Raw genomic sequence first — 57,671 nt, 5'->3', positions numbered from 1 at the left:
GTGGTAATTTCTCCGGAACACCCGATGGCTGAAAAACTTGCAACTGCACCACAGCTTGTGGAAGTGAAACAATACATCGAGCAAGCGAAACTGAAAACAGAGCTCGAGAGAACCGGACTGCAGAAAGAAAAAACAGGGGTTTTTACCGGTTCATATGCTGTCAATCCTGCAAACGGGCAGGCCTTGCCTATCTGGATATCGGACTTCGTCCTCACCAGCTACGGTACGGGAGCAATCATGTCGGTGCCGGCTCATGACGGACGTGACTGGGAGTTTGCCAATAAATTCGGTCTTCCGATCGTCGAGGTCATCAAAAGCCCTCATGACGTTCAGGAAGCCGTTTTCGAAGAAAAAGGCAGTGTCTGTGTCAACTCTTCGAACGATGAAATCAGTCTCGACGGCCTGACGTTCGAAAACGCTTTCGGCGTCATGGCCGATTGGCTCGAAAAAAAGGCAAAGGGGAAAAGAACGGTCAATTACAAACTCCGCGACTGGATCTTCAGCCGGCAACGGTATTGGGGTGAACCGATACCTGTCAAACATTATGAAGATGGTGTACTGCGTCCTGAAACCGATCTTCCGCTCACCTTGCCCGACGTACAAGCCTATCAGCCGACAACCACCGGAGAATCTCCTCTCGCCAATATTTCCGAATGGCTCTACGGAACCGACGAAAACGGTACATTCAGACGTGAAACCAACACCATGCCGCAATGGGCAGGCAGTTGCTGGTACTATCTGCGTTTTATCGATCCGGTAAACACCGAAACCCTGGTCGACAGGGAAAAAGAGCGGTACTGGATGAACGTGGACCTTTATGTAGGCGGTGCGGAGCATGCGGTATTACACCTCCTCTATGCCCGATTCTGGCACAAGGTGCTCTATGACCTCGGAGTGGTCTCTACCAGAGAGCCGTTCCAAAAGCTGTTCAATCAGGGCATGATTCTCGGCGAAGACAATGAAAAGATGTCCAAATCTCGAGGCAACGTCATTCCGGCCGACCATGTCCTGAATGCATACGGTGCAGACGCGACACGCCTTTATGAAATGTTTCTCGGACCGCTTGAACAGGTTAAACCCTGGAACACCAATGGTATCGAAGGTGTAAGCCGCTTTCTCGCGAGAGTTTGGCGTCTGGTCTATCCAGAGCCGGAGAGCCTTGTCAGCATAACTGACACTCCCCTTTCACAAAATCTTGTGAGAACTATGCACAAGACGATAAAAAAGGTAACCGGAGATACCGGACAACTGAAATTCAATACGGCAATTGCCGAGATGATGGTCTTTGTCAATGAGCTTCACAAAGCGGAATGCAGAAGCAGAGAGGCTGTTGAAACACTTCTTTTGTTACTTTCACCCTATGCGCCCCACATTAGCGAAGAACTCTGGGAAGCGATCGGTCATACCTCCTCGATAACCAACGCCTCGTGGCCGGCTTACGATTCAGCTCTCGCTGCAGACGACGAAGTCACCATTGCCGTCCAGGTTAACGGGAAACTAAGGGGAACGGTAACCGCACCGGTAAAAACTTCGAAAGAAGTGTTACTTGAAAAAGCCCGAAACGACGAAACAGTTCAGAAATTCCTCAAGGAAACGACTGTAGTCAAGGAAATTGTCGTTCCCGACAGGCTGATCAATTTCGTCGTCAGACCGAAATAAAGAAAAAAGAGCAACTGTCGATAACGACAGTCACTGTTCAATAATCGCGAGCAGCCGGACCAGCTCCCGCAGTAAATCGCTGAGATTTCTTCCATACTCGTCGGACTGCTTCAGTTTTTGATGCAGGAGCTGTATCTGCTTGTTTTTTTCTTTCAGCATATCCTTCAATACGTCCACTTCCGCGAACCTTTTCCTGCCGATATTATCGGCACCTCTTGTATTACCGGGAGACATGGGAGTACGTTTTCGTTTGTTACCCAAAGCATGGATCCTCAGGTATCCCTCTCATTACCATGCAGATAAGCCCTGCGTTTCTGTATTTCCTGATGATACAACCGAAGGTAGTACTCGCTCTTCCCCTGAACCCCCATCCGCACCGCTTCTGGAGAAACCTTTTTCCCCCTGCGGGCTGATTCTTTTTCGGCAATAGCTTTCCATATCCCTTTCCAAGGAAGTTTTCGATGATCGATCCTTACCTCTTGTCCTTCCATATTTTTCGGTTTATTTTCCTTTATTTCTGTTTTCTGCTATAAACCTATTTCCGCTACAGCGGAAATATACAAAAAAAATTCATCATGGCGGATAAAAGCACCCATTTCGGGAAATGCTTGAAACACATCCGTAAGTCAGAACAGCTTACTCTTCAAAGCCTTGCAGATAAGCTTGGCATATCGAAAAGCTTTATCAGCGAAGTTGAACGGGGAGAAAAGGAACCCGGCTATAAACTCATAAAATCGCTAAAGCGGACATACCCCGAATTGAACCTCAATTATCTGATAGGAGAAGAGGATGAATCACATGGGGCAGAGAGGCTCGATCTTCTGGAACAACGTGTAAACCATCTATTGGACATCGTTCAGGAATACCCGGCAAAATATGGATTCCGGGACACCGTGCGGATACCTCTCGGCGGTAAAGAAAAAACAGAATACATAACCCTGCCGTCGATGCTTGCCAAGTACAACAGCTCTCTGGCGTTCTACTCGGCAAAGGCCTTTCCCCCAAAGATCGCCAAAGGCGATATCGTGATAGCTGCACCTGAAATCGAGCTGAACGATCAGGAACTTGTTCTGCTGTCGAGCGATAACCGCCAATTCCTCGCTCGAACACACCGTAAGGAAAACAATTTACTGCTGACCGACGATGCTGGTCAGGAAATCACAGTGAGAACCGCACGCAATGAGAAGAAAATCCTCGGTATCGTGTACATGATCATCAAATCGCTTCATTGAACCCCTCTCATCTCCATCATCGAAGAAACGATCAAATGAATAGAACAATCGACTTGCCTGCAGACCGCTTTTTTTCGTATAATGTTTTTTTTGGTTTTCTGCACGAATATATTCCTGTAAATACATCTCGGGAAAAACCGTTTTGAAGCAAACACTATCTCGCTTTTTTACCAGCCGGAGCTCCATGCCCTTTCCCAAATAACCAATTTGCGCTTTTCATACACGTGAGGGGGATAATCCCTATTTGTCAACTTAAAATCTGGTATAATGGCTAAGGAACGAAAACAATCAAGTCAAACAACAGCCGATCAAGAGTCAATCAGTTCAGTTTTGTCGGAAAAAAGAAAATTTCCTCCTCCTCCCGATTTTTCAGAAAAAGCCCACATCTCCTCGATGGAGGAATATGAAAAGCTCTACAACGAAGCCGCTGATGATCCAGAAAAATATTGGGAAGGGATAGCCGATAGTTTTTACTGGGACAAAAAATGGGACAGCGTCCTTGAATGGAAATCACCTTACGCAAAATGGTTCAATGGCGGCACGACGAACGTCTGCTATAACGCCGTAGACCGGCATGTAAACAGCTGGCGGAAAAACAAGGCCGCGATTATCTGGGAGGGGGAAGAAGGCGAACAGCGCGTCCTCACCTACGGGGAGCTGCACCGTCAGGTCAGCAAGTTTGCCAATGTCCTGAAAATAGCCGGCATCAAACCCGGTGACAGGGTTGCCATTTATATGGGCATGGTTCCTGAACTGGCCATCGCAGTTCTCGCCTGTGCCAGAGTTGGCGCGGTTCATAACGTTATTTTCGCCGGTTTTTCCGCTCACGCCATTACCGAAAGAGTAAACGATTCCAGAGCGAAACTCATTATTTGCGCAGACGGAACAAAAAGGCGGGGCAAAACCATCAACCTCAAGGGAATCGTCGACGAAGCCATAGTCGATACACCCTCGGTCCGCAGTGTCATCGTCCTGAAAGTCACCAATGAAGATGTGCACATGCATGATGGTATGGACCACTGGTGGCATGATCTCATGGGACTGGCTCTCGACCATAACGACCCCGATTTTGTGGACGCCGAGCACCCTCTTTTCATTCTCTATACAAGCGGATCGACAGGCAAACCGAAAGGAATCCTCCATACCACAGGCGGCTACATGGTCCATGCCGCAAATTCCTTCAAGTATGTTTTCGACATCAAGGACGACGACATCTACTGGTGCACCGCCGATGTCGGCTGGATCACAGGGCATAGCTACCTGGTGTACGGTCCTTTGCTGAACGGGGCCACCATCATGATGTACGAAGGTGCTCCGAACTATCCGCAGTGGGATCGTTTTTGGGATATCGTCAATCGCCACAAAATCACGATACTCTATACCGCACCAACCGCAATCCGCGCATTTATCCGGGCAGGAGACGAGTGGGTCACCAAACATGATCTGAGCTCCCTGCGGCTACTCGGGACGGTAGGCGAACCGATCAACCCGAAAGCCTGGATGTGGTACCACACGGTAATAGGCAAAGAGAAATGCCCGATTGTAGACACATGGTGGCAAACCGAAACCGGCGGAATTCTTGTTTCGCCTCTTCCGGGCGCCACTCCGACCAAACCGGGTACGGCGACAAGACCGCTTCCGGGAATCATGGTCGATGTCGTCCGCAAAGACGGCACCTCCTGCGAACCCAACGAAGGTGGTTACCTGGTCATCAAAAAACCCTGGCCGTCGATGCTTCGCACCATATACGGTGACAACAAGCGTTATGAAGACACCTATTGGTCCGAGTTCAAGGACATGTACTTTACCGGTGACGGCGCCCGTAAAGACGAAGACGGTTACATCTGGATCATGGGACGAGTCGATGACGTCGTCAACGTTTCAGGACACCGCCTCGGAACCAGTGAGGTAGAAAGCGCTCTCGTCGCTCATGAAGCTGTTGCCGAAGCGGCAGTCGTAAGCCGCCCGGATGAAATCAAGGGTAACGCACTCATCGCATTTGTCACACTCAAGGATGAATACGAAGGGGATATGAAACTCCGCGAAGACCTCCGGAACCATGTTTCCAGAGAAATCGGCCCTATCGCCAAACCCGATGAAATTCGGTGGGCAAAAGGATTGCCTAAAACAAGAAGCGGCAAGATCATGCGGCGTTTGCTCCGCGAGCTTGCTTCGACAAAAGAAATCAAGGGTGATGTCACAACGCTCGAAGATTTCGGAGTACTCGAACAACTCCGGGAACAGGAGGAAGAAGACTAATAAGCTCATTTGTCTTCAGTTCGACACTACGAGGCTGCCTCAAAAGGGCAGCCTCTCTTATTTTGAGCAGGCATTCGCTTTTAAAACCACTGCTTCATGCAGCACCCTCCACCTCCTCTTTCCCTGTCATCTTCGGGTTTGACCCATGCAACCCAAAACATCTATTTCACGCACGGTGCGGCGTGATTTCCCTCTCCCGGTCATCCCCGGACAAGCGAAGCGCGGACCCGGGGATCCATGAGCGTCCCCGCTCTTCAACTATGGACACCGCATCGAGTGCGGCATGACTTCTCTTTTCCAGTCATCCTCGGGCTTGACCCGGGGATCCATCTTCTTCTGAAAATCTTCATGGATACCACTTCACGTCCTGCTTGACGCCTTTCGCCCAGCCATTCTCCAGCATGGCCCTCCTCTCCCGGTCATCCCCGGGCAAGCGAAGCGCGGACCCGGGGATCCATGAGCGTCCCCGCTCTTCACTATGGACACCGCATCGAGTGCGGCATGACTTTGAGGAGGATTGGATGCCGCTTCACTCCGTGTAATAAAAAAATAGCATTATACAAGGCGGGCATGACTTCAGAAAGTTTGATGCTGCATCCCGGTGAAACTCGGTCTTCTCTTTCACTGTTCGTGGTATGTTATGCCGAACCATAATCGCGAGGCTCTCGCGGTTATGTTTCTGAGACCGCCTCTTTTTTTATATTTTCTTTACAACACCTGAAAACAAAAAACCCCCTGTCATGAAACACCCTCTCTGCATCATTGTGCTTATCGTTGGTTTCAGCCTGGCATTCTTCGGGTGTACGGCTGACAAAGGAACAGAACAGGAACAAACGCTCTCAAAGGAGCAGCGGCAGGCACGTATCGACCCCTGTGAGCTCATTACGCAATCCGACGCCGAATCATTACTCGGAGAACCTGTCAAAGCAGCGGAAAAGAGCGAACAACAGGTTGTCGGCATGAAACTCTGTATGTACAACCCCGCCGACGAAACATCCGAGTCATTTCTCCAGGTAATGCTTACCCAGCAAGCCTTCATGAAACCCGATGGCGTTCCTCCTTCCGATATCTTCCACTCCATCAAAGAAGCACAGAGCGAAGGAAGAACCGACCTTGAAGGTTTTGGAGGTGAAGCATTCATCGCAACCGGAGGAATCTATATCCTTATTGACGAATATTACATTTCCATCGGAGCAGGAAACACCGACCGACCACAAATACGCGAGCGCTTGAAAGCAGCTGGAAAAACTGCGGTCGATAATCTCGCAACCTTGCGATAAACGAAAACACGGAACCAGCACCCATGTTCAGTGGAAAATACATACGGCTGCGTCGGCTGGCGGAAAATGATGTTGACATCATTTTTTCACATTGGAACAATTACGAGCTCCGTCAATACCTTCCCTCACCCCTGCCATCTTCTCGAGAGGACCTGACAGAACTCGTTCTGGAAAAAGACAAGTGCTTCAGGGAACGGAACGAATTTTTCTTCGGTATAGAGGAATGTTGTACGAACAAGGAACTTATCGGTGTCGTAAACATTGAATCGATAAGCTGGATAAGCCGACATGCGTTTATCGGGTCATTCTGTATTTTCAAACCCTCAATGAGAGGAAAAGGATATGGCAAAGATGCCATGCTGACTCTTCTTGACTTTGCGTTCAACGTTATCGACCTCCATGTCATCGCGCTCATGGTTGAGTCATACAATAAGCAAGCGATAGGTCTTTTCGAAGATTGTTGCTTCACAAACCGTGGCACGATGCGCGAACGTGCATACCGGAACGGTAAACGTTGTGATGTAACGATGATGGATGTGCTGAAAAATGATTTCATCGACCGTTACGGAATTCTGCCAAAAGGAGAGAATGTTTTTTAATCCCGATGGAATTGTTGAGTTGCTGAGCTGTTACAACGTATAGGTACCTATAAGTCCCATAGCATCTATAACACAGAATGAAGAAAAAGATCCTTTAAAAAAGGCTCTTCTATTCATTATCGCGAGCGTCATCATTACTGCGTTGGGCACTGCTCAAAACGGGTATTTTGTTCAAGATCAAGGCGTGTTCACAAGCCGAAGCGGAGCGTATGTTTAATACGTGAGCATCGGAAGTGTGAACAGAACGCAGAGGTTGGGCAATAGATCCGTTTTGAGCGGCGCCCTAAGGTTTACAGATCTTACATGGCCTGTATCCGGCTTCAAGAGCGCTCTGCCTTGTATGGAATAACGCAGTGCATTTCGAGCAGTTGTAGTGGCGGCAGCCGACCCGGTGAAAAACTTTGCTTGTTGTATTACCATGAAAAACAGATGCACCGCTTTCAGCGGCAATGGACGTCGGCATGGCCAGTATCAATAGTACCAGCCATGCTGCAACAACATCAGCTTTCAGTGTTTTTTCCATCTAACAGCCTTTTTTTACCATCCGGAACAGTGGAGCCTTACGGGTTCAATTTCCAGATCGTGAACGTAAGGTACGATGCAAAACTCACCCATAGCAAGTAGGGAATCAGAAGATAGGCTGCTGTTGTGGAAACAGCGCTGAAAAGTATGATCGTCAGCACTATCGACAACCAGAGTGCGACAATTTCCAAAAATCCACCAAGAGGTGACTGCAATCCGAAAAACATCGCTGACCACCCGAAATTCAGGTAGAGTTGAACGAAGAAAACAATCAATGCAGCAGCCACACCCGGTTTGTCGAGACCATCCTTGATAACCAGTGAAAGGGATACTCCCATAAGAATGAACAGTACCGTCCATACAGGAGCAAAAAGCCAGTCAGGAGGGTTCCACGATGGCTTCTTCAACACAGAATAGTACCACTCCGACCCCTGTTGCGGGGTAAACGCGCTGCCTGCAAAAGCGATGAGCATACAAAGACCGATACAGGCAATGAGCTCGACTGGATTGACATTCATAAGAGTATTTGTTTGGTTCTTTCGAAATGTTGCCGATCAATGTATTTCACTATGTAAGCATAAAATAGCGCAATAAGTTTCAACTACAGAAAAGAGAATCCCTCCGACAACACCCTGGTATAGGTATTCGACAATAGTCCTGACATAATGTATATTGTCACGCGCTCGAGAAGGAATCCAGCCTGTTCCTGAAAAACAACAGGCCAATAAACCCGTAATGACAGTATCATGAACAGAGAGCTTGAAACAGCCATAAACGCAGCAAAGGAAGCCGGCAACATCGCCATTCAAACGTTTGGTGAACTCGACCTGGCAAAGATACACCCCAAGGATTACAAGGATTTCGTCACCGAAGTCGATAGCGCCTGCGAACAACGGATTGTTTCAGCTATTACTTCAGCGTTTCCCGATGACAGCATGTTGTGTGAAGAAGGGAGTACTGCAAACGGAACTTCCGGCAGAAAATGGATCGTCGACCCTCTCGACGGAACCTTGAATTTCATACACTCCTTTCCCGTTTTCTCAATCAGCATCGCTCTTTGCGACAGCAAGAACGATCTTGTGACCGGTGTTGTTTATCAACCTGTCCTCGATGAGCTCTTCACTGCAGAAAAGGGAAAAGGGGCCAGTCTCAACGGAAACCCCATTCATGTATCTTCGCGCAACGACCCAGAGCACTTTCTCATAGCGACCGGTATCCCCTTCAAGGAATACCATTATCTCGAATCATATGTCTCGATGCTTAAAGATGTCATTCATGATTCAGCCGGTATCCGAAGGGCGGGATCTGCGGCGATAGACCTTGCCTACACTGCCTGCGGCCGGTTCGACGCATTCTGGGAGTACAAACTCTTTCCCTGGGACTATTCCGCCGGAGTACTTCTTGTAAGAGAAGCCGGTGGAATTGTCACCAGCTTCAGCGGTAACGGCGATGTCAGTGCACACCACAGCATCGTTGCAGGCAATCCCGTCACTCATCCGCTCATTCTTGAAAAAGCGAAGAAACATTTTCATGAACACCTGTGAAGTGCTGAGTGCTGAGTGACGAGTGACGAGTGACGAGTGACGAGTGACGAGTGACGAGTGACGAGTGACGAGTGACGAGTGACGAGTGACGAGTGCTACGGTGAAGATAGAAAATGTCATCCTCGGGCAAGCGGAGCGCGACCCGGGGATCCACCTTTCCATGAACGCCACCACGCATGCCGCATCGAGTGCGGCATGACTTCCCTCCATTACCGATTACCCATTACCTACGACCCATTATCCATTGCCTACGGACCCATCCCCCTTCCGCCCCCTGCCTTGTAACCCGATTATTTGAATGGTTGTACAGCTTTGTTATCTTAGGGGTCGTGCTCAGACATCCTAAGCGAGAAACTCGTCAGGATGTCTGTTTTTTGGCATTGTATTTCGTTCACACATTTCCGGTTAACACTTTCGGCCGGATCAACAGTCAGGAAATGCTCATTCATCAAAGAACACTCGGGAAAGAAATATCCCTTCAAGGTACCGGCTTGCATACCGGCCAGGATTGCATGATAACCTTCAAGCCTGCACCTGTAGATTACGGTTACCGGTTTGTAAGAACCGATATTGAAAACTGCCCTGAAATACCGGCGGTAATCGACAATGTCGTCGATGTCTGCAGAGGCACGACCATTGAATTCGAAGGCAACAAGATATATACAACCGAACATGTGCTGGCTGCTCTTTACGGGCTGCAGATAGATAACTGCCGGATAGAAATCGACGGTCCCGAGCCCCCTGTCATGGACGGCAGCTCGATACACTTTGCCGAAGCTCTTTTTTCAGCGGGCCTTGTCGAACAGGAAGAACCGAAAAACTATCTGGTGATAGACGAAACGATAGAGTATCATGATTCCGAAAAAAACGTCGACATCGTAGCTCTGCCGCTTGACAACTTCAGAGCCACCGTGATGGTTGACTATAAAAACCCGGCTCTTGGGTCCCAGCATTCAGGACTTTTCGATCTCGAAACCGAGTTCCTGAAGGATTTCGCACCCTGCCGCACCTTCTGTTTTCTCAGTGAGGTCGAAGCTCTCGCAAATATTGGAATCATCAAGGGCGGTGATCTCGATAACGCAATCGTCATCGTGGATAAAAAATTATCCGAAGACGAATTGAAAACGTTAGCCGACAAAATCGGTGTAGACAGCTCACAACTTGCCCTTGGAAAAAACGGCATTCTCAACAACCGCGAACTGCGCTTTAAAAACGAGCCGGCCCGTCATAAACTGCTTGATCTTATCGGCGATATAGCACTGCTCGGCATGCCTATAAAAGCGCAAGTGCTCGCAGCAAGGCCCGGCCACGCATCAAATGTCGAATTTGTCAAACAGTTGAAAAAATATGCCGACCGAAACAAACTTGCCCGCAAGTTTCAGCATGAAAAGAAGTCCGGAGTCATCTTCGATATCAATGCCATTCAGAAAATTCTGCCCCATCGATACCCGTTTCTCCTGATCGACAAAATTGTTGAATTCAAACTCGACGAAAAAATAGTATCGATCAAGAACGTCACAGCGAATGAACAATTTTTCCAGGGACATTTCCCCGGCAATCCCATCATGCCCGGAGTGTTGATTGTCGAAGCTATGGCTCAGACCGGTGGCATCATGATGCTAAATGGTAACGACAACATCAACGACATGCAGGTTTATTTCATGGGAATCGACAAAGCACGGTTCAGGAAACCCGTCATTCCAGGTGATACCCTGGTTATCGAAGCGGTCATGAAAAGCCGGCGCCGCAGTGTCTGCCAGTTCGATGCAAAAGCCTACGTTCGCGGTGATCTTGTTTGCGAAGCCTCACTCATGGCTACCGTCGTTGAACAAAAATAACTGAAGCAATCCGAAGTGAACCGACAGCAGGGGATCAGGAGACAAGGCCTGAATCTCTCCCCTGCTGAATACGGTAGAACCGCAGGCAGTACTGTATAAAAGACATAAACAGCATCACAACCGATAGGTACATAAAAACCTCCTGCACAGGATAACGGTCAAAAAACGGATGTGGCCAGACCATGGTGAAAAACATCATGGAAACAAAACCAACAGCCCATTTGCCGGGCCATAGTGACGTTGTAATGACTTTGTGATGATGCTTTACATATGCTGCTCCGAGAAAAATCAGCAAATCCCTGATAACGACAAAAACAACGAACCATACAGGCAGTTCACCGATTGCCATGAAATAAATCGCCACTGCTGCGAGACAAAGCTTGTCGGCAAGAGGATCGAGAATTTTACCCATATCGGACACCTCGTTCGTCCAGCGAGCGGTCTGACCGTCGAACCAGTCACTCAACACCGCGATAACGAGTATTGTGTTCGCGATCCAGATATCCCCTTTATCGAAGTAATAGATAAAAAAAGGAATAAGAAGGATCCTGAGAAAACTCAAAGAATTCGGCAGATTGATGATGTGGCCTTTCACAGCTTTTTTTCAAAAATTGCTAGTAACATCTCATAACACCATATCGGGATTTGCTTTCACAAACTCGGACCAGCTGCTTTTACGCAAGGAGGCACCTGTATTGCCGTTCCGGCCAGACACCGGCCCCCTCTCACACAACAGGTCACAGAGAGCGATCCCCAATGCGTCGGAAATATCATGAGGTTTTATCGGGTCAGAGATTTTGAGAAAATGCCGAGCCATATAAGCAACCTGCTCTTTGCTGGCGCCTCCTCTCCCGGTCAGAATCTGTTTTACCTCACGAGGAGCGTACTCATGCAGTTGCACCCCTTTATTCATGGCAAGAGCCACAATGGCCCCTCTCACTTGCCCAAGTTTTAGAGCAGACTGAGCGTTGCGGTTCACATACGCTGTCTCGAGAGCCAGCCTCGCTGGCCTGTTTACCGATATGAGTGCATCGAGCTCATCGTATATTATTTTTATCCGTTCCGGGATGCTCTGCCTGGAACTCAGCCGAATGATCCCGCAGTCGATGAGGGAAAACGAATCTTTTTCACCTCTGACAATACCGTAACCGGTCCGTACACTGCCGGGATCAACCCCGATAACCATCATTGCCATACGCTCTGGGATTGCTCAAGCATACCTTGCCATAGCGAGAATACAAGTAAGCCGGACAAGTAGTGCTGAATGTTCACCCTCTCGTTTTTCAGGAGTCGAGACTGTTCATTGCCTGCTCACTGATCTCAAGATTACTGTAAACCGCCTGAACATCATCACAGTTTTCAAGTGCATCGATAAGCTTCATGGCTTTGACGGTTTCATCAGGTTCCGGTTCAACGAAATTATCCGGAATCATATCCATCTTCGCATTGTCATAGGCAATACCGGCCTGGTCCAGCGCCTGTTTTGCAGATTCGAGATCCTTTACGTCGACAATCACGTTGCAATAATTCTCATCATCACAGTCAAGTTCTTCGAGACCGGCATCGAGAAGCACCTCCATAAGCATCTCCTCGTTCGCCGCAGCCTTGGCAACGTCAATACTGCCTTTTCTCTGAAACATCCAGCTGACGCTTCCGTTTTCACCGAGCGAACCATTATGACGATTTATCGCATGTCTGATGTCGGCAACAGTCCTGTTGCGGTTATCCGTAGCGGTTTCAATGATGATAGCAATACCGCCCGGGCCATAACCCTCATAGGTTATTTCTTCATAAACTGCCCCATCGAGCTCTCCGGTACCTTTCTTGATAGCCCGCTGAATATTCTCATGAGGCATTGAATTGGCCTTTGCAGTATCGATAGCAAGGCGCAGCCGGGGATTGCCTCCCGGATCTCCACCGCCGGTTTTCGCCGCAATGGTGATCTCACGCACCAGCTTGGTGAATAAATTACCTCTTTTCTGATCTGTTGCGGCCTTCTTTCTTTTAATCGTCGACCATTTACTGTGTCCAGACATAATGAATACGTGCTAATTGAAACAGGAAAATAACCGTTTATGATAATAGATTTATTTTCTTTAACCTAAGCTGATCACCCAATCCGAAAAGTATCATATCGTTTTTCGGACAGGTACGAATACCGTTCAAGGTACCCTAGTGTCATACCAAGTTCAGCTTACTAAAATTAATCACAAGATAAAATAATGACAAACCGGCTGGTCGCATACCAGGGAGAACCCGGCGCATACAGTGAAATAGCCGCACTTCGCTTCGGCGATCCCACCCCATTCGAAACGTTCGACAAAGCGTTTCATGCGGTTGAAGAGAGAAAAGTTTCTTGCGCGGTCATTCCGATAGAAAACTCTCTCGGAGGAAGCATTCACCATAATTACGATCTGCTGATGCAGCACCCTGTCCGGATCGCAGCCGAAACATTCGTAAAGGTTGAACATTGCCTGCTCGGTCTACCGACAGCATCTGTCGAAGCGAACGGCAACGTTCTCTCGCACCCGCAGGCTCTTTCCCAGTGCCGTAACTTTTTCGCTGCCCATAAAAATCTCATGCCTGAAGTAGCGTACGATACCGCAGGCAGTGCCAAAATCATCGCTGATGAAGGTAATCCGGCTCGGTTTGCCATCGCATCAAAAAGAGCGGCTGAACTCTACGGCCTGAAAATATTCAAAGATAACCTCGCTGACGAGGACTGGAACATCACCCGTTTTTTTTGTATCACCCATGAAGAACACACGTCTGACCTCGACCTTAAAAACAAGCCGGATACAACCAGACAGAAAACCTCGATCGTTTTCACCCTTCCGAACGAACAAGGTTCACTGTTCAGGGCGATGGCGACACTGGCGTTAAGGGATATCGACATGACAAAAATCGAATCGCGCCCTTCGAGAATGAAAGCTTTCGAGTACTTCTTCTATGTGGATTTCATAGGGCATGAGAGCGATCCTGTAATTCATAACGCCCTGACACACCTCAGGGAATTTGCGACAATGGTTAAAGTCCTGGGAAGCTATGGCGTCGTTGAATAATTCCGGTCAATTGACATTCGATATGAGCACAGCCTCGAACAAAAAGCAGCCTGAACACACCGGGGATAAACCGTCTCTCTTTCTGCTCGATGGCATGGCGCTGGTCTATCGGTCTTTCTTTGCACTGCAGCGAACCGGAATGACAACAAAAGAGGGCATTCCGACAGGTGCAACGTATGGTTTTTTCGTAACATTGTTGAAAATCTACGAAACCTACAAACCGCACTACCTTGCCGTCGCTTTCGACAGTGCTGAAAAAACGTTCCGGCATGAACTCTATGAACCCTACAAAGCGAATCGTCCAGCACCCCCAGAGGATCTCATCGCACAGTTGGATCTGATTTTCAAGCTTGTCGAAGCAATGCGGATTCCGGTTCTCAAGCAACCGGGCTATGAAGCTGATGACCTCATAGGAAGCGCAGCGAGAAAATTCGAGCAGGACTGCACCGTATATATCGTCACACCTGACAAGGACCTTGCACAGCTTGTTCATGACGGAGTAAAAATTCTCAAACCCGGTAAAAAACAAAATGAACTGATGCTTCTCGGTACCGGAGAAATAATGGAGCAGTTCGGTGTTTCGCCGGAACGCTTCACCGATCTTCTGGCGTTGACCGGTGACAGTTCGGACAATATTCCCGGCGCAAAAGGAATCGGCCCGAAAACAGCATCGAAACTCCTCAATACATACGGCAGCCTTGAAAACGTTTTCGACCATCTTGACGAGCTTCCTCCGAAATCACGCAAAAGTCTTGAAGCATTCGATACCCAACGGAAACTGATCGAGGACCTCGTTACGATCAGGACGGACCTCCCTCTCGACACGACACTGCTCGACCTTGAAAGTGAAGAGCCTGATAGCTCGAAACTTTTCAACCTGCTTGACAAGCTGGAAATGAAAAGCATTGCAGCGAGGATTCCACAAATCTTCCCAGGCCTCCAGCCGCCTCGACACGGTAACACCGACCCAACGAAACCCGAGACCGCTACGTCTGAAAATGTAGCCTATCATCTCATTGGCGATGAAAAAGGAGTGCGTAACCTCGAAAAAAAACTCTCGGCACTGACCGGTTTTGCCATCGATACCGAAACAACCAGCCTGAACACCCTTGAAGCCGAGCTTGTGGGAATATCGGTAAGCTGGAAACCGCAAGAAGCATACTTCATCCATTGTACACCAAAAGGACTGAGCCCTGAAACGGTCCTCGACATACTCAAGGAAGTACTTGAAAACCAGGCCATTGTCAAAAATGGCCAAAATCTCAAGTACGATATGCTTGTTCTAAAAAACTATGGTGTACGCCTTTCTCCTGTAGGATTCGATACCATGCTCGCAAGTTACGTCATCGATCCGGAAGAAAAACACAATCTTGACGATCTTGCCGATAGATATCTCGGATACCGTACCACAACGTACAGCGAGCTGACAGGCTCAGGGAAAAAAGCCATACCCATTCATGATGTTCCCATCGACAAACTCACCGCCTATGCTTGTCAGGACGCAGATATCGCGCTTCGACTCCAGCAACACCAGGAGAAAATTCTCGGTGAAAATACCGAACTTTTCAATCTGTGCCATGATATAGAATTCCCGCTTGTCGAAGTACTCGCAGATATGGAGTTCAAAGGAATCGCCCTCGATACCGACCAACTGAAACGAACTGCAGAAACCGTTAACCGACAGATAGAGGATCTCAAAGGAAGGATCTACGAAACAGCCGGCCTCGGTTTCAACATCGATTCGCCCAAACAGCTTGGCAATATCCTGTTCAACGTTCTCGGACTACCTGCAAAAAAAACGACAAAAACAGGTTACTCAACCGATATGAGAGTGCTCGAAGAACTGTCACTGCTCCATCCTGTCGCGAAAGATATTCTGGAGTACCGTAGTCTTCAGAAACTCAAAACCACTTACATCGAGGCTCTTCCCAGAATGCTTTGCCTGAAAACAGGAAGGCTGCACACCTCTTTCAACCAGCATATTACCGCAACCGGCAGACTGTCATCTTCGAATCCCAACCTGCAGAATATTCCGATCCGCACAACACTGGGTAAAGAGATTCGCAAAGCCTTCATAGCCTCCGAAAAAAGCGATTATCTGCTTTCAGCCGACTATTCACAGATAGAGCTTCGCATTGCAGCTGAAATCTCACAAGATCCCCACCTTATATCCGCCTTCGAACAGGGGGAGGACGTTCACTCGGCAACGGCAAAAGCGATTTTCGAAACGGAAACCATAACCGATGACATGAGGCGAAAAGCCAAAGAAGTCAATTTCGGTGTCCTCTACGGTATTCAGCCATACGGCCTTGCACAAAGACTCAATATCACCCAAAAAGAGGCGAAAACCATCATCGAAACGTACAAGTCGAAATACCCTGGCCTGTTTGACGCACTCCAGAAAATCATCAGCGACGCAACTGAAAAAGGGTATGTTACGACGTTGATCGGACGCAGAAGATATATTACCGACCTGCGCAGTAAAAACAGGAACATTCGAATGGCAGCCGAAAGGGCCGCTATGAACACTCCCATTCAGGGAACCGCGGCCGATATCATCAAATGTGCAATGAGCCTCACGGCGGAAAAGCTTCGTGACAACGGCATGCAATCCTCGATGCTCCTTCAGGTTCATGATGAACTCGTTTTTGAAACAGCACCTGATGAGAAAAAGCCGCTCTCGACAATAGTAACGGATTGCATGGTAACAGCAGCCAAAATATGCGGACTTTCGAACGTACCTGTCGAGGTTGAAATCGGAATCGGGAAAAATTGGCTCGACGCACACTGACAGCGGAGAAGTATTGCCGATCGAAAAACTTTTTTTATATTTTCGAAATTTCAAACAGTTCCCTGCACATTCCAAGCACAGGAGACAGATGTTTTCCAGGAAACGCTTCTACTATCTCACAGAAGACGGACGGTTTATGCCGCTGCACGTTCTCGCATTGCTGCTCACAGGGATTTTTATCGTTTCCATTGTTTCAATTACGGCAGCGTCCTTCGCCTTTCGTAACAACAGCTCCACATCCTCTTCCATTCATCCTTCCGATAACGAATCGCTCATAACACTTCAAAAGCAGATTTCCAGACTCGAAGAAGAAATTGAATCACTGTCCGATTCCGATCATCAATTACGCCTTGCCGTCAACCTCCCATTGATACCCGAAGAAGAAAAGAAAATGGGTACCGGCGGAAGCCGAACAGCAGACATTTTTGCCGGTAAAGAGTCATCGACCCACCTTTTCGCGATGACGGAAAAAAAAATAGACAAGCTCAGTCTTAAAATTGCACAGCAGAAAAGCAGCCATAAAAAGATTCAGGATACCTGGGTCAAAAATCAGGAGCTTTTCGCATCGATCCCTGCCCTGAAACCTATCAGCGGCCGCATCACGAGTGGATTCGGCATGCGTCAACACCCTATTTACAAAAGGCGTATACACCACGACGGCATCGATTTCTCCGCCCCTTCAGGAACGAAAGTATATGCTCCGGGAAATGGAGTCGTTCAGTATACAGGCTATAACTTCGGTTACGGCAGGAAAGTCGTGATCGACCACGGATTCGGCTACAAAACCGTCTATGCACATCTGTCAAAGTCGCTGGTTAAAAAAGGTCAGAAAGTAACACGGGGTGATGTTATAGCTCTTTCAGGCAACACAGGTATTTCAACCGGTCCACACTTGCATTATGAAGTGCATAAAAACAACCGGAAGATAAATCCATCCGCTTATTTTTTCGATACGTTCGCACCGGAGAGTTTCCTGACAGCGAAACCTGCCTCGAAGCAAAGCAACAGTAACTCATAATTCTGAATTAATACCCGATATCATATGTTCTGGAACCTGGACCTGGCAAGATATATTGCCGATGCCCCATGGCCTGCAACAAAAGAAGAATTGATCGATTTCGCAAATCGCACCGGAGCCCCCCAGGCCGTCATCGATAACCTGAACGATCTGCCGGAAAGCGATGAACTGTATGAAAGTCTCGAAGAGATCTGGCCCGACTACCCTACCGATGAAGACTTTTGTTATGGAGATGAAGAGCCTATAAATTAGGGAGATAAATACGACGCGTGTTATTTTTCTACATAAAAAAATCTTTCGGCTATGCACCGCATTTCTGATTCTTTCGATTGCCGTCCAAGCACTCCCGACCCCATCGTGCGTCGCACAGAAGCAGGACCGGACTGAGCCGGCTGATCAACCGGTTACCGTAAAAAAAATATCCATAACCGGCAACCGGTCTCTGAGCAAGGAAGAGATCCTCGAAATCATTTCCACGTCAAAAAAAGACACCTTCAATCAGGAGGTGTTCGACCGCGATATAGCCCTGATAAAAAAGCTCTACACCTTCAAGGGCTTTTTTGAAGCGACTGTCGACGCATCGGTGAAAACCGATGAAAAAAAAAACAGAGTCGAACTGAGCATCCTCATTGAAGAAAAATCCCCAGCCAGAATCGATACCGTCAGATATAAAGGGCTCGACAACATAACAGTACCTTTGAGGAAGAAGTATCTCGAGGAGAGTAAACTCGAGCGCGACTCCGTTTTCACAGTCGATCACCTCATTGAAGAACGTGACCGAACGGTTGATTTCTTCAAGGAATACGGCTATGCTTTCATGCATGAAGACAGTATCCGCATACAAGTGGATACAACCGGTTTGCTTGCCGGCCTACAGACGAATATCTCACTTCCAAAAGTACTCGAATACGGCTCCCTTCAGGTCGTTGTTCACGATCCGCTCGCGAAAGATACTGCAGCGGTAACGCCACAACCGAAGAATATTCGGCAGGACAGTATCGATATCGTGCAACACGGCAGGCAGGACATTTCATCCGAGCTGATCACGAATTATACAACCTATCGACCTGGAGATACCACCAGTCTTTCTCTGGAAAGAAAAACGTTGCAGAATTTCGGCTCGACAAATGTCTTTTCTTCGGTGTTCATACGAAAAGATTCGGTTCGCGAAGGCAAACTGTATACATCGATTCATTTGGAACCGAAACCGAAGCATCTGATTGAACCAAAAATCTATCTTGACAATCGTTATGGAAGCCTTTTTGCAGGTGCTTCAGTAGGATACGAAAATAAAAATCTCTTCGGGGGAGCGGAAAACCTGAAAGTCACCACTGATTTCGGGATGCAGCTCAGCACATCGAACGATTTGTTGGACAACCTTGACGAAAGCCTCTATGCAAAGTACAGGCCCTATGAGTTTGCATTTTCAGCAAACGTAGCCAAACCCGAGCTGAAAAATCCCGGGAACATGTATGCCGGAACCCTTGAATACTCGCGATCCCGTCTACCGATCCTTCTCGATAATCAGAAAGGGCTTTTTCGATTGAGCTATAACGCACAACTCTCAAAAAAATCCCGATTGAATTTTGATTTCTTCGAACTCGAACTGGTGAAAAAGGATTCACTCGATGGGTTCAAAGAGCTTTTCAAAACCGATCTTGCCGAAAATATCGGTGTTGACCCAGCTGACCCGGTTGCTGTCGACAACAGTCTGGACAGCCTGCTGCAAACCAACCTCAATCAAACCTTTCGTCTACAATATTTCCACTCGAACCAGAACGACCCGTTACGTGAGACAAACGAAACTGTTTATACCTGGAATATCACTCTCGAAGAAGTCGGAGGTCTTGTTTATCTTATCGATGAATACATAGACACGAAAAGTTACACAGGATTCACAAATGACGAACCGCAGATTTTCGGGACACCATATTCTCAGTTTCTCAAAGCAAGCGGCCAGTTCACCTTCACCCAAAACATCACCGAACAGCAGCAAATTGCCGGTAGGGTTTTCCTTGGCGCAATGGCTCCCTATGGTAAAGCCGACGCTACACCTGACGAACGCCGATTCTATGCAGGCGGGCCCAATAGCATGAGAGGATGGGCATTCAATACCCTGGGACCGGGCGGCAACAAAAGCGAGGCTACCGCAACGCTTGGAGCGGATATAAAAATCGAAACAAACCTTGAATATCGCCTGAAATTCTTTAAACTTTTCGGTCAACCATCCGGTATCGCCTTTTTTACCGATGTAGGAAACATATGGGACAGAAACGGCCCTTATGCCCTGACACTCGAGTCTCTCTATAAGGATATCGCATGGGATGCGGGTATAGGCCTGCGTGTGGGGTCGCCGATCGGCCCCTTCCGTTTCGATTTTGCCTATAAACTTTACGATCCTACACAAACTGAACCCTGGCAGCTCTCCGATTGGAACCCCGGAGACTTCACGTTCAATTTCGGGATCGGCGAACCATTTTAATAATACTGCTCAAGAACCTTTTATCAGTTATTCTTTGTACCATCATGCAGCAAAAAAACACACTTCTGGCACCATCCATTCTGTCTGCAGACTTCACGAAACTCGCAGCCTCGATTGAAATCGCCGAAAAAGCAGGCGCAGACTGGCTCCATTGCGATGTCATGGACGGACATTTCGTACCGAATATAACGTTCGGTCCATTTATCATAAAAGCGATTGCAGAATGTTCGGATCTCACAATCGATACCCATCTGATGATTTCCGACCCCGATTCGTATATCCCCGATTTTATCAGTGCCGGCTCACATCAGATAACGGTTCACCAGGAAACCTGTCCTCACCTGCACAGAAGTGTACAGCTCATCAAAAGTCTCGGAGCAAAAGCTGGAGTGTCGATAAATCCCGGCACACCGGTATCGACCCTTGAATCGATACTGCCCGACCTCGACCTTGTTTTACTGATGTCGGTCAACCCCGGATTCGGTGGTCAGAAGTTCATCCCATCATCCTTGGGGAAGGTAGAAAAGCTCCATACCATGCGCAACAAGCTCAACCCGGAGATGATTATCGCCGTTGACGGAGGTGTAACCGTAGACAACGCCCAGGATCTCGTAACGGCAGGAGCGGACGCACTGATCGCCGGCACAGCATTCTTCAAGGCTGAAAATCCGGCGGAAGCTGCGGAAAAAATCAAGTCCGCTTCCAGGTGAATCGCTGAAGTTCCCGACCCAGCAATCCTTCACCGATCAGGACGGCATCGAATGATGCATCCTGCATCGTGAGGACATCCGAAGCACGCTTCAGGCCGCTTTCCGCAACGGCGACGACGCCTTGCGGAATAGAAGGCCTGAGGCGAAGTGATGTGTCGAGACAGACAGTGAAATCGTTAAGGTTCCGATTGTTGATCCCGATAACAGCCGCTCCGGCTTCGAGCGCACAATCCAGCTCTGTATGATCATGCACTTCCACAAGAGCATCGAGACCAATGCCTTCGGCAAGCTGCAGGTAGTCTCTGAGCTTTAGAGGATCGAGTGCAGCAACGATTAGCAAAACCGCATCGGCCCCTATCAGGCGAGCCTCGTAAATCTGTGACTCGTCGATGAGAAAATCCTTGCGCAGAACAGGAAGATCAAAGGCTGCGCTTACTTGCAGCAAGTACTCGTTGGCTCCCTGAAAAAAATTACGGTCGGTAAGAACGGAAAAAGCCGAAGCCCCTATTTCCACATATCGCCTTGCTATTTCGAGCGGCTGAAAGTCTTCAACCATGACGCCCCTGGAAGGCGATGCTTTCTTCACTTCCGCAATCAGGTGGATTCCTCCATGACTGTTCTGCAGCGCCGCCTTGAAACCTCGAGCGGGAGGAAGATCTTTTTCCACAGTATGATAGCGCGCAGCAAGCCTTTGTTGTTTTAAAACATCGACCTCACCCGCCTTGTGCTCGAGTATTTTTGTGAGGTATGTCGTCATGAAAAATTGGCTGGATCGGCGATATCCCTCAGTTCGCTCTCGAAATCGACAATCTGGCGGATATTGTCCAGAAACCAGGGGTCTATACCTGTCGAGTTATAGATCTCATCAACGGTAGCACCTGCCTGAAAAGCGTAGCGAAGATAAAACATCCTGTCAGCTTTCGGCAACTTGATCTTTTCCAGGAGGTCTTCTTTGGCAAATTTTTTCTGCTGCTGCGTCATATCAACAACATTCATGATATCCTTTCCATCGCTTCCAAGACCGGCCCGCCCGATTTCGAGCCCACGTAGAGACTTTTGAAGAGCTTCACGGAAATTCCTCCCGAAAGCCATGACCTCTCCTACAGACTTCATCTGCACACCGAGCCTTGAATCAACGTTCTTGAACTTCTCAAAATCCCATCTTGGCACTTTTACGACACAGTAATCGATCACCGGTTCAAAGCTCGCAGGGGTCGATTTTGTAATATCGTTCTGAATCTCATCGAGTGTATAACCGACCGCAAGTTTCGCTGCAACCTTGGCGATAGGAAATCCTGTCGCTTTTGACGCAAGAGCGGAACTGCGCGATACCCTCGGATTCATTTCGATAACAACAACCCTGCCGTTTTCCGGATTTATGGCAAACTGAATGTTACTGCCACCGGTTTCGACCCCAATTTCACGGATAATCTTTATCGATGCGTCCCTGAGAGTCTGATACTGTCGGTCCGAAAGAGTCTGGGCAGGAGCTACCGTAATACTGTCGCCGGTATGAACCCCCATGGGATCAACATTCTCGATTGAACAAACAATAATGACGTTATCGGCAAGATCGCGTATCACTTCGAGCTCAAACTCTTTCCAGCCAATAAGACACTCCTCGACCAGCACCTCGCCGATAGGACTTTCCGCAATACCACGCCTGACTGCATCGTAGTAATCGGACTTGGTTTCCGCAAACCCTCCACCGGTTCCACCGAGAGTGAACGAAGGCCGTATGACAATTGGCAGCCCAATCTCTTCAAGCGCTTCTTTCGCCTCCTTTTCGTTACGGACAAAAAAGCCTTTAGCCATTTCAAGGCCGAGCTTCTTCATGGCATCACTGAAAAACTCCCGGTTTTCGGCTTTTCTTATCGCCCTGAGCTTCGCCCCGATAAGCTCGACCCCGTTCCGCTCGAGTACGCCACTTTCGGCAAGACTTACAGCCGTGTTCAAAGCTGTCTGACCTCCCATGGTGGGCAGCAAAGCATCCGGCTTTTCTTTCTCGATAATCTTGCGAACATATTCAGGAGTGATCGGTTCGATATAGGTGCTGTCCGCGAACTCTATATCGGTCATGATGGTTGCCGGGTTGCTGTTTACCAGAATTACCCGGTAACCATCCTCCTTGAGGGCCCGACAGGCCTGTGTGCCTGAATAATCGAATTCACATGCCTGGCCGATAACAATCGGACCGGCACCTATGACTAAAATCGACTTGATATCTTCCCGCTTTGGCACTTTTCTTCCGGTTTTATGCGTTTCTGACGATGAACGAAGGTAATGTAAAAAAAAATGTCGCTACTCTATCACCCTTATAGCTTCCTGGTGAAAACCACCTTCTTCACGACGGTACCAGGACGTTACGGCAGACGGTTGCATGTTTTGTACTGAAAGGATGATCATCGAGTGGCCCGGTCTTGCAAAATTCACATCGTTGTTTGAAGGAATCGCCGGCGAACCGATATGAGAATGATATGATCCGACAATTTCCAGCCCGAGCCCTTCCGCCTCACGCTCGACATCGAGATACTCGGAATAGGAAATCTCGAATCCATGCTCCCTGCCATTGTAAAGCACATTGGCACATGGTGCTATCTCAAAAACCAAATTTTCGTATTCACCCTTGTGGTTCGGTTTCCGTCTACCCGCAAGCAGACCGCAGCACTCGTAGGGTATATCTCTCAGTGCATGTTCCTGTATTATCTCGAACTGGCGACGGGGTAACTGCATCCTGACGTTTCGAATTATGCTCTCTATGTAGCGTGTATTGTATACGTTGATAATTAATTCTACCTGCCGAAATAAACCAACAGGTAAATCCACCATCAAGCACGTGCTTTCGCACCGATATCCCGACGGTAATAACAGCCGTCGAAAGCAACGCCACTCAACGCACTGTATGCAAGAGCGATGCTTTCTCCAAGTGCCGGCGCAACAGCGGTCACCGACAGGACTCTACCTCCGGAAGTCTTGAGTTTTCCGTCTTCAAGCACTGTGCCTGCGTGAAATACCATCACGTTGTCAAGCGCCTGAAGTTCGGGATCTATTTCGATCACTTTTCCTGTTTCGTAACTTCCGGGATACCCTTCGGATGCAAGAACAACCGTCGTCGCAGACAGCGGTTTCATCTCAAAAGCAATCTCACCCAGACTGCCGCCGAGGCTGGCCTCGAGAGCTTCAAACAGCCCATCCTGCATCAGCGGAAGTACAACTTGGGCTTCGGGATCACCGAGACGGGCATTAAACTCCACTACCGAAGGTTCGCCGTTATCGATCATAAGCCCGATATAAAGAAAGCCTGTATATGGTGTCCCCTCATCCCGCATCCCTTCCAGGGTTGGAACGATCACGCGCTCCTCTACCTTTTTCATCACCTCTTGACTGACAAGAGGTGCAGGCGCATATGCCCCCATGCCACCGGTGTTTTTGCCCGTATCACCATCCCCGATCCGCTTGTGATCCTGTGAAGGTAAAAAGAAACGGTATTGGGTTCCATCGGTCAAGACAAACACACTAGCCTCCTGACCGGCTAAAAAGGATTCGATAACGACCTCATCGGCAGCTCCGCCGAAAATCCTTTTTTCAAACAAATCATCGATGGCTTGCAGGGCATCAGCACGAGTTTCGGCAACAATAACCCCCTTTCCTGCAGCAAGGCCGCTGGCCTTTATAACCTGGGGAAACACCGTTGTTTTCTCAAGAAAATCTTTTGCGGAATCATACTCCCTGAAAACCTCGTAGGAGGCCGTTGGGATGTTGTTACGGCTCATGAAATCCTTTGCAAAAACCTTGCTGGTTTCGAGCTGTGCCGCGTATCTCGTCGGACCGAACACTTTTTTCCCTGCTTCGGTGAACAGATCCACGATACCCGCTTCGAGAGGCTGCTCCGGCCCGACAACCGTTAAATCAATCGACTCTCCGACAGCGAACCGCAACAAACCCTCGACATCGGTTGAGCCGAGAGCGACGTTCTCAACGTTACCCCCCATTGTTGCTGTCCCACCGTTTCCCGGAGCGACGTAGACTTTCGACACTTTTTCACTGCGAGCAATAGCCCAAGCAAGGGCGTGCTCCCTGCCCCCTCCACCGACTATCAGTACTTTCATAAAAAATGGTTTGCACCCAATGTACCGGGATTGTTGCGGTAACCCTTCACTTCATACAAACCAACTATATAACGCAGGCGGTGAAAAAAACAAACAAAAAAATCCCCAGCAGGCGACACAAACCGCCCATTGAAAGACAATTACACCGAAGACATAGGTAGAGAAGATATGGAGAATCAAAAAATCAGAAGACTTTTGGTACATTGCTGAAAGCTGTCTATCCCTACCCGTAGGGACTGCCAACAAATCAACCTTTCATGTGGCATGCCTTTACTCCCTTCTCTTTCCGGACTGATCCTGCCCGGAGTGTTGAAACTCCTGGTTTCGACACTCCGCCTCACTGTCATAAATCCCCGGCAGGAAATATTCGATCAAACAGGAAAGAGGATTTTTGCATTCTGGCACGGCAAAATGATCTATGGATGGCTGCTTGCCCAACATCTTTTCCCCGATAAGACCATACATGCGGTTGTCAGCCTTTCAAAAGACGGTGAAATCCTTTCACGCACCCTTGAAAAACTTGGTTTTACCCTGATACGGGGATCGAGTTCGAAGGGAAGCAACGAGGTAAAAAAAGCCATGCTCACGGAACTGGCGAACAATGGCATTATCGCAATTACCCCGGACGGACCACGCGGGCCACGTCAGGCATTCAAGTACGGAACACTCCGCCTTGCCTCGGCAGAGCGGGTCCCGATCATTTTTGCCGCCATCCGTTACAGTAAAGGCTTTCAGCTTAAAAGCTGGGACCGTTTTGAAATTCCGTTCCCGTTCAGCCGGATCTATGTCACGATTCACAACATCGAAGTCCCCGAATTCAAGAATCAGGAAGAACTGAAAACATTCGAACATCAACTGTCAAAGAGCTTGGCTGATGACTAACGTTCTGAACACGCTGCTTTCACCGGCGGCTCTGGTCTACGGTGCCGTTATCTTTACCCGTAACAGGCTGTTCGACCTTGGCGTTTTTCATAGTCATAAAGCTGCAGTACCGGTGGTTTCGATAGGCAATATCAGTATGGGAGGAACCGGTAAAACCCCATTGGTCGATTTTGTGGTCAAGTATTTCACCCGAAAGGGGTTGACACCGGCTGTTCTCTCACGAGGCTACAAAAGAAGTACAAAAGGCGTCACCATGGTTTCCGATGGCCGGCAAGTATTTCTCGGAAGCCGTGAAGCCGGCGATGAATGTGCGATGCTCGCACACAACAATCCGGAAACAATTGTGGTGGTTGCCGAAAAAAGAATAGAAGGCGCTGATTTCATTGCCGAACACTTCGCCGGCAATCTCCCCGATGTCCTTGTGCTCGATGACGGTTTTCAGCACCGGCAGCTCGATCGTGATCTCGATATCGTTATCATCAACAGTACGGCACCTTTTTTCAATGACCGGCTCATACCTGCCGGTCGTCTGAGAGAACCTCGTAAAAATCTCGACCGTGCCGATCTCCTTGTGCTCGGCAAGGTTACCGACCAAATCAAGGCGGCTCACCTCGCGAAAAAGGTATCGCTTACCGGTAAACCGCTGGTCATGACCAGCGTCCGTCCCGGCGAACCGGTACACTTTGCAGGACCCGGTAACTCGGTGCCGGAGAAAGCGATTGCATTAGCAGGCATAGGACAGCCTGAAGGATTCATTGCTTCGCTGGAGCAACGTGGTATAAAAGTCGTGTCAAAGGCGTTTTTTCCCGACCACGCGGACTTCCCGCTTGCAAGCATAAAAACTCTCGTCGAACGGTCAATCGATGAGAACCTCTCGATTGTCACCACCGAAAAAGACTACTTCCGCCTGCAATCAAATCAACCTGTGCTGGAAACCTTGTCCCGGGTTTCTTGTTTCTATCTTCCAGTCTCAATCGAAGTCATCGAAGGAAAAAAAATTCTCGAACAAATGCTCGACAAGGTTGTTTCTCAAAATCTTTAGCCGAAGATCCCGAAATACCGGAAGAGATCCGGCATTCCATTCATGGAGAGAAACAGGAAAACCCATGGATCCCCGGGTCGCACTTCATTTGCCCGAGGATGACAGAGGGAGGAGAGCCATGCTGGAGAATGACTGGGCGAAAGGAGTCAAGCTGGACGTGAAGTGGCATCCAATCCCCCACGAAAGTCATGCCGCACTTGATGCGGCATCCATGGTGGCATTCATTGAAAGATGGATCCACGGGTCAAGCCCGAGGATGACCGGGAGAGGGGGCCATGTTGGAGAATGACTGGGAGAAAGGAGTCATGCCGCACTCGATGCGGCATCCATAGTGAAAAACAGGGACGCTCATGGATCCCCGGATCACGCTCCGCTTGCCCGAGGATGACAAGAAGAGAGAAAGTGAAGCCCTGTCCGGGGATGACACGGAAAGAGAACCGTCGAACCGGCCGGTCATTCCTTGATTATCTTCGCTATCGCCTTGAATGCATCACCCTTCGCTACACGCAGCAGCTCAAAAATCACCATCTCCGTGCTTTTCAGAAAAGCTCCTGCATTTTCGATGCAGTGTATCCCCAAATCCCGGTTTTCTTTCGTCCTTGAAGAAACCGCATCGGTGATCAGATGAACGTTGTAGCCGTATTCTATCAACTCGTTGGCCGTCTGATAGACACACACATGGGTTTCCATTCCGGTGACAAGCACTTCGTTTCTTTTCAGCTTCCTGAGAGCTTCCATAAAACCTTCATCGGCACAGCAGCTGAACGCGATTTTTTCGAACGGATCTTCTTCCGCCAACAGTTTTTCAAGCGGAGCCACCGTATGTCCGAGCCCTTTCGGGTACTGTTCGGTATAGAGCACCGGCACACCGAGAATCTTTGCCGCCCTGACCAGTTTCGAAATATTTTGTTCAACAGCTGCAGACTCGTAAACGATCTGTGCCAGTTTTCCCTGCACATCGATGATCAGTAAAACAGTATCTTGCGAAGAAATCATGAACCGAAAACGTTAAGACTGTTAGAGTATTTTTAAGGCAGCGCTGGTTTCATGCCAAACAAAACTACAAAAACGTAACAATTAAGACAATTATTTTCAGTCACTTATGAACTATGAAAAATCGGGAACAAACTCATTTCTCCGGGGCACCAAAGGAGAATACCTTGTCGTCATCCAGTTTCTGATAATAGGTATCTTCATCATGACTCCTGTCTGGCAACCTTTCGGAATTGCAGAATTCGAGGAATGCCTTACAATTCCTCGCACGGCAGTCCTGATCGTTTGCGGAGCGACCGCGCTGCTCTTTGGAGGACTCGGGTCACACAATCTCAAACAATATATCACCCCGCTTCCCTATCCTGTCGATCATAATCAACTCGTTCGGACGGGAGTATACTCATTCGTGCGCCACCCCCTGTACAGCAGTCAGTTGTTTATCGGTTTCGGCTGGTCATGTTACGCTATGAGCCTGTCACATTTTCTCCTCTTTGTTTTTGCATTTTTTTTCTTCTCGTTCAAGGCTGCAAAAGAAGAACGATGGCTCACACAGCGACATCCCGAGTACAAGGAGTATGCGCGAGGTGTGAAGAAGTTCATCCCCTTCATTTATTGAGATGCATCAGAATACCTGCTCTCCCATACCGACAGCGATACCCGTAATTCTGAAATCTTCGAACCGGGTTATTCTGTAAACCATCGTCCACCCTGCACCGTGAAATCAACACATCCATGTCACAGTGCGTGGTTTGGAGTTCCACTGCTTGCTGCATTCAAGTGAGCTTCGTCGTTGCGTCAACGCACCAGTCATCTTGACAGATTATTGGTACTTCAACATCACTCGACCTGCTGAAATCCAGTTTTTGCAGGTCGATTTTATGCAGTGTCGGATTCAAGTAACTGTAGAAGTAGTACTGCTTCTTTGTGTAGTCGCGAATGACCGCCCATTGCGTAAAATCGGACATCTTTTCGGGGTGATCCATCTCTGTGATGGTACCACAAGGGACCCATATGGTCTGCAGCAGTTGCCAGGCAAAGCTGATGTTTTGCTGTTCGTTCCCCGGTTCCGGCCGATATACCGAGAGGCACATTTTAGCTGCCCGCACGAAGCGTGACGGAGGCGTGGCATCTCCGGGCAGACCGAGCATGCCACTACCGTTGGTTTCCTGACCGTACTGATACTCCGTATTCCGGGGAGTCAGCTTTTCATACTTCTCCTGATTCAGATTCTCCAGCTGTTCGCCGTAAAAAGGTGCGTTGGTGAGCAATCCATCATCCGTGAGCGTCTTGACTACCTCACCGCTGTGAAATTCGATAACAAGACAGTCACCAGTTTGGTCCTGTACCATGAAGTGTAGCGGAGTTTTGTTTTGCAGAAACGGGACACCCTCGATTTGAACCGCTCCGCCATCCATAGCCGCGTTCAGATCCCTCACTGTCGCGAAATTCCCCAATGCCCAGGAGGGGAAATCGGATACCCAGATACGGTTGTCTTCGGTACCCGTGGCTCGTGGGTACTCCGATCCGGGAAGCCACAAGGTCGCAACGCTGAGACCGGCACTGTTCATACCATCGCTGACACTGGGTAACGGCACGTCAGCACTTATAACCGGTAGTTCCGCCACGGCACCGATGAAACCGTACTTCGCCTTCCATTTCAGCGGATGAATAATGGCATGTGGACCATCGGGAAAGGAGTCTCCAACCGCGAACTTCTTCAGAACCGTCTTAAAAAGAATACCGAAATCCATGGTGCGGGCGGAGACAAGATGGACAGGTTGCTCTCCGCTGACAGGAATTGAGAAATTGGTACACATTGTTCAACCTCCTTCGAGAAAAGTGTTATGCAGCCAGTTACAAAGAATACCGGTTTCAACCGGTCCTCTACTCGAAACAGCCATCAATACAACGGCTTGTTCATCACTGGATACCTCGAATAAGAATGAAACCTGGCGGATCAACACTCATAGGCACTACTGGAAACTGCCGGATACTTTTTCTACTTGAAACGAAAGGGAAGATGCGGGCAAGAACAGTGCCGCCAGGGCACAAAAAAACAACATGATCGACCACTGTATACTCAAAAAGCTTTTTGCAGGCAAAAAAGTTTCGGGCTATGCATCCCGTAATCGAGCCGTCCAGTGTAATACTCTTTGTTTCACTATACAGAGTGATCCGGCGTCCAATCCCCTCGAAGTCATGCCGCACTCGATGCGGCATCCATAGTGAAAAACAGGGACGCTCATGGATCCCCGGGCCGCGCTCCGCTTACACGAGGATGACTCGAAGAGAGAAGGTGAAGCCCGGTCCGGGGATGGCACGCCGAGAAAGGGAGAAGTCAGGCAAGAGGACTACATGAAAGAGAAACTCATCGTATACCCAAACTTGTCACCTGCCTTTTTCTCAAAAGTGTTCAATAACTGTTCAGCCAGCTTTTCGCTTCGACAAATCGTCGTGAGCTTTTCGAGAGCAGGGCGAACGGAGCGCAAGAACCGGAGCGTACACGTGAGTACGTGAGGATTCCGAGCACCGTTCAACGCAACTACCGAAAGACGTAACAGATTTATCGGCGCGAAACACCGAACAACTCCGGCAACACCTCCCCTGCGGCTCCCTCGACAACCCTGTCATAGGCAATATCCCCGGACGGTTCGGGGTTTATTTCTATGCAGTAAGCACCGGACTTTTTTGCAAGGTCGGGATATCGTGCCGCGGGCCAAACAGTCCCCGATGTACCGATGCTGATAAAGAGATCACAGTTACCGATGGCTTGGGAAGCCTTGCTCATGACAACCGCATCGAGCATGTCTCCGAACCAGACGATATCGGGCCTGAGCCAGTCCCCGCAATCACACCGGTTCGTCTCGAACTTTTCTCCGAAATCCTCTTTCCTGAAACCGCAGCTCTGGCAGCGTAGACGCCAGAGACTGCCATGCAGTTCGATAACCTCTTTCGAACCGGCACGCTGATGCATACCGTCGATATTCTGTGTCACTACCCTGGCACAGGACATATCGGCAATAACCCTGTGACCGTCGTGAGGCGTACAATCAAGCACCGAGCTGCGGCGCTTTTCATGAAAAGCGAGAACCTTTTCGGGATTCCGTTCAAATGCCTCCTGACAGGCGTATTCCTCTATACTGTATGACCCCCAGATTCCCCCCTTTCCACGGTAGATCGGTACACCGCTCTCTGCCGACATGCCTGCACCGGTAAAAAAAACGATGTTCGAAAAATCTCTTTGTTCAATTGTTTTCATGGGATGGAGCAATAGTGTTACTGATTTTCCAATTGCAGCCACAGGTAATTTCGCAATCTTGCCGATTTTTTTTAACATCGTACAATGATCCTCGATGTCGCTCATCGGTAATCAGATTACAATGTGAACCGATCATTTCTGTAGATGACCATGAATATCAAACTACTGCTGCTCCTTTTTTGGGGTTTTATCATCTACAATATCATTGCGGCGATTGTCTCGTATTTCCTCTAAAATGAACCCCAAACAATCATGAAAAAAATAGGTGTTCTGTTATCAGGCTGCGGCGTAATGGATGGTTCGGAAATCCACGAAGCCGTTCTGACACTTCTCGCCATCGACGTTGCCGGTGCACAGGCAATCTGTATCGCCCCGGACATCAACCAGCATCACGTCATCGATCATGCAACCGGCGAGGAAATGACGGGTGAGACCCGCAACGTGCTCATCGAGTCCGCACGTATTGCCAGAGGGGATATCAAAAATCTCAAGGATATCCATTCGCTGAACCTCGATGCCCTTATCCTGCCAGGTGGGTTCGGGGCCGCAAAGAACCTGTCGGACTATGCGTTCAAAGGAGCCGATTTTACCGTACTGCCGGAGGTTGCCGATGCCGTTCGATCGTTCTATGAAACAGGCAAACCGCTCGGCTTCATCTGCATCGCTCCCGTCATCGCCGCCAAGGTTCTCGGAAAAGAGAACGTGGAAGTAACGATCGGCACCGACAAAGCAAGTGCATCCAATATCGAAGCGGTAGGAGCGACTCATGTCAATTGCCAGGTTTTCAACATACACGCCAGCAACGACGGAAAGGTAATCAGTACACCCGCCTACATGCTCGGTCCGACAATCAAGGAGGTAGCAAAAGGCATCGAGAAACTGGTCAACGCAGTAGTAGCCTTAGCCTGAGAAGCAGCGACGAGTTAATTTCCTTTTGACACTTACCCTTTGACTTTTGACTTGATTCTCATTTCTCATACGGTACCCCGACTTCACGGGGTGCTCGCGATTTTCCGACAAAACCGGCAAGTACCAACAATGTAAGAACGTATGGTAAAGCCTGAACAAGCTGTGATGGGATCCAACCAGTTTGCAACCACATTTCGAGGGATTCCGCACCGGCAAACAAAAAGCTTGCAAGAGCCGCACCTATAGGAGTCCATTTCCCGATGATCATTGCCGCAAGCGCTATATATCCCCTGCCCGCAGACATGTTATCGGTGAAGCTGTGCTGTTGAAACGCAAGGAAGACACCGGCAAGAGCTGCCAGTACACCGGAAATCAGGACCCCGGAATATCGCATCAGATCGACGTTTACTCCTGCTGCATCCACCGCTTCGGCACTTTCTCCGGCAGAGCGAAGCCTGAGCCCGAAAGGTGTTTTAAAAAGTAATATATGACCGATAGCGACAACAGCTACCGCACCCAGAAATATAGGATCAACAAGGACAGAAGAAATCGCAAATCCATCGATACGTTCTGAATTAAGAGAACTACCGAAAAGAGTACTCAATCCGAAACGTGTCGCCCCTATGACAAGTATGTTGATCGCAATCCCGGTCACTATCTGGTTGACTTTGAGAGTCACGGTGATGAAAGCGTGAAGTAACGCAACGAGAAGACCGGCAAGAAGACCGGCGATAACTCCTGTAACTGCGGAACCGGAAAAGTGCTGCCCTACCGCTGCCCCGAACGCTCCCGCAAGAATGAGCCCTTCAAGAGCGAGGTTGATAACACCACCCCTTTCTGAAAACACGGCACCAACAGATGTCAGCACATACGGTACCGAGATACGCAATACCTGCAGAAGAAAAAGGACCAATTCGGATTCCATGTTACAAAAGTGTTGCTTAGCACCCCAAAAATGATCTTTTCACCGATTTTCCTATCGTATCCGGGTTTCCGATAGGTAGATGGCTGGAGTAAATTTTTTATTACATTTATCTGACGGAACGCGGTTCAAAATAAGCATCTTCGTCTTTTTGACATAGATCATTTATCGAGTTTTTGTTTCCCGGTTCAACTCAATTTTCATACCAAAAACATGCCAAATCCCCGATCAAACACCCTTCAGGGTTCCGATAAGCAGTATATTTACAATTTTTCAGGTGGAAGCGCAGATGGTGATGCTTCGATGAAAAATCTCCTTGGCGGTAAAGGAGCGAATCTTGCCGAAATGGCAAATATCGGCCTCCCTGTTCCTCCTGGATTCACTATTTCCACGGAGGTATGTACCCATTACTACGACAACCAGAAAACCTACCCCGACGGATTGTTCGAAACCGATATCCCGAAAGCCCTGCATACAATAGAGGAACAGCTTGGGAAAAAATTCGGCGATACGAATAACCCGCTCCTTTTATCTGTCCGCTCCGGCTCCAGGGCTTCCATGCCCGGCATGATGGATACCATTCTGAACCTGGGTCTGAACGATAACACCGTCGAAGGACTTGCTCGGAAATCAGGCAATCCAAGGTTTGCATGGGACTGTTACCGCCGTTTTGTTCAAATGTACGGTGATGTGGTACTCGGCCTCAAACCGGCAAACAGCAAACAAAAAGATCCTTTCGAGGAAATTCTCGAAGCGAGAAAACAAGCTCTCGGCAAAAAGCTGGATACCGAACTGGACACCGACGATCTGAAACATGTGGTTTCCGCCTATAAAACCGCCATAAAACAAGAAACCGGCAAAAGTTTCCCCGAAGACCCCATGGAGCAGCTCCGGGGAGCCATCAGCGCTGTATTCGGAAGTTGGAACAACGACCGCGCCATAGTTTACAGAAAACTCAATCATATACCTTCCTGGTGGGGTACCGCCTGTAACGTTCAGGCAATGGTTTTCGGCAACATGGGAAATTCTTCCGGAACAGGCGTAGCGTTCACCAGAGATGCCGCAAGCGGTGAGAATATATTTTACGGGGAATATCTGATGAACGCTCAGGGTGAAGATGTGGTCGCGGGTACCAGAACTCCTTTGAAAATAATCCAGTTGAAAGAGGAAAACCCTGAAATATACCGAGAGCTCGACAGTATTCGTACCCGGCTCGAACAGCATTACCATGATATGATGGATATCGAGTTTACCATAGAAAACGGAAAACTCTTCATGCTGCAGTGCCGTGTCGGTAAAAGAACCGGGCTCGCTGCAATCAGGATTGCCTACGATATGTGCCGGGAAGGCTTGATTGGTGAAAAGGAAGCCATTCTACGCATCGAACCCGAACAGCTGAATCAACTTTTACGTCCTGTGTTCGATCTCAGGCAAAAACAGGTTGCCATCGATAATGGCAGGCTCCTTGCGATAGGTCTCAACGCAGGGCCAGGAGCGGCAACCGGTAACATATACTTCAATGCTGTCGATGCTCAGGCCGCCAAAAATCGAGGAGAGCAGGTAATTCTGGTCAGAATCGAAACCTCCCCTGAAGACATCAAGGGAATGTCCATTGCCGAAGGAATACTTACCGAACGAGGAGGAATGACCTCTCATGCCGCACTTGTAGCAAGGCAGATGGGTAAGGTCTGTGTTGCGGGATGTGGAGCGCTGAACATCGATTACAACAACGGAATACTTCGGATTAACGGTCATGATACCGTCTTGCATCAGGGAGATCCCATCTCTCTGGATGGAACGACAGGAGAAGTTATTGAAGGAACTATAACCACAAGAAATTCCGAAGTCATCGAAGTTCTCGCCGATAAAACGCTCGATCCGGAAGAAGCGCCCATCTGGCAAATTTTCGATCAGTTCATGCAGTGGGCCGACAAGTACCGCAAACTACAGGTAAGAGCCAATGCCGACCTTCCTGATCAGGCGGAACTTTCTGTAAAACTCGGAGCTGAAGGTATCGGGTTGTGCAGAACGGAACATATGTTTTTCGGTGGAAACCGAATCGACGCAATGCGGGAAATGATTCTTGCCGAAGATATGAACGGAAGAAAAACAGCACTGGAAAAGCTGCTGCCTTTTCAGCGTGAAGATTTTTACGGCCTTTTCAAGACGATGGGATCCCGCCCGGTTACCATAAGACTTCTCGATCCCCCTCTGCACGAGTTCCTGCCTGCAAACGATGAAGAAATTGCAGACCTCGCAAAAAAAATCGGCAAACCCCTCGATGAGATCAGGAACCGCATCAAGGATCTGCATGAAGCCAACCCGATGCTTGGTTTACGCGGATGCCGTCTGGGGATCATTCATCCTCAAATCCCCGCAATGCAGGTGCGTGCGATTATCGAAGCGGCCTGTATGATAAAAAAAGAAGGGTACGACATTATTCCCGAGATCATGGTTCCTCTTGTGGGAAACGTCAGAGAACTCGAAGTTACCGGTGAAATCATCCATAAAACCGCCCGAAGCGTCATGGCAGAGCAGGAAACCGGTGTTCAATACCTTGTCGGAACGATGATCGAGGTACCCAGAGCAGCCGTTACCTCGGGAGAAATCGCAAAAGCCGCCGACTTTTTCAGTTATGGAACGAACGACCTTACCCAGATGGGGTTAGGTATGAGCCGTGACGACTCGGGGCAATACCTGCCATCCTATCAGGATCTCGACATATTTGCACGAAATCCTTTCGAGTCCATCGATACCGAAGGAGTGGGATTTCTGGTAAAACTTTCCGCCAAAGAAGGGCGTAGTGTTAAAAAAGATCTCAAGCTGGGTATTTGCGGTGAACACGGCGGTGACCCTACAACCATTGAATTCTGCAATACTATCGGGCTCAACTATATTTCATGCAGCCCTTTCCGAATTCCCGTTGCAAGGCTTGCTGCAGCCAGGGCTGCATTATGTTCCTGAAATCCAGCATTCAACTCCTGAAGCATGGCACCAACCGTAAGCTGGTGCCATAGCAAGTGGTACCCCTGTTCACCGAACGAAACAGCATCGTTCTTGGTGAATGACACCGCCAAACACCGTAAAAGACCCAGGAAGCCGGTTTTCGGCCGGAACCGTTATCATCAGTTCATGTTGTTTTCATTCCCCTTGTGATTACGGAATCATCGAAGCAACCAGGTGCCCCGGCTCCCTTCTTTTTTCGGACTGCAATAAAAAAGAATCATAATTAATTAAGAATTATTATGATTTATATCAAAAAGCATTATATTGAAGCAGTTCGTTACAATTGACAGCCTACATAACCATAATCCAGGAGAAAGCTATGTCACAACAATTCGATGACGACATGTATTTTGAGATGTCAATGCCGTTACTTGGTGATGATTTTCCCGAACTCAACGTGCAGACAACACATGGGCCAATGAATATCCCCGGTGATCTCAAAGGTTCATGGTTTGTCCTTTTCAGTCATCCGGCTGATTATACCCCGGTATGTACAACGGAATTCGTCGCTTTCCAGCAGAGGTTCGAAGAATTCGACAAAATCGGATGCAAACTGATCGGTATGAGCGTCGATCAGGTATTCTCTCATATCAAATGGGTGGAATGGATCAAAGAGAACCTCGATGTCGATATTGCGTTCCCGATTATAGCAGCCAATGACCGTATCGCGAGTCAACTCGGCATGCTGCACCCCGGTAAAGGTACCAATACGGTCCGCGCAGTGTTCGTCGGCGACCCTGAAGGAAAAGTCAGGCTTGTCCTTTACTACCCGCAGGAAATCGGCAGAAATATGGATGAAATCCTTCGCGCAGTGAAAGCCTTGCAGACATCGGATAACAACAAGGTTGCTATTCCTGCAGACTGGCCGGACAATGCGCTGCTGAAAGACCGTGTCATCATTCCGCCGGCCAATAATGTCGAAGATGCCAAAAAGCGGCCCGAACAGTATGAATGCTATGACTGGTGGTTCTGTCATAAAAAACTCGAGAAGTAAGCAAATATGAGCCGACCCGGCATCCATAACAAACAAAGAGGCTGTCTCATTAGCCCTACAATGAGTCTTTCTGTAGTCATCCTCGGGCTTGACCCGGGGATCCATCTTTCAATGAAAGTCAGTATGGATGCCGCATCGAGCGCGGCATGACTTTCTGCCGGAAACGTATGCAATGGTGACTCATAGTCGTGAAACAGTGCTTTTGAGACAGCCTCTTTTTTTTACCACTCGAGCTTGGCAAGGAGATACATCGGCTTTTCTGTTACGTCCACTGGACGCCGGATCCAGTAAGGCGTGACTCCCTTCTCCCTGTCAACTATTTCACAGGTCTTCTGGACCATTCATTGGCTATCGTGAAACCTCTTTTGCTGTATCAGGAACTCTGATGATCATCATGTTCAGCAGAACCATCTGCACAATGAGGACATATCCCCCTTACAATCACCCGCTTTCCAAGCACGGTAAAATTTCTGGTAATTCTTTCAGGAATGGCTATCGCATCGAGATCACTGTCGCAGAAATCGATGATAGCACCACACCGTATACAATGAAGATGGTGATGGGGCAAAATATCCGTATCGTAGCGCTTCACCCCTGAATGAGATTCAACGGTATCAATAACTCCTATATCGGCAAACGTCAACAGAGTCCTGTTGACAGTATCGAATGACATCGTTGGATATTCCTGAACAATTTTCCTATAGACCGCGTCAGCCGAAGGGTGCTCCGACGAAGCGAGCAATTTTTTATATATCGCGAGCCGTTGTGGAGTCACTTTCAGCCCATGGCCTCTACAACGTTGGATAAACTGTTCGACCAATCCTTGTGTATATTCCACTTCCATACATTTTTCCATCATTTCACCTCCAACCATAAAACAAACGGACAACCGCAGTCTTTTTTAAAGTAACAAAAAAATAACAAAGAATTAATCCTATCTAATAGAAAAACAACAACAGAGTGAACCCTTACGGTGTTTGCATCAAAACAAATTCAGGGTTAGACCTTCGTTCATCGCTTTTGACTCCTTGCTTAGTTGAACAAGATTTGATATATAGCTCTCCTCTTGCATCGTGCACAGCATCCATCATGACAGCATTCAACAAGATCAGCATACGGGGAGCCCGGGTTCACAACCTCAAGAACATTTCGTTGGACATCCCGCGAAACAAGTTCGTGGTCATAACCGGTATTTCCGGTTCAGGAAAATCAAGCCTGGCATTCGATACCATCTATGCCGAAGGACAACGCCGGTTCATGGAAACACTTTCTGCCTATGCCCGTCAGTACATAGGTAATATCGAACGCCCCGATGTCGACCTTATCGAAGGATTGTCTCCTGTCATATCGATCGACCAAAAAAGCACCAGCCGGTCGCCCCGTTCAACAGTAGGAACCATTACCGAAATACATGATTTTATCCGCCTGCTTTTTGCAAAGGCCGGAAGATTGCACGATCCAGAAACCGGCAGGGAACTGCAAAAACAATCGGAAGATTCGATTGTAAGTGCCATTCTTTCTCTGCCTGAAGGCACAAAAGTCCAGATACTCTCACCGCTGGTCACCGGCAGAAAAGGCCATTACCGCGAACTTTTCGAAAAACTTCTTCAAAAAGGTTTTTTACGAGCACGCATTGACGGTGAATTCAGAGAGATGGAAAAAGGCATGCAGCTCGAGCGATACAAAAGCCACACTCTCGAGCTCGTCGTCGACAGGCTTGTTATACAACCGGACATACAAGAACGATTGAAACAGTCGGTCACTATGGCTATCGGTATGTCGGAACACAAGTCGGCAGTGATCTGCGTTCCTTTCGAAAGTGAAATCTCTGAACAGTTTTACAGCACAAAATATGCTTTTGCAGACGGTACGGTTCCGCTTGACACGCTCGCCCCGAATAATTTCAGCTTCAATTCACCTTATGGCGCCTGCCCAACCTGCAACGGTCTCGGAGAAATCCGGAAACTTTCAGCTGAGCTTATGGTGCCTGATAAAACCCTTTCATTGAACCAGGGAGCTATCGAACCTTTCGGCAAACCGGGCAAGCGCAACCTCTGGCAAGTGGTCAAAGCCATAGCGAAACGTTACGATTTCACTCTCGACACCCCAGCACAAAAAATACCGGACGAGGCCTTGAACATCCTTCTCAACGGCTCAGGCAAAACCTCGTTCGACGTAACATACAGCTACGCCGGAAAAGATTATGTCTACCCGCAAGGGTTCAATGGAGCCCTCGCTTATGTTGAAGAGCTTCAGAAAAATTCCAGCTCTTCAAAAATCAGGGAATGGGCTGAAAGCTTCATGACAAAACAGCATTGCCCGGAATGTGGAGGTGCCCGCCTTCGCAAGGAGAGCCTTCATGTCACGGTCAATGAGAGCAATATTCATGAAGTCGAATCACTCCCACTACCGGCAACGCTCGATTTTTTCCACGATCTACCGGATCGTCTTACAGAAAAAGAGCGAATGATCGCAACCCCGATCCTCCATGAGATAACCAAACGGCTTGAATTTCTCCTCAATGTCGGATTGGGCTACCTGACCCTGAGCCGCAGTTCTCAAACGCTTTCAGGCGGTGAAGCCCAACGGATACGCCTTGCCTCTCAACTGGGATCCCAGCTTAGCGGTGTACTCTATGTTCTCGACGAACCAAGCATCGGGTTACACCAGCGGGACAATCATAAACTTATCGACTCGTTACAAAACCTCAGAGATATAGGCAACACCGTTCTCGTAGTGGAGCACGACAAGGACACCATGCTCATGGCCGACGAAATAATCGACCTCGGACCTGGCGCAGGTGAGCATGGAGGCGAAATCGTCGCCCAGGGACACGTCTCGACTCTCGATGAAAACTCCATAACGGCGGCATACCTCAAAGGTGAACAGGATGTCCGAACAGAAAAAAAAGAAAAAAAAATCAGAGCGTCGAATGTCCTGAACCTCGAGGGTTGCAGGGGTAACAATCTTAAAAATATCGATGTTCGCTTTCCTCTCGGCACCTTTATTTGCGTAACCGGTGTGAGCGGTTCCGGAAAGTCCACCCTGATAAATGAAACGCTCTATCCTATTCTTGCAAGACATTTTTACCGCTCAAAACTGCTGACCCACCCCTATGACAGCATCCAGGGACTCAAACATATCGATAAGGTGGTCAATGTAGACCAGTCTCCAATCGGTAGAACCCCTCGTTCCAATCCGGCGACCTATACCGGAGCATTCACCTTTATCAGGGAGTTTTTCGCACGTCTGCCGGAAGCCCAGATAAGAGGCTATAAGCCGGGGCGCTTCAGCTTCAACGTCAAAGGAGGACGTTGCGAAACCTGTCAAGGCGCCGGGACAAAAAAAATCGAGATGAATTTTCTTCCCGATGTTTACGTGCAATGCGACACCTGTAAGGGTAAACGTTACAACAGGGAAACGTTACAGGTGAAATACAAGGGAAAATCCATATCCGATGTATTGGACATGACGGTTGAAGAGGCCGGAGTTTTTTTTACCGACTTTCCCCGTATCCAACGTATTCTCAAAACGATGCAGAGCGTCGGACTCGGTTATATAAAGCTCGGTCAGCCATCTCCCCTGCTTTCCGGCGGCGAAGCTCAGAGGATCAAGCTTTCCGCAGAACTTGCAAAAGTGCAAACCGGAAAAACGCTTTACATCCTCGATGAACCTACCACCGGCCTGCACTTCCAGGATATTCAGCACCTTCTCGATGTCCTGCAGAGGCTTGTCGACAAAGGTAATACCGTTATCGTTATCGAGCACAACCTCGATATCATCAAAAATGCCGACTGGATCGTAGATCTCGGTCCCGAAGGCGGAGATAACGGGGGAACACTCATAGCTGAAGGCCCTCCATCCCAACTTATAGAATGTCCAAACTCATATACCGGACGGTTTCTGGCAGAAGAAATGAACAACACGCGTAAGTAGGGCGTCTTTAAAGGTGCTTCAGCACTCCGGAAACATCTTCTTCGATTGCAGAGGCTTGCTCGAATTTTTGAATCCGTGTAAGATGGTTCGGAACGACAACACAAGCGATACCTGCAGCGTTCGCTGATGCAAGTCCCCTTTCAGAGTCCTCGACGGCAAGTGCATTTTCCGGTTTTACACCCAACCGTTCAAGAGCGGTACGGTATGGTTCTGGGTGAGGCTTGGGTTCGGATACATCGTCATGAGTGATGACGACGTCGAAATAACCGTGAAGACCATTCAAGCGATGCATCAGCTCAACCTTTTCACGGGGGCTCCCGGTAACGACGCCCTGTTTGAAACGCCCTGAAAGAGCATCGAGCGTTTCACGAACCTTCGGCCGAAGGGCAATAGGCTGCTGAAGGGCTTCGAGAAACCTGCGATCGCGCAACGCAATGATCTGATCGGCCTGTTCCATGTTCATGCCGAACTCATGAGCAACCTGTCGTGTTCGCTTTGCCTTACTCAGATATTCTATTCCCCAGTATTCCTCTCGCAGCTCAAATCCGAAATCGGCAAACAGCGCCTGCGTCAGCTCAAAGAAAACTGTTTCGCTGTCGAAAAGAAGCCCGTCATTATCCCAAAGAATCGCATGTATCATTACTTTTCCTCTTCCCTACTTTTTGAACCTCCAGTAACGTCCGTCTGTCGTATCGACCGCCTCGAGAGAAAAACGTTCATCGGCCCGTAGATCCTCATTGATGATGTAATAGATATCCGACAGCACGGATCTCGAGCGGTTGAAATATGAATGACCAAGAAAACTCGTATCGACACCGGTTGCATCGATGGTTTCAATCTCCGGAACAATAAGCGGAATTCCTTCGACCCCTCCCACTCTCGGGAAACCGTGAATCCTATGAGACGCCTTCAGTGCTTTATCTTCACTCGATACGTAGATGGTAACAAGTGAACCCGATCTGACGAGACTGTCTGCAATATCTCTTCTAAAAATACCCGAATCGATATCAGGAGCCACAAGCAGTAAGGCGCTGAAATGATGTTTCAGATCTTCCCGTTCCTCGATCAGTTCCAGAAAAGCATCGGTTACAATCCGATTACCCATACTGTGAGCCAGGAGGTAGATGCCTTTTGCACCGGACATCTCGGCAATATCTTCAAGAAAACGTTTAAGTTTGCTCTTCGACCATCTCACACTGGTCTCGTCCGCGGGATAACCACTCACCTTTCCCCTCGAAGGCCAACTGTACAATACCGGGCACCCCTCAAAACCAAGATCCGAAACCATCTGCGCCATGTTATGTGCAGCTTTTTCGAATGTCATGTTATAACCGTGCACAAACAAAAGCAATTGCTTATCGGCTGAACGATTGACAAATCTTTTCACCTCTGTGAAAAAAGCCTGCCTGTCATACAAAGAGACATCGATGAGAACAATGTGCTCCGTACTATCCTCTTTGAATACCGGACGTTCCAGTTCTCCGATACGATGATCGAAAGGAAGTGACACCGTACAAACACCGTAGGAAACATCCCCTCGCTCAAACCCGAACATTTTACCGGGCTCTGCCGCATCCGTAAGGTTCCTGTCTGTTCCAAACAATACTTCGACAGGAGACTCAGGATATTCCTCCAGTGCACTCGCCGCCGTCGAGGCACATCCGCCAAGCAGAAAACAAAGCAGAACCAGATATCCCGGAAAGTGCTTTTTCCATAAAACCATGGCTCGCGTCCTTTTACATTTTGCTTGATTTTATCCGTAAAATACAAAGCAAAACCCATTAACAAGAGTGAACCCACGAAGCACCTCCACGTAAACCCCCGTTTCGGCATTTCATCGATACCCCGAAAGTATGGGGATCCTTTACGCACAGGCTGGAACCAGCAAAGAAGTCGTATTTGCAGGATAAATATAATAAAAAGAGGTACCCGTTACTTGTTTCCGAACAGGTAGGGGCGGATTATCAGTACAAGCAGAGCAATCGAAGAAACGACAGCGAGAATCCCGCCTTCTTCATGAGAAGCGTTCTGAACCCAGTCTGCAATGTCAAAGCCAAAAGAAACGTAGAGATTATTGACGACAATACCGGCCGCGAAAGACATCACGATGATAACAGCGAGGTACACGATGACAGCTTTTTTTCCGAGAATCCTCGAGACTACCGTCAGCGAAGCAACATTCGTTGCAGGTCCGGCAAGAAGAAAAACAAGGGCAGCACCTGGGGAAATACCATTCAGTGCAAGAGCAGCTGCTATCGGGGTTGAGGCGGTTGCACAAACATACAGCGGTATGGCGATCGCCAGCATCAACAGCATCGAAAGATGCTCGTTTCCGAAATACATGCTCACAATTTCAGGAGAAAGCAACACCGATATCATTCCTGCCAGAACAATCCCCACCAGGAACCATGTACCGATATCCTGCAAAAGTTCACCAAAGGCAAACGTCATTCCCCCTCTTAGTTTAGCGGTGAAAGATTGTTTTTTCTCGTTTTTTTGTTTGCAGCAGCATGAGCTGCCGCATGGTGAACCAGAAGCAGCGGGAACATCGAACGGTTCTGTATCGATGCCATTTCTATCCGTGTACAAAACCGCCATCCCGGCTGCAACAGCCGTGAAGAATGACACGACAGGCCTGATTACCGTCATGAGCGGATCAAGAAGGGCATACGTTACAGCGATTGAATCAACCCCGGTCTCCGGAGTCGATATCAGAAAAGAGGTTACCGCGCCTTTCCCTGCACCCTGTTCTTTCAGCCCGGCTGCGGCAGGAAGAACCCCGCAGCTGCACAATGGCACCGGAACACCCAAAGCCGATGCCTTCACAATACCCGATACACCTCTCCCCCCGAGGTGTTTCGTCACGAAATCATGGGGCAGAAACGCTTTGAAAAGCCCTGCGACAAAAAAACCAAGAAGCACATAAGGAGCTGATTCAAGCAGAATTCCCCAGGATGCGAGTACGATCTCATAGATACTATCAAACAATGTCCCGATCGTTTTCGAAATTATACATAGCGCCAAGACATACAAACAAATATTCACATGACAATATATTCATATGTAATGCAAAAAAAGAATAAAAAAAACTGTTATCTACGGCACATCGGTTCACTTACATGCTCCAAACCCAGTTCTATGAGCTTTTGAATATGCACATCATCGAGAGAGTAAAACACATTCTTCCCTTCTTTTCTCGATTTGACGATCTTGCCCGCTCTGAGAACCCTCAACTGATGAGAAACTGCCGACTGGCTCATTTCAAGAAGCACGGTAAGATCACAGACACAAAGCTCGGAATGATAGAGGGCATCGAGAATCCTTACCCGGGTATGATCACCGAGCGCTTTGAACAACTCCGCAAGATCCTGCAGCGTTTCCTGGGGCATCATGGCATTCTTTGCTTTCTGCAGCGAATCGGGGTGAAAACACTCTTCCTGACAAACATCCTCTCTTTTTTCAGTAATGGAATCGCCCACGATGGATGTAACACGGTTACGTACCGTCATTATACTGTTCCTTGTAGATATTTTTTTCTTTCCTCTTCAGTAAACCGCTCTATGGCATAACGAAGCATCGTTCGGGGCATATCTCTGTAATGCTTCCCGAGAAAGGCTTTCTCGACGGTAACATTGCGTTTGCCGATTTCCCTGAGCCCCCATCCGACAGCTTTATGGATCAGCTCCTCCGAGTCATGTATCAAGAGTTCCGAAATTGACAAAGCGTCATGAAAACTGTTCTTCCGGATACAATGAAATGTAGAGAGTATGGCGACTCTTCTTTCCCAGAGAACCTCCGATTGCGCAAGTCTGTAAAGCACCTCTTTATCCCTCATTTCCAACCACGGACCGACGATATAGGGTGCTGAAATGTCGACAAGATCCCAGTTATCGACATACTTCAAATTATCGAGATAGAGCGTATAAACCTTTTTACGTACTGTACTATCGCCTTTTTCGAATTTCCTTATCAGAGCAAGGAGCGCAAAAAACCGCTCTTCATGAAAAGGTGAAGCAAGCAGTTGCCTGACTTCGGCCAATGAGATGTTTTGATATTTCCTGGCATACTTTCTGAGTACCGGAACTCTGATACCATGGAACCGGTCCCCCTCGCCATACTCCCCTTCGCCTGTTTTGAAAAAGTGCCGCGAATGCTCGGCGATTACCGGATCTGCAAGATCTTTAAATACACGTTTTATTTCGTCAGCCTTTGTCAAGATTTTCCCTCATTTACACTGAATGAGCAATAGGAGAACCGTTCAATCCGTTTGAAAAAAGATACGGAATCCCAACCTATTACATCAGAAAACTTCACCCTCGACACGAATAGAAAACCAAAAACCAGAAATATATACAACTCTCCTGAAGGCATCTGCATGGTAACAGTCGCCACTACTCTCTCATTCTTGAAGGCTCGTATCAAAAAAACATGTAACAATTGTAAATTTTTTACAAACAAAAAAAACACTTCAAAAAAACTACTTATACACACTAAAAAACTATACATCAAGCACATAGATTATTGCAAATACATTGACAATCAATACACAGCAACAACAAGATACTCAAATAATACTTCGTCAGTTTTTTCAGGAAGTATTTTATTTCTTTAAATTTTACTCTAACAGCTTTTGCCCCTTAACAATCACTTTACGTTCAACCGCAAAAATACTCCAACCCCCACGATATCATGGTAGAAAAAAAATATGAAAGTGAGGAAAACCACCTCATTGCACCCGGGAACAATGGCCTCGATCAGCTTGTCGAAGCAATTCAGAAAGATCCAGGACTTGAAGGCAGAATTTCACAGCACGATATAGAAGGCGGAGCCAAAGCCGCTGCAGCCATGAACGACATCATCACCGAAGCAGTAGAAGCAACCGGAGCCATGGATGACGGAATAATATCCGGAGATGATGTACGGGAGATCAATGCCTATATCAGGACAAACTACCAGCAGGAATGGATCGACTTGCACGGTGATGATGAAAACGGTGTGGAAACCGGATTCCACCTGGTCCAAAACGACGGGGCAGCCCTGCGATACCGTGGAGACAACCTGATCAACACGGTTGCTGACGGCATCTATCACCTCGGCTTCGAAATTCAGGGTGACTACATTCTCAATGAGGACGGTGACCAAAACGCTTCGGTTGATCAGGTTGGAGAGTGGCTGACACAGTTCTACACCGACCACTCGACAACGGGTACCGGGTTGGATAGAATAACCGACACGGTCATGGCAGACAAGGGGCTTGACAAAAACATCTCCGATGAGGAAATTGCCGAAGCCGCCGACACAGCAAACCGAATGAATGAAATCATCGATGAAGCCATCAGGGAAACCGGCGTTGCAGAAGACAAAAAAATCTCGACCGACGATATCGTCCTCATCAACCAGTACATTCAGGATAATCATTACGAAGAATGGGTAGAACTTCACGGAGATGATGAAAATGGAGTTGAAACCGGGTTCCACCTGGTTCAAAACGACGGTGCTTCGACAAGAATGTTCGGTGAGAACTTCGTCAATACGGTTGCCGACGGTATTTACCACCTTGGGTTCGATATAGAAGGTGATTATATCCTCAACGAAGACGGCAACCGCAATGCAAGCCTCGAAGATCTCGCCAGTTGGGTACAGTATTACTATATCGACCAGTCGGATACCGGCACCGGTCTCGACAGGCTGACCGATGCGGTAAAAACCGATCCCGGCCTTGCCCGAAACACCGACGCCGACGACATCAATACAGGTGCCGATGCGGCAAACAGGATGAATGAAATCATCGTCGAAGCTATTGAAAACACCGGAGTAGCCGGTGACGGAAAGATTTCGGTAGACGATGTACGAACCATCAATGCTTATATCCGCGAGCATCATCTCGACGAATGGACCGAACTCCATGGTGATGATTTCGACAACGGCGACGAAACTGGCTTCCATCTTGTGCAAAACGATGGCAGCAACATACAGTTTCGTGGCGACAACCTGATCAACACCGTTGCTGACGGCATCTATCATCTTGGGTTTGAAATCGAAGGCGACTACATCCTCAACGAAGACGGAGACCAGAATGCAAATCTCGGCGATCTGGCAACATGGCTCAACCACTACTACCTGAACAAAGAGATTATCTACGGCTCGGAAGAGGCCGACACTGTCAGGGGCCTGAACCATGCCGAAGAAGTCTATGCAAGAGGAGGAGATGACAAAGTCTACCTTGACGCCGGTGATGATATTGCCGATGGGGGCGATGGCAATGATATTCTCTTCGGCGGTGCCGGAAACGACCTTCTTATCGGAGGAAGCGGGGATGATAAACTCTACGGCCAGGAAGGAAAAGACATCATAGCGGCACAGGAAGGTAACGATTATATCCGCGGCGGTGATGATGACGACTACCTCCATGCCGGTAGCGGCAACAACCGGGTCTACGGTGGAGACGGGAACGATGTGCTGATCGCCGAAGACGGCGACGATACCATGTATGGAGATGATGGTGACGATACGTTTGCGGGAGGAAGTGGTGATGACAAGCTGTATGGCGGGAACGGCGACGACAGCCTCGATGCCGGAGAAGGAAACAACAAAATCTACGGCGGTGCCGGCAACGATACCATCACTGCCGGTGACGGTCACGACACCATGAAGGGTGACGACGGCGTCGACACCATCACTGGAAACGGCGGTGATGACAAGCTCTATGGCGGAAACGGCAGCGACCTTCTCTACGGGGGAACCGGTAATGATTACCTTTACGGGCAGGATGACGATGACACCATTCTCGGAGAAGAGGGAGACGACTACCTCAATGGCGGGAACGGCGATGATCGCCTCGATGCCGGAACCGGAAACAACAGGATATATGGCGGTGCCGGTAACGATATACTCGTTGCGTTCGGCGGTGATGACAGGATGAGCGGTGATGACGGCGATGATATCATTTCAGCAAATGCCGGAAATGACCGGCTGTACGGCGGTAAGGGTAACGATACCTTGATTGCAGGTGAAGGTGATGATTACCTGTTTGGTAATGACGGTAATGACCAACTGTATGGAGAAAGCGGAAACGATTATCTCAATGCAGGAAACGGCGATGATATCTTGAGCGGAGGAATCGGCAACGACAGCCTTTATGGACAGGATGGCGACGATACGCTAGCAGGTGAACATGGTGATGACAGTCTCTACGGCGGAGATCGTAACGATACCCTCTCCGGTGGTGAAGGAGACGATCGTCTCTACGGCCAGGACGGGACTGACCGCCTGTACGGTGATGCCGGAAACGATTACCTCAATGGTGGCAGCGGCAGCGACGATCTTCATGGCGGCGACGGTACCGACGAACTTTACGGTAATGACGGCGATGATCAGCTGTATGGAGAAAACGGAGATGATTATCTCAACGGCGGTAACGACAACGATCTCCTGTTCGGGGGTGACGGCGATGACTTTCTTTATGGTGGCAATGGTGACGACACGCTGCTCGGCGGTAACGGTACCGACATGCTTTACGGACAGAGTGGAAACGATCATCTTGTCTCTCTCGACGACGGCGGAAACGATATCATGAAAGGTGGCAGTGGAGCCGACAGATTCTATTTCACTCCCTTGAACGGCAACGATCTGATTTATGACTTTTCAGCATCAGAAGAAGATTCGATCATGATCTTTGATAACGACAGCGATCCTGACTCGTACTCTACAGACCTCGATTTTCAGCATGTCGACCTGAACAACAACGGCAAAGCCGAATCGACGGTTATAACCATGACTTCCCCTGAAGGGGCTACTCTAGGTACGGTCACCGTTTATGGTGCATTGATGACAGAAGCCAATATCGTTGAAGAAACCGGCAGTTATGCTCTGATCATGTGATGCAATACAAGAGGCTGTCTCAAAAGAACTGCTTCACGGCTATCGGTTACCATATTTGTGTTTCCGGTTGAAAGACGGATCCCCGGGTCGAGCCCGAGGATGACGACAGAAAGACTCATTCTAGTAGGACGAATGAGACTGCCTCTTTTTTGTTTACCTTCTTGCCGTGTAGATAAACCCTCCCAGCACAGCTGTCAAGGGTGCGACAAGCACAAGTCCAAAACTACCGACAAGGGTCAAGAGTATTTCTGCAGCCACATAGCTTACATTGAAAATATATTCCATAGGCGTCCCCTGTGCCATAAAAACCATCAGCACAAACGTAAAACTACCCGAATAAGCGAACAGCAGGGTCGTCGTCATGGTACCAATGACCGATTGACCGACTCTGAAACCTGAAACCACCAGCTCCCTGCGGCTTATCCCTGGATGTTTTTCAACAATTTCCGCTTGTGATGCGGCAATATCCATAGCCATATCCATGACAGCCCCGGCCGCGGAAATAAAAATCCCCGAGAGAAATATCCCGGTAAGGTTCAAAGAATAAAAACCGCTGTACAGAAGCATTTCGGCAAAATCCTTAACCGTCCCGGGTACACGGAACCATGCGCCAAAAAGAATTGCAAGAACCGTCGTAACTCCCACTCCGCCGATAGCTCCTGAAAGCGCAACCGCCCCCTTACGCGTAAAACCGGTGATAAGCAGCATGATCACACTCGTTGTCATCGAAACTATGAGAAAAGCGACCGGAAGCGGTGGTATACCTTTGAGAAAAAGCGGGATAAGTACTTTCCATATCGCAAGCGCTGTAAATACAAAGGAGAGTAACGCACGGAATCCTGTCCACCGGGCATAGCCAATCAGGAACAACCCGAATAGTGCAAACAAGATAAGCTCGATATCGAGCCGGTAATGTTCAGCTGCCCTTGCATTGATTATTTCACCGGTTTTTCCATCAATTTTCAGAACTGCAAGTATATCGTCACCTTCCCGGAAAAGCTTGTCGACACTCATCTGACCCATCAGAATATTGGAAGCAGCAAGACTGCGGCCCTTGAATTCACCTGAAAGGATCTCGATTTCCATTTTCTGTTCACCGGTCAAAATCAGCCCGACCCTCTTCAGGTCGGTGTCGTCGACCGTTACGACCTTTCCCCGCTCACGCAGGGAATTTTTTTGAAGTTCCGGCTTTTCGAAACCGGTTGGTAAAAACCAGAGAAAAACCGACGCGATAACAATGAATGCAATAAAATAGACATCGGCTTTCTTGTAAAACATTCGGTCCATAATCATGAAGAATAAAAAACCTGAAAGAGCCTAGAACGGCTCTTTCAGGCAAGGTTGGAAAAGGGTGTATCGATTTTTCTTGCAACCGGTTAGTTCAGCTCTCCAGCCTCGATGATTTTCTTTGCGACATCGGTATTGTCATAAGAGCCACTGAAACTGTTCCCACCTGCACCGATAGCATAAACAGGCACCGGAACACCGGTGTGGTAGTAGCTTGTCCAGCTGATCCCTGCCTTCTGATTGAGGATGTGTGTAACGGTAACGGTAAACGGATCGTAGTAAGGCCCGTACTTCAGAAAAACTTCCTCATCATTGCGATCGAATCCACCGTTCATGCTATCGTTAAAAGCTTCTTCGAGCTGATCCCTCTCATAGTCGCTCAGCGCAAGTGCCGGGTCTAGGGTATCGTCGCCAAGGCCGAAATGCTCTTTAACATCCTCGAGAGCAGCGGCAAAGGTTTTACCGGTGCCTTTCCATGATCCGACTATTTCGGTATACTCCTGGTAGGAAATATCCTGATATTTCAGGAGGCTGAACGCAGTATCGTATCCGGTAGAAGCATAGCCGAGCGAAAGGCCACCGCATTCATGGTCACCGGTTACGACGATAAGCGTTTCGTCAGGATGCTGGTTGTAAAAATCAAGCGCTATACCGATAGCATCGTCAAAAGCGACCATGTCATGCGTTGCACTGACAACATCGTTGGCGTGGCAAGCCCAGTCGACCTTACCGCCCTCGATCATCATGAAGAACCCGTTCGGATTGTCGAGCAGCCTGATACCTTCTTCAGTGAATTCGGCAAGAGAGATATGGTCGGTGCCCATGCGGTCGATTTCATAAAACAATGCCCCGGAACCGTCGTATTCGGTATAAGCCCAACATTTCTGCCCAGACTGAACACCTTTCAAAGCCCCGAGGTTGTCGACAATTTCATACCCTGCATTCTGCATCTGAATCTCGACATCACCAGCCCCTTTGCCTGGAAAATTACCTTTCGCGTAACCACCGCCGAAATAGTCGAAACCACTGTCATCCATCTGGCTGGCTATATTGTAATACTCGTTTCTGCTGTCGGCATGTGAATAGAAACACGCTGGAGTGGCATGATCGATACTCACGCTGGAAACAATACCCACCTTCATACCTTTTTCTTTTGCCATCTCGGCCATTGTTTTCAAATCCTCTGTATGAGCGACATTTTTTGAAATGGTGCCGATTGAAGTTTTCTTACCTGTTGCAAGAGCTGTTGCTGCGGCGGCAGAACCGGTGATGTAACGGTCTTCAGCATGGGTTGTCGCCATACCTGCTGTAGGAAAATGCTGGAGATTCATTGCACCGAGAGTGACAGCACCGTTAACAAGCCTGAAATTCGGATCGGCAAGGGCGGCTTCGGTCATGTTCACCTGGGGACTCGCCATGCCATCACCGATAAAAAAGAAAATGTACTTTGCTGTTTTATCGGTAGATGAAGGCGCGTTTACAACCCCATCGTCATCATCATCGTCGCAACCCGAGATCGACACAACAAGCATCGACATCATAAGCCCAAAAACAAGGCTCTGGAAAAAGCTTCTTCGTTTTCTGGTGTTCTGCATGATTGTAATTCCATGTTAGATTAAAAAAGCTGCTGAAAGAAAAAGGGAAACGTGACTATTGCGAGATAGCCGGGGAAACATCGTTCTCAGTTCTAAAACGGCTTAAAATATATCGATTGAATGTTGAGGCGGTATTACAGGAATGCAAACAACACGTTACATCTCGAAAGCAGAAAAAACAGCCACAAAAACCGGTTTCGACTGTGGTTGAAATCATCCCCTCCAGCCTCAATGCTGAACAACAGCAACACCAATGGATCCCCGGGTCAAGCCCGAGGATGACAGGGAAAGGAATGTCATGCCGGACGTGATGCGGCATCCATGGAAAGAAACAAGTGAACCCGTGGATCCCCGGGTCGCGCTTCGCTTGCCCGAGGATGACTGGAAGAGAGGGACGTCATGCCGCACTCGATGCGGCATCCATGCAAACTTTCAGAAGAAAATAGATCCCCGGGTCGAGCCCGAGGATGACAGGGAAAGGAATGTCATGCCGGACGTGATGCGGCATCCATGGAGAAAAGAGAAAAGCACATCGATTCCCGGGAGAGAGCCAAAGACAAAAGCCGCCTGGAAATCCGTTGAGCAACTAAAAAAAGACCCGCTTTTCAGAAAAAAAGCACGACTTTTACACCGTACTCGGTAGAACTGTTTGCAGGTTCATATCCTGTTCTTTGAACCACTTTGCCAAGGAAAGGGTTATACTCGTCAAAATCACCAGGTTCGGATTGCTCGATATCCCAATACCGCCAGAACGGCTCGACAGCAAGCAGGAATGTTTCATCGAGTTCCCTGGTTACCCTCAATGATGCTCTCAGACCATATCCCTCATTCTGATCGTTAACCAGATCACTGTTCAAAGGGTGCAGTTCGCTGAAACAGCTTCTCTGTGTACCGTCCCAGAACAGATCATATTCGACCCTTCCCCCTATCGACCAACCTTTTTCAAGATCGGCTTCGAAGGCAATCCCGATAGGGCTGTAGGAATAGTTCGATTCCCTGTCATATCCCAAAGCACCGGATGTGGAAACCATTCCACCAGCGCGGTCTTCTTTCCAGCGATAACCAAATCCGACATAGGGAGTCACAACACCATTTTGAAAATGTATATCGTGACCGAGGATACCTCGCACCTCAAAAAAAGAAACCTCGATATCATCGATATCTCCTGTCCTGCCGGAGGTATAGTCCTGTTCACCCCAGGCATAGGAACCCTCTACCCTCAACAGGTGAATCGGCCCCGGCATGAAGTCGTGAAATTCAACAGCACCTCGTAAACCGTACATGACCCCTTCCTCCTTCATCACACCAGGCTCCTCATAGGTCTGCTGGAAAACTTCCGGACCGATCTCCCAGTTCTTTTGCTGTAACCTCGGACCCGCCTCCAGATTGAAAGAACCCAAGAAAACACAGCAGGTCAACACTGCTTTTTTCCAGTACCTATCGAACATCTTCTCTCCTTTATTATGGGTAATGAATGTATGAATGCCTTTAGCAATTGCCGCGAAACGCCCTCTTTACATGGTATATACAGGACAAAAGCCGTAAAGGATGTCTCAAAAGCAGTGTTTCACGGCTATCGATAACCATTAACGTTTCCGGCAGAAAGTCATGCCGCACTTGATGCATCCATACTGTCTTTCATTCGAAGATGGATCCCCAGGTCAAGCCCGAGGATGACAGGGAAACGAAAGTCATGGCGCACTTGATGCGGTATCCACACTGACATTCATTGAAAAATGGATCCCCGGGTCAAGCCTGAGGATGACTACAGAAAGATTCATTGCAGGACTAATGAGACAACCTCAAGTGTTTCAGGCACAGCGCAAGAAAATCTCGTAAAAAAGCGTGCAGCACAGCCATGGAGATCCTCTTACGCATAGAGAAGAATGTAGTTTATCTGTCCGGCAGGGGAATACCGGTTAACAGGAACGTAACACGAACATTGTTTTGGCAGGAAAAAATGATCGAGTCTTCACGGAGTGGACATTCCCCTGAAAAACCTGTGATAGTAGTTCCCCCCCGGTGCTCCATCACGATCACCGTCGAGTCTGACCCCCTCATCGGAGAGGAGCGTATCGTAGACGGAAACATCGATCTGACAGTAGCAATCGGTGCTGTTCGTACATTGAGTGGCCCATCGAGTCGGGTCGGATTTCCACCGGAGAATCGTCGACGGGGTTGTAGGAGGATTATCTGAATTCGCTTTCACGAACTTCCCCTTGAGTAGTTCCTGCCCCGTGAGTTTACCGTTCCTGAAGTATTTGAGATTGACGCTGATCGACGCCGGGTTGAGCGAAGAAGGATCGAAATTTTTTGTCGTATTGAGATTCAGCACAAAATAGTTACTCCCCGGAAAAGAGTAGGTCAGAAGTGATTCCCGGACTATCTGAAAAACGATCTCCGGCTTGACTTTCGAAACGCTTATCGAGGGCCGAAAACGATCATCGTCAATGCCATGTAAAGCGCTGCCTTTACTTGAAGCCGGGCTTGCAACCTCGGAGAGCGAACCTGCTGACGGGCTGGTTGCATCCGAAACCCCGACAACGCTTCGATCAGCAGCGAACGACACCTGAAAACAGAACAAGGAAAGGACAGCGAAAACCAGTAGCACAACGGAAAGAGGCTTCATACAACGATCATTTTTTGAGTTATAAGAAGCCCCTATAATAGTATTTTACGGAATACTTTCCATGCCCGCAGGCTTATTTCCCGGCCATCATGGCGTTCACATCTTCTTCAACCGTACCGATTGGTTTGATGTCGAACTTCTCGACCAGGACAGACTGAACAGCAGGGGTGAGAAAATCCGGAAGGGTCGGACCGAGCCGAATACCTTTCACGCCGAGCGAGAGCAGAGCAAGCAAAACAGCTACGGCTTTCTGCTCGTACCACGCAATGTCATACGATATCGGAAGATCGTTGATATCGTCCAGTCCGAAAACCTCCTTGAGTTTGAGCGCGATGACCGCAAGTGAATAGGAATCATTACATTGCCCGGCATCGAGCACTCTCGGTATGCCCCCGATGTCACCAAGCTGCAGCTTGTTGTAACGATACTTGGCACAACCTGCCGTCAGAATAATCGCATCGTCAGGCAACGCATCGGCAACGCCGGTGTAATACTCTCGTGTATTCTGACGACCGTCGCAGCCTGCCATGACGACAAAACGTTGTATGGCACCGGACTTTACCGCTTCGACAACCTTGTCAGCAAGAGCGATAACCTGATTGTGCGCAAATCCGCCGATGATTTCACCGTTCTCGATCTCTGTCGGTGGCTGGCAGGTTTTTGCCAGTTCGATAATTTCGGAAAAATCTTTCGCTTCACCATTTTCCGGTGCCGGTACATGCTTGATGCCTTCATATCCCGCATTACCGGTTGTAAACATCCTTCTCCTGTAGGACTCCTTCACAGGAACAATACAGTTGGTAGTCATCAGAATCGGCCCGTTGAACGAAGCGAACTCTTTGTCCTGGGACCACCAGGAGCTGCCATAGTTACCCGCAAAGTGAGAGAACTTCTTGAATGCAGGGTAATACTGTGCCGGGAGCATCTCGCAATGAGTATACACATCGACACCGCTCCCCTCGGTTTGTTTCAGGAGTTCTGCCATGTCATGGAGATCATGACCCGATATCAGGATACCGGGATTGTTTCCCACCCCGGTTTTCACCGTCGTGATCTCAGGATTGCCATAGGTTTCCGTGTTGGCCTTGTCCAAAAGTGCCATTGCCTTTACGGCAGTTTCGCCGGTCTCCATGACCAATGCCGTCAACTGATCGGCAGTCATTTCTTTTGTCAGCGAGGCCAGAGCCTTGACAGAGAAATCGTAAATCGATTCATCAACGTAACCAAGAACCGCTGCATGATCCGTATACGCAGCCAGCCCTTTGAGCCCGTAAAGCACCAGGCTTTTCAAAGAACGCAGATCTTCATTCTCACTGAGTGCCGCAACACCCGATGTTTCGGCTTTCCTGATACAATCCTCTTTGCTTTCACCTGTCCATACAGCGCTGTCATGCAACTGAACACCGGAAAATGAACGTTTCACTTCATCACGCAAAGCCAACGCCTCGAAAATCTTGTCAACGATTGCATCGTCGTCGAAATTGGTATTGGTAACCGTAACAAACAACGCTTCACTGATAAAGCGTCCAAGCTCTGGTGTCACCTTTTTGCCGGAGGCTTCGACACACACTGCAATACCTTCGAGAACATACACAAGCATGTCCTGGAGTTTTGCCGTGGTTTCACTTTTACCGCATACTCCTCGAGCGATACATCCTGTTTTCTGGACGCTTTCCTGACACTGATCACAATACATCCCCATAATTCTCCTCCTTGCCTTGCTTATTGTTTATGTATTTCAACAGATACTGCATACTGATAATCTCGATCGGCACCTCGAAAGTCACCACTTGCCTTTTTAAGCAACGATCTGTTAAACAGGGCGGTCTTCAGAATTCTCTTGCTTTTCGGACAAGCTTCGATAATTGCCGTAAAATCTTCCATTGCACCCTCTACATCACCCAGATCGGCTCTGGTTATACCTCTGTTTCCATGGGCAAGAAATTTTTCACGGAGTCTCAGCCCAAGCTCGATCGCCATCGTGTAATCATCTATTGCACCCCTGACATCACCTGTACCGTTTTTTGCATTTGCACGGTTGTAGTATGCCATGGCATTTTCCGGATTCTGCTCTATTATCCTGTCAAGTTCTTCGACCGAACCTCTATAACTGCCCAAAGCATCTTTTAACATTTCTTCAATGACAATCTTTTAAAGATCGATGACGGCTTTTCGAAATGCACCTATTCAGTCATTTTTCCTTGTGATGATTTTTTTATCAACGCTCACCAAGAACATCTCCCCTCACACCGATAACAATCTTTGTAACCGGCACGTCTCTGGACGCCTTGTCAAGCGCCTGATTGACAATTGAAACAAGCCCTCCGCAACAGGGAACTTCCATAATCACAACGGTAATGGTGTTGATATTCGCCAGTTCAATCATAGATTTCAGCTTTTCTACATATCGGTCTATTCCCGAATCGAGTTTCGGACATGCAATCGCTATGCTCTTGCCCCTCATGAAAGCCGGATGAAATGCTCCAATTGCAAATGCCGTACAATCCGCAGCAAGTAAAAGATCCGAATCCCGATAGCAAGGAGCGAGCGGTGTCACGAGATGAAGCTGTATCGGCCACTGCGTCAATTCGGATTTCTGCTGTCCGGTTGATTCGCCCTGTTCGACATCATTGCCGTTTTTTCTGAAATCCATTAGCACACTACCGGCACATCCACAGCCTTCATGTTCGGACGACTGGTTGCCCTGCACGTCGTTTATCGGGCTTTCAATCCCTTTTTCTTTCAGGTAAACCAGCGCTTGCTGTAAATATTCCTCTTCTCCATGCGCTTTGAGATGTTCAAGATGTGCAGCAATGACGTTTGTTCCCCCTTTTACGATCATCTCTTCCATAACCCGCCGCTCATCATAGGGTTCGGCGTCACGTTCCTCGACGCTTATCGCCCCTTTTTGACAAGTTCCGATACACGCTCCGAGCCCGTCACAGAAAAGATCACCGACCAGTCTTGCCCGACCGTCGATAATCTGCAATGCACCTTCCGGACAACCGGGCACACAGTCACCACAACCGTCACACTTTGTCTGGTCTATGGTTATGATCTCTCTTTTCATTGTTGCTTCCTGCATAAGGTCATGATTGTGCACTGCATACCACTCCCTGTTCACGTTTCTAGTATGTTATTGTCTAACCGATACAAACGATTTACCCGATATTTTCCCATCATCAAGTGCCTTGAGATCACCGAGCAGTTTACCGATCGTTATCCCGTCAA

51 protein-coding genes (1 of these 51 running past the window's edge) are annotated in these 57,671 nt (G+C 48.5%); 23 read left to right on the top strand and 28 right to left on the bottom strand.

The features are described 5' to 3' along the window. On the top strand, positions 1-1,659 hold the 3' portion of the coding sequence (gene leuS, locus QZ209_RS00435; protein ID WP_294343287.1) for a leucine--tRNA ligase. 762 nt of this gene lie to the left of the window's left edge; 1,659 of the gene's 2,421 nt are visible here — the last part of the coding sequence; its start codon lies off the left edge, out of view; it ends in the stop codon at positions 1,657-1,659. 30 nt (positions 1,660-1,689) lie between these two features. Here leuS and QZ209_RS00430 read toward each other — a convergent pair whose 3' ends face one another. Both QZ209_RS00430 and QZ209_RS00425 read right to left on the bottom strand, forming a co-directional pair. Then, complete coding sequence (locus QZ209_RS00430) at positions 1,690-1,893, bottom strand: hypothetical protein (RefSeq protein WP_294343282.1); 204 nt, start codon at positions 1,891-1,893, stop codon at positions 1,690-1,692. Positions 1,894-1,931: 38 nt separating this feature from the next. Continuing rightward, on the bottom strand, positions 1,932-2,150 hold the full coding sequence (locus QZ209_RS00425; protein ID WP_294343279.1) for a hypothetical protein: 219 nt from the start codon (positions 2,148-2,150) through the stop codon (positions 1,932-1,934). An 84-nt stretch (positions 2,151-2,234) separates the two neighbouring features. On the opposite strand from QZ209_RS00425, the gene QZ209_RS00420 reads away from it, so the two are divergent. The 4 genes from QZ209_RS00420 to QZ209_RS00405 all read left to right on the top strand — a co-directional run bounded on the left by QZ209_RS00420 (position 2,235) and on the right by QZ209_RS00405 (position 7,029). After that, complete coding sequence (locus QZ209_RS00420) at positions 2,235-2,891, top strand: helix-turn-helix transcriptional regulator (protein ID WP_294343278.1); 657 nt, start codon at positions 2,235-2,237, stop codon at positions 2,889-2,891. Between the two features lie 267 nt (positions 2,892-3,158). After that, positions 3,159-5,150, top strand: coding sequence for an acetate--CoA ligase (acs, locus tag QZ209_RS00415; protein WP_294343274.1), 1,992 nt, complete (start codon positions 3,159-3,161; stop codon positions 5,148-5,150). A 740-nt stretch (positions 5,151-5,890) separates the two neighbouring features. Next, positions 5,891-6,430: a hypothetical protein gene (locus tag QZ209_RS00410; RefSeq protein ID WP_294343271.1), complete on the top strand. Its 540-nt coding sequence runs from the start codon at positions 5,891-5,893 to the stop codon at positions 6,428-6,430. Between the two features lie 23 nt (positions 6,431-6,453). Then, positions 6,454-7,029: a GNAT family protein gene (locus QZ209_RS00405; protein ID WP_294343268.1), complete on the top strand. Its 576-nt coding sequence runs from the start codon at positions 6,454-6,456 to the stop codon at positions 7,027-7,029. Between the two features lie 283 nt (positions 7,030-7,312). On the opposite strand, the gene QZ209_RS00400 is transcribed toward QZ209_RS00405, so the two are convergent. Continuing rightward, entirely contained in the window at positions 7,313-7,552 is a 240-nt protein-coding gene (locus QZ209_RS00400; RefSeq protein WP_294343265.1) for an Ada metal-binding domain-containing protein, read from the bottom strand. Between the two features lie 37 nt (positions 7,553-7,589). Next, on the bottom strand, positions 7,590-8,069 hold the full coding sequence (locus tag QZ209_RS00395) for a TspO/MBR family protein (RefSeq protein ID WP_294343262.1): 480 nt from the start codon (positions 8,067-8,069) through the stop codon (positions 7,590-7,592). Between the two features lie 228 nt (positions 8,070-8,297). Here QZ209_RS00395 and QZ209_RS00390 point away from each other — a divergent pair, with 228 nt between their 5' ends. After that, the gene (locus QZ209_RS00390; RefSeq protein WP_294343259.1) at positions 8,298-9,095 is read left to right on the top strand and encodes an inositol monophosphatase family protein; all 798 of its coding nucleotides are present in this window, start codon (positions 8,298-8,300) and stop codon (positions 9,093-9,095) included. A 437-nt stretch (positions 9,096-9,532) separates the two neighbouring features. Next, positions 9,533-10,933 (top strand): bifunctional UDP-3-O-[3-hydroxymyristoyl] N-acetylglucosamine deacetylase/3-hydroxyacyl-ACP dehydratase, encoded by a 1,401-nt coding sequence (locus tag QZ209_RS00385; RefSeq protein WP_294343256.1) that lies wholly within the window; start codon positions 9,533-9,535, stop codon positions 10,931-10,933. 34 nt (positions 10,934-10,967) lie between these two features. Here QZ209_RS00385 and QZ209_RS00380 read toward each other — a convergent pair whose 3' ends face one another. From QZ209_RS00380 to QZ209_RS00370, 3 genes are all read right to left on the bottom strand, one after another. Then, entirely contained in the window at positions 10,968-11,528 is a 561-nt protein-coding gene (locus QZ209_RS00380) for a CDP-alcohol phosphatidyltransferase family protein (protein WP_294343253.1), read from the bottom strand. Positions 11,529-11,558: 30 nt separating this feature from the next. Next, a complete protein-coding gene (gene ruvC, locus QZ209_RS00375; protein ID WP_294343316.1) occupies positions 11,559-12,122 on the bottom strand; it encodes a crossover junction endodeoxyribonuclease RuvC in 564 nt (187 codons plus the stop codon). A 94-nt stretch (positions 12,123-12,216) separates the two neighbouring features. Further along, positions 12,217-12,969 (bottom strand): YebC/PmpR family DNA-binding transcriptional regulator, encoded by a 753-nt coding sequence (locus QZ209_RS00370; RefSeq protein WP_294343250.1) that lies wholly within the window; start codon positions 12,967-12,969, stop codon positions 12,217-12,219. Positions 12,970-13,155: 186 nt separating this feature from the next. Here QZ209_RS00370 and pheA point away from each other — a divergent pair, with 186 nt between their 5' ends. The 6 genes from pheA (at position 13,156) to rpe (ending at position 20,996) form a co-directional block, all read left to right on the top strand. Continuing rightward, positions 13,156-13,995 (top strand): prephenate dehydratase, encoded by an 840-nt coding sequence (pheA, locus tag QZ209_RS00365; protein ID WP_294343247.1) that lies wholly within the window; start codon positions 13,156-13,158, stop codon positions 13,993-13,995. Next, a complete protein-coding gene (gene polA / locus QZ209_RS00360) occupies positions 13,979-16,786 on the top strand; it encodes a DNA polymerase I (protein WP_294343246.1) in 2,808 nt (935 codons plus the stop codon). Before pheA ends, polA begins: the two co-directional genes overlap by 17 nt. A gap of 88 nt (positions 16,787-16,874) precedes the next feature. Then, the gene (locus QZ209_RS00355; protein ID WP_294343244.1) at positions 16,875-17,804 is read left to right on the top strand and encodes a M23 family metallopeptidase; all 930 of its coding nucleotides are present in this window, start codon (positions 16,875-16,877) and stop codon (positions 17,802-17,804) included. Between the two features lie 24 nt (positions 17,805-17,828). Continuing rightward, positions 17,829-18,056, top strand: coding sequence for a DUF2795 domain-containing protein (locus tag QZ209_RS00350; protein WP_294343243.1), 228 nt, complete (start codon positions 17,829-17,831; stop codon positions 18,054-18,056). Positions 18,057-18,096: 40 nt separating this feature from the next. Next, on the top strand, positions 18,097-20,286 hold the full coding sequence (locus tag QZ209_RS00345; protein WP_366515726.1) for a sorting and assembly machinery component 50: 2,190 nt from the start codon (positions 18,097-18,099) through the stop codon (positions 20,284-20,286). 44 nt (positions 20,287-20,330) lie between these two features. Further along, positions 20,331-20,996 carry a ribulose-phosphate 3-epimerase gene (gene rpe, locus QZ209_RS00340; protein ID WP_294343239.1) on the top strand — a complete coding sequence of 222 codons (666 nt, stop codon included), beginning with the start codon at positions 20,331-20,333 and terminating at the stop codon, positions 20,994-20,996. On the opposite strand, the gene trpC is transcribed toward rpe, so the two are convergent. The 4 genes from trpC to purD form a co-directional block, all read right to left on the bottom strand. Then, positions 20,977-21,753: an indole-3-glycerol phosphate synthase TrpC gene (trpC, locus tag QZ209_RS00335; protein ID WP_294343235.1), complete on the bottom strand. Its 777-nt coding sequence runs from the start codon at positions 21,751-21,753 to the stop codon at positions 20,977-20,979. The genes rpe and trpC overlap by 20 nt on opposite strands. Further along, complete coding sequence (gene carB / locus QZ209_RS00330) at positions 21,750-23,237, bottom strand: carbamoyl-phosphate synthase large subunit (protein WP_294343232.1); 1,488 nt, start codon at positions 23,235-23,237, stop codon at positions 21,750-21,752. The genes trpC and carB overlap by 4 nt, the downstream gene beginning before the upstream one ends. A gap of 60 nt (positions 23,238-23,297) precedes the next feature. Next, positions 23,298-23,729 carry a M67 family metallopeptidase gene (locus QZ209_RS00325; RefSeq protein WP_294343311.1) on the bottom strand — a complete coding sequence of 144 codons (432 nt, stop codon included), beginning with the start codon at positions 23,727-23,729 and terminating at the stop codon, positions 23,298-23,300. 95 nt (positions 23,730-23,824) lie between these two features. Beyond that, entirely contained in the window at positions 23,825-25,105 is a 1,281-nt protein-coding gene (gene purD, locus QZ209_RS00320; RefSeq protein ID WP_294343230.1) for a phosphoribosylamine--glycine ligase, read from the bottom strand. 264 nt (positions 25,106-25,369) lie between these two features. Here purD and QZ209_RS00315 point away from each other — a divergent pair, with 264 nt between their 5' ends. From QZ209_RS00315 to QZ209_RS00305, 3 genes are all read left to right on the top strand, one after another. Next, entirely contained in the window at positions 25,370-25,987 is a 618-nt protein-coding gene (locus QZ209_RS00315; protein WP_294343227.1) for a lysophospholipid acyltransferase family protein, read from the top strand. Continuing rightward, positions 25,980-27,029, top strand: coding sequence for a tetraacyldisaccharide 4'-kinase (lpxK, locus tag QZ209_RS00310; protein WP_294343226.1), 1,050 nt, complete (start codon positions 25,980-25,982; stop codon positions 27,027-27,029). Before QZ209_RS00315 ends, lpxK begins: the two co-directional genes overlap by 8 nt. 64 nt (positions 27,030-27,093) lie before the next feature. Then, on the top strand, positions 27,094-27,318 hold the full coding sequence (locus tag QZ209_RS00305; RefSeq protein WP_294343224.1) for a hypothetical protein: 225 nt from the start codon (positions 27,094-27,096) through the stop codon (positions 27,316-27,318). Positions 27,319-27,482: 164 nt separating this feature from the next. Here QZ209_RS00305 and QZ209_RS00300 read toward each other — a convergent pair whose 3' ends face one another. Next, a complete protein-coding gene (locus tag QZ209_RS00300; protein WP_294343221.1) occupies positions 27,483-28,025 on the bottom strand; it encodes a hydrolase in 543 nt (180 codons plus the stop codon). A 106-nt stretch (positions 28,026-28,131) separates the two neighbouring features. Between QZ209_RS00300 and QZ209_RS00295 the strand changes: the two genes are divergently transcribed. Continuing rightward, positions 28,132-28,638 (top strand): isoprenylcysteine carboxylmethyltransferase family protein, encoded by a 507-nt coding sequence (locus QZ209_RS00295; protein ID WP_294343219.1) that lies wholly within the window; start codon positions 28,132-28,134, stop codon positions 28,636-28,638. 157 nt (positions 28,639-28,795) lie between these two features. On the opposite strand, the gene QZ209_RS00290 is transcribed toward QZ209_RS00295, so the two are convergent. Together QZ209_RS00290 and QZ209_RS00285 are read right to left on the bottom strand one after the other, a co-directional pair. After that, positions 28,796-29,839, bottom strand: a complete 1,044-nt coding sequence (locus QZ209_RS00290; RefSeq protein ID WP_294343217.1) for a linear amide C-N hydrolase — start codon at positions 29,837-29,839, stop codon at positions 28,796-28,798. 746 nt (positions 29,840-30,585) lie between these two features. After that, a complete protein-coding gene (locus tag QZ209_RS00285) occupies positions 30,586-31,386 on the bottom strand; it encodes an NAD-dependent deacylase (protein WP_294343214.1) in 801 nt (266 codons plus the stop codon). Between the two features lie 147 nt (positions 31,387-31,533). Here QZ209_RS00285 and elbB point away from each other — a divergent pair, with 147 nt between their 5' ends. Beyond that, a complete protein-coding gene (elbB, locus tag QZ209_RS00280; protein WP_294343213.1) occupies positions 31,534-32,190 on the top strand; it encodes an isoprenoid biosynthesis glyoxalase ElbB in 657 nt (218 codons plus the stop codon). A 58-nt stretch (positions 32,191-32,248) separates the two neighbouring features. On the opposite strand, the gene QZ209_RS00275 is transcribed toward elbB, so the two are convergent. Further along, positions 32,249-33,115 (bottom strand): ABC transporter permease, encoded by an 867-nt coding sequence (locus tag QZ209_RS00275; RefSeq protein ID WP_294343210.1) that lies wholly within the window; start codon positions 33,113-33,115, stop codon positions 32,249-32,251. Between the two features lie 210 nt (positions 33,116-33,325). Here QZ209_RS00275 and ppdK point away from each other — a divergent pair, with 210 nt between their 5' ends. Both ppdK and QZ209_RS00265 read left to right on the top strand, forming a co-directional pair. Next, positions 33,326-36,076 carry a pyruvate, phosphate dikinase gene (gene ppdK, locus QZ209_RS00270; protein ID WP_294343207.1) on the top strand — a complete coding sequence of 917 codons (2,751 nt, stop codon included), beginning with the start codon at positions 33,326-33,328 and terminating at the stop codon, positions 36,074-36,076. Between the two features lie 361 nt (positions 36,077-36,437). Next, positions 36,438-37,112, top strand: a complete 675-nt coding sequence (locus QZ209_RS00265) for a peroxiredoxin (RefSeq protein ID WP_110023808.1) — start codon at positions 36,438-36,440, stop codon at positions 37,110-37,112. A 373-nt stretch (positions 37,113-37,485) separates the two neighbouring features. Here the strand turns inward: QZ209_RS00265 and QZ209_RS00260 are convergent, their stop codons facing one another. Next, positions 37,486-37,956, bottom strand: coding sequence for a Fur family transcriptional regulator (locus QZ209_RS00260; RefSeq protein ID WP_294343201.1), 471 nt, complete (start codon positions 37,954-37,956; stop codon positions 37,486-37,488). A 245-nt stretch (positions 37,957-38,201) separates the two neighbouring features. On the opposite strand from QZ209_RS00260, the gene uvrA reads away from it, so the two are divergent. Next, positions 38,202-41,048, top strand: coding sequence for an excinuclease ABC subunit UvrA (uvrA, locus tag QZ209_RS00255; RefSeq protein WP_294343199.1), 2,847 nt, complete (start codon positions 38,202-38,204; stop codon positions 41,046-41,048). Between the two features lie 7 nt (positions 41,049-41,055). On the opposite strand, the gene QZ209_RS00250 is transcribed toward uvrA, so the two are convergent. The 5 genes from QZ209_RS00250 to QZ209_RS00230 all read right to left on the bottom strand — a co-directional run bounded on the left by QZ209_RS00250 (position 41,056) and on the right by QZ209_RS00230 (position 45,267). Next, positions 41,056-41,688 carry an HAD family phosphatase gene (locus QZ209_RS00250; RefSeq protein WP_294343198.1) on the bottom strand — a complete coding sequence of 211 codons (633 nt, stop codon included), beginning with the start codon at positions 41,686-41,688 and terminating at the stop codon, positions 41,056-41,058. A gap of 15 nt (positions 41,689-41,703) precedes the next feature. Then, entirely contained in the window at positions 41,704-42,771 is a 1,068-nt protein-coding gene (locus QZ209_RS00245; RefSeq protein ID WP_294343197.1) for an alpha/beta fold hydrolase, read from the bottom strand. A 209-nt stretch (positions 42,772-42,980) separates the two neighbouring features. Further along, a complete protein-coding gene (locus QZ209_RS00240) occupies positions 42,981-44,045 on the bottom strand; it encodes an SO_0444 family Cu/Zn efflux transporter (protein ID WP_294343308.1) in 1,065 nt (354 codons plus the stop codon). 95 nt (positions 44,046-44,140) lie between these two features. After that, positions 44,141-44,557: a metalloregulator ArsR/SmtB family transcription factor gene (locus QZ209_RS00235; protein ID WP_366515725.1), complete on the bottom strand. Its 417-nt coding sequence runs from the start codon at positions 44,555-44,557 to the stop codon at positions 44,141-44,143. Then, complete coding sequence (locus QZ209_RS00230) at positions 44,557-45,267, bottom strand: DNA alkylation repair protein (RefSeq protein ID WP_294343303.1); 711 nt, start codon at positions 45,265-45,267, stop codon at positions 44,557-44,559. Before QZ209_RS00230 ends, QZ209_RS00235 begins: the two co-directional genes overlap by 1 nt. A 470-nt stretch (positions 45,268-45,737) precedes the next feature. On the opposite strand from QZ209_RS00230, the gene QZ209_RS00225 reads away from it, so the two are divergent. After that, complete coding sequence (locus QZ209_RS00225; RefSeq protein ID WP_294343196.1) at positions 45,738-48,929, top strand: calcium-binding protein; 3,192 nt, start codon at positions 45,738-45,740, stop codon at positions 48,927-48,929. Positions 48,930-49,082: 153 nt separating this feature from the next. Here QZ209_RS00225 and QZ209_RS00220 read toward each other — a convergent pair whose 3' ends face one another. Both QZ209_RS00220 and QZ209_RS00215 read right to left on the bottom strand, forming a co-directional pair. Continuing rightward, positions 49,083-50,207: a YibE/F family protein gene (locus tag QZ209_RS00220; RefSeq protein ID WP_294343195.1), complete on the bottom strand. Its 1,125-nt coding sequence runs from the start codon at positions 50,205-50,207 to the stop codon at positions 49,083-49,085. A gap of 98 nt (positions 50,208-50,305) precedes the next feature. Further along, positions 50,306-51,811: an alkaline phosphatase gene (locus tag QZ209_RS00215; RefSeq protein ID WP_294343194.1), complete on the bottom strand. Its 1,506-nt coding sequence runs from the start codon at positions 51,809-51,811 to the stop codon at positions 50,306-50,308. 253 nt (positions 51,812-52,064) lie between these two features. On the opposite strand from QZ209_RS00215, the gene QZ209_RS00210 reads away from it, so the two are divergent. Continuing rightward, complete coding sequence (locus tag QZ209_RS00210; protein WP_294343193.1) at positions 52,065-52,454, top strand: hypothetical protein; 390 nt, start codon at positions 52,065-52,067, stop codon at positions 52,452-52,454. On the opposite strand, the gene QZ209_RS00205 is transcribed toward QZ209_RS00210, so the two are convergent. The 5 genes from QZ209_RS00205 to QZ209_RS00185 form a co-directional block, all read right to left on the bottom strand. Continuing rightward, positions 52,417-53,259, bottom strand: coding sequence for an outer membrane beta-barrel protein (locus QZ209_RS00205; RefSeq protein ID WP_294343192.1), 843 nt, complete (start codon positions 53,257-53,259; stop codon positions 52,417-52,419). The genes QZ209_RS00210 and QZ209_RS00205 overlap by 38 nt on opposite strands. Positions 53,260-53,783: 524 nt before the next feature. Beyond that, positions 53,784-54,440, bottom strand: a complete 657-nt coding sequence (locus QZ209_RS00200; RefSeq protein WP_294343191.1) for a hypothetical protein — start codon at positions 54,438-54,440, stop codon at positions 53,784-53,786. 73 nt (positions 54,441-54,513) lie between these two features. After that, complete coding sequence (gene hcp, locus QZ209_RS00195) at positions 54,514-56,142, bottom strand: hydroxylamine reductase (RefSeq protein ID WP_294343190.1); 1,629 nt, start codon at positions 56,140-56,142, stop codon at positions 54,514-54,516. A gap of 20 nt (positions 56,143-56,162) precedes the next feature. Continuing rightward, positions 56,163-56,558 carry a tetratricopeptide repeat protein gene (locus tag QZ209_RS00190; RefSeq protein WP_366515724.1) on the bottom strand — a complete coding sequence of 132 codons (396 nt, stop codon included), beginning with the start codon at positions 56,556-56,558 and terminating at the stop codon, positions 56,163-56,165. Between the two features lie 100 nt (positions 56,559-56,658). Then, positions 56,659-57,510, bottom strand: coding sequence for a 4Fe-4S dicluster domain-containing protein (locus tag QZ209_RS00185; protein WP_294343300.1), 852 nt, complete (start codon positions 57,508-57,510; stop codon positions 56,659-56,661). Positions 57,511-57,671: the final 161 nt, after the last annotated feature.

It is taken from the genome of Prosthecochloris sp. (assembly GCA_015482705.2).
GTDB lineage: Bacteria > Bacteroidota > Chlorobiia > Chlorobiales > Chlorobiaceae > Prosthecochloris.
Note: the sequence above shows the minus strand (reverse complement) of the source record. Positions and strands in the feature narration are given on the sequence as shown.

What these genes read in the sequence shown, in the direction of transcription:
- QZ209_RS00285 (WP_294343214.1), bottom strand. Translation starts at nt 31,386, where the DNA reads ATGAGCGACATCGAGGATCATTGTACGATGTTAAAAAAAATCGGCAAG.
- QZ209_RS00275 (WP_294343210.1), bottom strand. Translation starts at nt 33,115, where the DNA reads ATGGAATCCGAATTGGTCCTTTTTCTTCTGCAGGTATTGCGTATCTCG.
- QZ209_RS00295 (WP_294343219.1), top strand. Translation starts at nt 28,132, where the DNA reads ATGAACTATGAAAAATCGGGAACAAACTCATTTCTCCGGGGCACCAAA.
- pheA (WP_294343247.1), top strand. Translation starts at nt 13,156, where the DNA reads ATGACAAACCGGCTGGTCGCATACCAGGGAGAACCCGGCGCATACAGT.
- QZ209_RS00205 (WP_294343192.1), bottom strand. Translation starts at nt 53,259, where the DNA reads ATGTTCGATAGGTACTGGAAAAAAGCAGTGTTGACCTGCTGTGTTTTC.
- QZ209_RS00350 (WP_294343243.1), top strand. Translation starts at nt 17,829, where the DNA reads ATGTTCTGGAACCTGGACCTGGCAAGATATATTGCCGATGCCCCATGG.
- trpC (WP_294343235.1), bottom strand. Translation starts at nt 21,753, where the DNA reads ATGACGACATACCTCACAAAAATACTCGAGCACAAGGCGGGTGAGGTC.
- QZ209_RS00395 (WP_294343262.1), bottom strand. Translation starts at nt 8,069, where the DNA reads ATGAATGTCAATCCAGTCGAGCTCATTGCCTGTATCGGTCTTTGTATG.
- acs (WP_294343274.1), top strand. Translation starts at nt 3,159, where the DNA reads ATGGCTAAGGAACGAAAACAATCAAGTCAAACAACAGCCGATCAAGAG.
- QZ209_RS00315 (WP_294343227.1), top strand. Translation starts at nt 25,370, where the DNA reads ATGCCTTTACTCCCTTCTCTTTCCGGACTGATCCTGCCCGGAGTGTTG.
- QZ209_RS00420 (WP_294343278.1), top strand. Translation starts at nt 2,235, where the DNA reads ATGGCGGATAAAAGCACCCATTTCGGGAAATGCTTGAAACACATCCGT.
- elbB (WP_294343213.1), top strand. Translation starts at nt 31,534, where the DNA reads ATGAAAAAAATAGGTGTTCTGTTATCAGGCTGCGGCGTAATGGATGGT.
- QZ209_RS00355 (WP_294343244.1), top strand. Translation starts at nt 16,875, where the DNA reads ATGTTTTCCAGGAAACGCTTCTACTATCTCACAGAAGACGGACGGTTT.
- rpe (WP_294343239.1), top strand. Translation starts at nt 20,331, where the DNA reads ATGCAGCAAAAAAACACACTTCTGGCACCATCCATTCTGTCTGCAGAC.
- QZ209_RS00400 (WP_294343265.1), bottom strand. Translation starts at nt 7,552, where the DNA reads ATGGAAAAAACACTGAAAGCTGATGTTGTTGCAGCATGGCTGGTACTA.
- QZ209_RS00185 (WP_294343300.1), bottom strand. Translation starts at nt 57,510, where the DNA reads ATGAAAAGAGAGATCATAACCATAGACCAGACAAAGTGTGACGGTTGT.
- QZ209_RS00220 (WP_294343195.1), bottom strand. Translation starts at nt 50,207, where the DNA reads ATGTTTTACAAGAAAGCCGATGTCTATTTTATTGCATTCATTGTTATC.
- QZ209_RS00265 (WP_110023808.1), top strand. Translation starts at nt 36,438, where the DNA reads ATGTCACAACAATTCGATGACGACATGTATTTTGAGATGTCAATGCCG.
- uvrA (WP_294343199.1), top strand. Translation starts at nt 38,202, where the DNA reads ATGACAGCATTCAACAAGATCAGCATACGGGGAGCCCGGGTTCACAAC.
- QZ209_RS00410 (WP_294343271.1), top strand. Translation starts at nt 5,891, where the DNA reads ATGAAACACCCTCTCTGCATCATTGTGCTTATCGTTGGTTTCAGCCTG.
- lpxK (WP_294343226.1), top strand. Translation starts at nt 25,980, where the DNA reads ATGACTAACGTTCTGAACACGCTGCTTTCACCGGCGGCTCTGGTCTAC.
- QZ209_RS00225 (WP_294343196.1), top strand. Translation starts at nt 45,738, where the DNA reads ATGGTAGAAAAAAAATATGAAAGTGAGGAAAACCACCTCATTGCACCC.
- QZ209_RS00425 (WP_294343279.1), bottom strand. Translation starts at nt 2,150, where the DNA reads ATGGAAGGACAAGAGGTAAGGATCGATCATCGAAAACTTCCTTGGAAA.
- QZ209_RS00245 (WP_294343197.1), bottom strand. Translation starts at nt 42,771, where the DNA reads ATGGTTTTATGGAAAAAGCACTTTCCGGGATATCTGGTTCTGCTTTGT.
- QZ209_RS00260 (WP_294343201.1), bottom strand. Translation starts at nt 37,956, where the DNA reads ATGGAAGTGGAATATACACAAGGATTGGTCGAACAGTTTATCCAACGT.
- ppdK (WP_294343207.1), top strand. Translation starts at nt 33,326, where the DNA reads ATGCCAAATCCCCGATCAAACACCCTTCAGGGTTCCGATAAGCAGTAT.
- QZ209_RS00235 (WP_366515725.1), bottom strand. Translation starts at nt 44,557, where the DNA reads ATGACGGTACGTAACCGTGTTACATCCATCGTGGGCGATTCCATTACT.
- QZ209_RS00215 (WP_294343194.1), bottom strand. Translation starts at nt 51,811, where the DNA reads ATGCAGAACACCAGAAAACGAAGAAGCTTTTTCCAGAGCCTTGTTTTT.
- polA (WP_294343246.1), top strand. Translation starts at nt 13,979, where the DNA reads ATGGCGTCGTTGAATAATTCCGGTCAATTGACATTCGATATGAGCACA.
- QZ209_RS00370 (WP_294343250.1), bottom strand. Translation starts at nt 12,969, where the DNA reads ATGTCTGGACACAGTAAATGGTCGACGATTAAAAGAAAGAAGGCCGCA.
- QZ209_RS00210 (WP_294343193.1), top strand. Translation starts at nt 52,065, where the DNA reads ATGGATCCCCGGGTCAAGCCCGAGGATGACAGGGAAAGGAATGTCATG.
- QZ209_RS00385 (WP_294343256.1), top strand. Translation starts at nt 9,533, where the DNA reads ATGCTCATTCATCAAAGAACACTCGGGAAAGAAATATCCCTTCAAGGT.
- QZ209_RS00250 (WP_294343198.1), bottom strand. Translation starts at nt 41,688, where the DNA reads ATGATACATGCGATTCTTTGGGATAATGACGGGCTTCTTTTCGACAGC.
- QZ209_RS00200 (WP_294343191.1), bottom strand. Translation starts at nt 54,440, where the DNA reads ATGAAGCCTCTTTCCGTTGTGCTACTGGTTTTCGCTGTCCTTTCCTTG.
- QZ209_RS00325 (WP_294343311.1), bottom strand. Translation starts at nt 23,729, where the DNA reads ATGCAGTTACCCCGTCGCCAGTTCGAGATAATACAGGAACATGCACTG.
- QZ209_RS00430 (WP_294343282.1), bottom strand. Translation starts at nt 1,893, where the DNA reads ATGTCTCCCGGTAATACAAGAGGTGCCGATAATATCGGCAGGAAAAGG.
- QZ209_RS00390 (WP_294343259.1), top strand. Translation starts at nt 8,298, where the DNA reads ATGAACAGAGAGCTTGAAACAGCCATAAACGCAGCAAAGGAAGCCGGC.
- ruvC (WP_294343316.1), bottom strand. Translation starts at nt 12,122, where the DNA reads ATGATGGTTATCGGGGTTGATCCCGGCAGTGTACGGACCGGTTACGGT.
- QZ209_RS00305 (WP_294343224.1), top strand. Translation starts at nt 27,094, where the DNA reads ATGGATCCCCGGGTCGCACTTCATTTGCCCGAGGATGACAGAGGGAGG.
- purD (WP_294343230.1), bottom strand. Translation starts at nt 25,105, where the DNA reads ATGAAAGTACTGATAGTCGGTGGAGGGGGCAGGGAGCACGCCCTTGCT.
- QZ209_RS00300 (WP_294343221.1), bottom strand. Translation starts at nt 28,025, where the DNA reads ATGATTTCTTCGCAAGATACTGTTTTACTGATCATCGATGTGCAGGGA.
- QZ209_RS00290 (WP_294343217.1), bottom strand. Translation starts at nt 29,839, where the DNA reads ATGTGTACCAATTTCTCAATTCCTGTCAGCGGAGAGCAACCTGTCCAT.
- QZ209_RS00405 (WP_294343268.1), top strand. Translation starts at nt 6,454, where the DNA reads ATGTTCAGTGGAAAATACATACGGCTGCGTCGGCTGGCGGAAAATGAT.
- hcp (WP_294343190.1), bottom strand. Translation starts at nt 56,142, where the DNA reads ATGGGGATGTATTGTGATCAGTGTCAGGAAAGCGTCCAGAAAACAGGA.